The sequence below is a fragment of the Shewanella pealeana ATCC 700345 genome (assembly GCF_000018285.1).
In the GTDB taxonomy this organism is placed as follows: domain Bacteria; phylum Pseudomonadota; class Gammaproteobacteria; order Enterobacterales; family Shewanellaceae; genus Shewanella; species Shewanella pealeana.
In genome coordinates, this window is record NC_009901.1 from 57,672 (window position 1) to 114,904 (window position 57,233).

Below are 57,233 nucleotides of genomic sequence, written 5' to 3' on the forward strand. Positions count from 1 at the left end.
TTTACTTTTATATAAGTCAGTAATTTTCGCTAATGTATTATGAAGCGATGAATTCGTCTTTTTCATAGAAAAATAGGAATGGGTTTTTGCTGTTAATTGGGTGTGGTAATTCGCTTTTGCTGCAGTTAAGCACTCATGAGTATCATCGTAACTTAGGCCAAGTTCTGTTCTTACCTTTTGGAAAATATGAACTCTTCCTGGTTGATTGTGTTGTTCCCATTGGCGAGTTAGTTCAGCTAAATTGACGTTTTTGATAAGTTCTAGCTGGCGAGTTTTTATAATATTAGTGGCATCTGTTATGTAACCTAGCAGCTCCTCTGTTAAGCATTTAAACGCTTCGTAGTACAGGTGAGTCATTTTTTGCATCTCATCTGCAGTCCAGTGCTTACTTTCCTTTGTAGTTAAGAATTTTGCAAATTCAACGTAACCATATTCTTTGACTAAATAAGAAAATTTACCGTGCTGGTTATCGATCTGTTCTTCTATACGGCTAATTTTATTGGCTATATTTCGATATTTTTTTGACGATACGCTGACAGATTTTATCTCTAAATTAAGGTCGATAGCTTGAAGTGATAGTTTATTGATATCACTAAGGCTTTCTGTTGAGAGCTGTAAGTCTGTCAGCATATTGTCGAGGTATAGGCTTTTATCTTCTATCAGAGTTTCTATTAAATCTAACACCTGCTTTGGTGTCATATCTGTAGTCATCAAGTTTACCGTTTCGGCAGCTTGATAGTTGACTCCTTCAAGCTTGGCCGCATCGATTGATAAATTGATTATATTTACAGTTGGGTGATTTGCGGCTTCTATTTGTAGCGTTTGGGCCGCTCCTAATAGTTCTACAGGGGTTTCAGCCTTGTTACCGGCGTAGGTTTCTACCCATTCATCGATTCTACTGTGATTCAGTCCCGCGTCAGCTTCAACAGACCCTTTGGCGTGTGAGGCCCCTGTACTGGAGTGACAGAAATCTGCTCCAGCTAGTAAGATTGTTGAAAACCCCAATTCGATTGCGATGCGGACTGCACTGTTAGTTACAGTTGGGCCTACTGATGAAACATTATCGCTATCAGCTTTAGACCAAGGGATTCTTGGGCCTACATACAGGGAGCTCCCTTGCCATTGTGAGAGAATGCGATGGTTTATGTGGTAGGAATTGATAAGTAAGCTTTCTTGTGCCAAAGCCATGGTGTCTATATTTGCTTCAAAGCTAATGTCGTGAGGATCAATTGATACGATAATATGAGCAGGAATATTAGCTTTGGATAGCTTTGCGGCCACCCTTGATACTGTGATTATAAATAATTGATTGTAGTTTTTAGTAATCCATTCCATATGCTCGTCAAGAGATGGGCCGCCACCAATAACAATACAAGACTTCCCTTCAAATCTATTGCGTAATAAAGAGGCTGGGTATTGATTATCTGCAATGTTTCTTAACTGTTGGATTAGAAAGTCTTTGTGGCGAACTAAACGATTTCTGGCGTAATGTAGGTTGGTAAGCTGTTTTTGCACGTTATAGATAATGGTATTGTATTCTTCAACAATACCATCACACGATGCCATTGAGTTGTGCGTAATATACTGATTTTTAATCAGATAAAGGTCATATTCATCGTTTGCCAATTGTTTGGCAAACTCTTCAATTTCAATTAATTTAACTTGTTGCTGAAACTTAGCATCAATATTAATGTTGAGTATATCTAATACTGCAGCAGGTTCGATAAAAATATATTTACTCCCGCTTGGGATGCCATTCATCAGTATATAATTTAGTAGTAAACCTGAGTCAGTCCCTATGACGATGTGTAACCGATCTTCTTGGAATATTTCATCTTTAAAGGTTTGTTTGAAAATAGTATTTGAATCTATTTTTTTGAAGGTGTTCCTGTTTACGCTAGGTAGATAATACTCGCCAAAATCGTTGACAAAAAATTGATGTTCAAGACGCAAATCTAATGTATTCATGGTTTGTTTACCTTTTTAGCGTAGTACTTTAAATGGCTTGATGGCTTTAGTTATGGATAAAAATGATAAGTTTTTATTTGGGTTCGCTGAGTAGGAGCGGTAGTTCAAATTCGAGGCTATCAGCTAGTGCAATCCAATCTTGTCTTTCTTGAGCCGCGAGAATGAATTTCATAATAACCAAAAAATTTTGTTGATCTGTTACACGAGCTCCGTGCGAAAGTAATGACTCTACACTGCTGGCATAAAGAGAGTTGGCTTTACCTTCTCTACCAGTTCTAAATAATTGTCCTGATTCAATTAAAGTATTAACAAGCTCTTGCGTTGTCATAGTGACGGCTCTTTAAATTGGGAGCCTTGAATATATGCTCCTTGCTGACTTGCGCGGTAAAAGTAGACCTCTGGGTGATTGGCAATATATAGCTCTAAGCTCCTGAGGTATGACCTGAAACTTAAAGCAGTTGCTAACTTTTCACCATGGCCATCAAGCACCCAGTGCCTAGATTGAGCAGCTTTGAGTCCTCCAAGTGCTCCATCTTGCCAATAGGCATGACTTTTTTGATTAGGGTAGCCAAAATCAGCACCAAAGAAGGTTATATGCTGGCAATTAAGCTTTACTGCCAAATCGGTGGCAGGATGGATAACGCTACCATTAGTAAATAACTGGGTGTGGTTATAGTGATGAAGGAGTTTGTAACAGTCGTTATTTGATAAACTCCAGTAACGTGCCCCTGGCCAGTTGTTGAGCAACTCAGGATCTGCTTTTGGAAAGTATACTAATGCGGTACTCGAGTCGGTGTGCGTACCAACTATGTGGCTATCAATCATTTCGTCTATCGTAACGACAATATCCAGTTTGACTCCATGAGCTAGCAGGCCTTTCGCTGCAGCATCAACGGCGATGATTATGGGACGGTGGTGAAGAGGTTGTTTGCTGATGGATGCTAGAAAGCTGTAGTGTTCTTCTAAACTTGGTCCAGCACCAATAACGAAGGCTTCTTTATTTTTAGCTATGGATTTAAGTGCACTAATGTCTTGATCAATATCCAAAAAAACATGGTTATTCTGAATGCGGTCGTTAAATTGAGCAACACGTTTAGCGACATTGTCATTCGCATATTCACGGTTAAGCTCATCTATAATAATGTCTCTGATTAAAGAGTATTCGCCATTACACTCACATAAGGATAGCTCTGCGGGATTAGCAATGTAAGGCTCCAACGGAAATTGGCTTGTTGGGCATATGTTGAGCGTGATACTCGGGTGTGTTAGCCATTGCGTTTGGTCGGTATAGCTTATTAATAATGCAAATACGGTTTGGTTAATTAGGTGGACGTGAATTTGAGTCACTTGGTGTTCTTGCAGTAGGTGTATAGGAACATCACCCATTCCGACACCATATAAATGAACGTTCTCAGTTTGCTTTGCTAGGTCAGATGCTAGTAACGCAGCTTCTTGCTGGCGGTAGTGACGGCTACTTAACTGTAATCCGTTTACGCTGATAGTTTGCTCACGCCCTTCTATTAAGTTTGCTTTGAGCTGGTTGATGTCGCACTGCAGTAACCCTGCTGCAATGTCTGGCCATCTATTCTGAATGATCTGTATATTGAGCTGAAAAAGGTCAGTCATAGTTTTGATAAAATCTTTGTGGTCGTGTAGTTATCGTTTTTAACCTGCTTTTGCGAGGTATATCACATGCTGTTGCCGATCTTCGTCGGGTAGAATAAACAATTATGGGCCTCGGTAAATACATGATTAACATTTTCGATTAACTTTGTTAGTTAGCTCCCAGCCTTTATAACGAGTTAAATATTAGTTTTAGCTTTAGCTCGTTATGGTCGCTTTATAGTGTAAAGCTTGGTTTAGAGTCTACTTTGTGTCGGCTAAGATGTTATGAGTGAGGCTCAATGAGGTTTTCTTGTGAGGCGCATTCTAATGTCCAAACCTATGATGTTACGGCTTAGGGTGGCTGTTTATCTGTTTGTTTTTTTAAAGCCTTTTTACTTTCGCTGCTACGTGATGAGTTTAAGGTTTAAGTTTTAAAAGTTAAGGTTGAAAAATTTAATGCTATCGCTAATAGGTCGAAACAATAAGCTGTTTGCTGCAGATATAAAGTGCTATGAAGCAGAGTTAAGCCATATTGTCTCCACATCATCATTTCTCATTCTTGGTGGGGCAGGTTCTATCGGGCAAGCCGTGACGAAAGAGATCTTTAAACGCCAGCCCAAAAAGCTTCATGTTGTCGATATCAGTGAAAACAATATGGTCGAGCTTGTTAGGGATTTGCGAAGCTCTTTTGGTTACATTGATGGTGAATTTAACACCTATGCATTAGATATTGGTTCAATTGAATATGATGCCTTTATTAAAGCTGATGGACATTATGACTATGTATTAAACCTTTCCGCCCTTAAGCATGTTCGTAGTGAAAAAGATCCTTTTACCTTGATGCGTATGATTGATGTCAACATTTTTAATACTGACAAAACTGTACAGCAGGCGATAGATTCAGGTGCTAAGAAGTACTTTTGTGTGTCTACCGATAAGGCCGCTAACCCGGTTAATATGATGGGGGCATCAAAACGTATTATGGAGATGTTCCTGATGCGCAAGAGTGAGCATATCGCCATTTCGACCGCGCGTTTCGCTAATGTTGCCTTCTCTGATGGTTCTCTTTTACATGGTTTTAATCAACGTATTCAAAAGAGTCAGCCGATAGTCGCCCCCTACGATATCAAACGTTACTTTGTTACTCCTGAGGAGTCTGGTGAGTTATGTTTGATGTCTTGTATTTTTGGTGAAAATCGCGACATATTCTTTCCTAAACTCAATGAAACTTTGCACCTTATTTCTTTCGCTGATATAGCGGTTAAATACCTTAATAAACTAGGTTTTGAACCTTATTTATGTGAAACGGAAGATGAAGCGCGTGAGTTGGTGAAAACATTACCCAAACAAGGTAAATGGCCATGCTTATTCACTTCTAGCGATACTACGGGTGAAAAAGACTTCGAAGAGTTCTTTACTGATAAAGAAACGCTAGATATGGAGCGCTTCGACGGTTTTGGCATAATCAAGAATGACCCGCTTTATCAACAAGAGTTACTAGAGACATTTGAGAAAAAGATAGATCAAATGAAGCTAGAGCGTCAGTGGAGTAAAGAAGATATCGTTAAATTATTCTTCACCATGCTGCCTGAATTTGCTCATAAAGAAACTGGTAAATATCTAGATAGTAAGATGTAAGCGGAGTACGTGATGAAAGCGACACCAATTGTTGAGTTCGTTCGAGACATATACAAAACTGACGATTTTATTCCATTGCACGTACCGACGTTTAATGGCAACGAAAAAGCTTATGTTATGCAAACTATCGAAAGCACTTTTGTTTCTAGTGTAGGTAAGTTTGTTGATGATTTCGAACGAAAGATAGAGGCTTATACTGGTTCTGCTAAGGCGGTAGCGACAGTGAACGGTACAGCAGCCTTGCATGCGGCACTGTACATGGCTGGTGTTCAGCGTGATGATTTAGTTATTACACAAGCGTTGACCTTTGTCGCAACCTGCAATGCCTTGCATCATATGGGGGCTGAACCCATCTTTGTCGATGTTTCTCCTATTAGCTTGGGACTTTGTCCAAAAGCTGTGGAGGCTTACCTGTGCGAGTATGCAGAGAAAACAGAAACAGGTTGTGTTCACAAAGGCAGCGGGCAACGAATCAAAGCTGTCGTGCCGATGCATACATTTGGCCATCCCGTCGAATTAGATGAACTTAATATTGTTTGTCGGCAGTGGAATATTACTTTAGTTGAAGATGCCGCTGAAAGCTTAGGCTCTTTTTACAAAGGCAAGCATACCGGCACTATTGGTGATTTTGGTGCCCTGAGTTTTAATGGTAATAAAATTATCACCACCGGCGGTGGCGGCATGGTGTTATGCCAAACGGCAGAGTTTGGGGCGCGTACTAAACACGTGACGACCACAGCAAAAGTGCCGCATCCGTATGAATTCTTCCATGATGAGCCTGGCTTTAACTACCGCATGCCTAATCTCAATGCTGCGTTAGGTTGTGCGCAAATGGAAGCGCTAGAGAATTACCTGATTCAAAAGAGACAGCTTGCTGGGTTATATGAAGGCTTTTTCAGCGGTTCAGATTTTAAGTTTGTAACTGAGCCAGGTTATGCACGGTCAAATTACTGGTTAAACGCGGTAATTTGCCCGGATAAGCAGAGCAGAGAGGAAGTGCTCTCTGTTACAAATAATTCAGGTGTGATGACTCGTCCAATTTGGCAATTAATGCATAGATTGCCAATGTTTAAAAATGCAATGCGTGGTGATCTCTCCTGCTCAGAGTTTGTCGAAGCTCATTTAATAAATCTTCCAAGTACACCCGTTGTACTAAATACCTCGCAGGGATAACTAGAATCATGACGCAGATGCATAAAAAAGTTGCGGTTTTTACAGGGACAAGAGCTGAGTATGGTCTGCTCTATTGGCTTTTAAAGGACATACAAAGCGATCCCGAGTTGACACTTCAATTGTTAGTATCTGGCATGCACTTTTCTCCAGAGTTTGGAGAGACCTATAAAGATATAGAGAAAGATGGTTTCAATATTGATGAAAAAATTGAAATCTTATTATCGTCTGACTCGCCGGTAGGAACAGCAAAAAGTATAGGGCTCGGTGTTCTTGGCTTTGCTGATGCACTAGCGCGATTACGACCAGATGTATTGATTATCCTAGGTGACCGTTTTGAAGCCCTTGCAGCCGCTCAGACTGCGATGATACTGCGTATACCAATTGTGCACCTTCATGGTGGTGAAATAACAGAAGGTGCTTATGATGATGCGATTCGTCATGCTATTACTAAGTTGAGTTACCTTCATGGAACTTCAACTGAAGACTATCGAAATCGAGTTATTCAGTTAGGAGAGGCGCCAGAACGAGTAAAAAACATTGGTGCAATCGGATTAGACCATCTGAACCGAGCGTCATTTATGACTGTATCAGAGTTGAGCAAATCACTCTGTTTTGAGCTAAATAGACCATATTTTGTAGTTACTTATCATCCGGTAACACTAGGGGAAGAAGCTCCTGAAGCGACTTTTCAGGCAATACTAGATGCATTAGATGAATACTCTGAATACCAAGTTATATTGACTTACCCAAATGCTGATGATGGTGGGCGACGAATTATTCCGATGTTAAAAGCGTATGCATTAAGTCAACCCAGTCGAGTATTGGCTATTCCTTCTCTTGGGCAAGTTCGTTACTTGAGTGCAGTAAAGCATGCTGCAGCCGTAATTGGTAACTCATCGAGCGGAATTATAGAGGTTCCCGCATTTGATATTGCAACGGTAAATATTGGTGTAAGACAAAAAGGACGCTTGGCGGCTAAAAGTGTATTGAATGCACAACCGAATCAACATTCAATTTCTGAACAAATTCAAATTGCAGTTAGGCGCAGTTATAAGCAAATTGATGAGAAGATTTGCAACCCTTACGGGCAGGGAAATGCGAGCAAACAAGTTATTGAAATGATAAAAACACTTTCATTTGAACCAAGTAAAGTGTTCTTCGATATCAACTTTTCTTGCCAACAGTGAGGTCATCATGACGCTAATTATTGCAGAAGCTGGTGTGAATCATAACGGTGACGAGAAATTGGCTTTTGAATTAGTCAGTGCGGCGCATCAGGCGGGTGCTGACATTGTTAAGTTTCAGACTTTTAAAGCTAAAAATCTCGTTACGGAAGATGCTACTCAAGCTGAATACCAAATTACCAATACACAGGTTCAGGAGTCGCAGCTACTTATGCTGAGTAGACTTGAACTTTCCTATGAGACTCACCATAAGTTAGTCCAGTATTGTGCTGAGTTGGGTATCGAGTTCCTTTCTACAGCCTTTGATTTTGAAAGCCTAGATTTTCTTGTGAATGATTTAAGACTGAGGCGCTTAAAAATACCTTCTGGTGAGATTACAAACGCTCCATTGGTGCTTGAGCATGCTCGTACAGGGTGCGACTTAATTGTGTCGACAGGTATGGCAACTCTCTCAGAGATTGAGGCCACATTGGGTGTCATTGCATTTGGGTATATCGATGATAAAGACATCGAGCCGAATGAGTTAGCATTTCAGCAAGCCTATGCATCAGTTCAAGGTCAGCAACTTCTAAAGAACAAGGTGACAATACTACATTGCACTACAGAATACCCAGCACCGATGGCGGAAATTAATCTAAAGGTCATGGATACGTTAGGTCAAGCATTTGAGTTACCTGCTGGATATTCAGACCATAGTGAAGGTATAGCTATCCCCATTGCAGCAGTGGCTCGTGGTGCGGTGTTGATTGAAAAACACTTTACATTAGATAGAAATATGCAAGGTCCCGATCATAAAGCCTCTTTAGAGCCTCAAGAACTTACTGCCATGGTTAATGCAATACGCCAAGTTGAAGTGGCTTTGGGGCGGAGTGTAAAGTGCCCTACTGCATCAGAAGTTAAAAATAAGGATGTGGCGCGTAAAAGTTTAGTTGCGGCGAAGGTGATTAAGCAAGGCGAGTTAATTACAGAAGAAAACCTTACGATAAAGCGCCCTGGTTCAGGTATGTCACCATATATGTATTGGAGGTTACTGAATAAGCCCGCAAGCAAAAACTACCAAGCTGGGGACTTGATCTTTGAATAAAGTTAAGGCCAAGCCCCTTGTTATTCTCGGTGGTGGAGGGCATGCCAGTGTATTGGTTGATATCTTGCTTTCACAACAACGTGAGATAGTCGCAATTGTCAGCCCTGAAAATATAAGTTCACGTCTTGCTTTTTCGGGTTTAAAACACATGAACAATGACCAAGATGTATTGGCGTTTTCACCTGCTGAAGTTAGGCTGGTTAATGGTATAGGCATGCTACCAAATTCAGCTTTAAAGCGTAATATTAATGAATACTTTCTTGATCTTGGCTATCGTTTTGAAACGATAATTTCGAATCAGGCGTATATCTCTTCCTTTGCGAGCATTGAACATGGAGCACAAGTTCTTCCGGGGGCCATTATACAACCCGGTGCGGTTATTGGCGCGCATAGTATTATTAATAGCGGGGCAATAATTGAACATGATTGCCGGGTTGGCCAATATAACCATATAGCCCCAAGGGCGACGCTATGTGGACAGGTTACGACTCAGCATGATGTTTTTATTGGCGCTGGCGCAACGATTATTCAAAACATTACGCTTGGTCACGGCTCTGTTATTGGAGCCGGTGCTATCGTTACTAAAAATGTATCATCAGGAAAAGTTTGCTATTCAAGTCGAATAATAATGAATTGAAAATAGCTAAAGGTTAATCATGAGTAACTCTTGGAAAAATATTTTAATAAAACCTGAGGCGACAATACTTGATGCTCTTGGGGTTATCGATAATGAAGCATTGCAAGTTGCCTTAGTAGTTAATAGTGAACAAAAACTATTAGGTGTAATAACCGATGGTGATATTCGTCGGGGGATACTTAATAATTTGTCATTAGACACTCCCGTCACCGAAATAATGAATTGCTCACCAATTACAGCAGAGATGAGCTCAACGAAAGAGCAATTGACACAATTAATGGAAAGTAAGAGCATACTTGCGATTCCGTTAATTGAAAACGGCAAAGTTGTTGGTTTAGAAACATTACAGAGATTACTTGAAACAACAATCTATCAAAACCCTGTATTTATAATGGCGGGAGGGTTTGGTACTCGCTTAAGGCCTTTAACAGATTCCTGTCCAAAACCGATGTTGAAAGTTGGTGACAAGCCAATATTGGATATATTAATTACTAACTTTATTAAAGCTGGTTTTGTCAATTTCTATATATCAACACATTATATGGCTGAGCAAATTCGAAGCTACTTCGGTGATGGTAGTGAGTTAGGAGTGAAAATTCATTATATTCATGAAGAGGCTCCATTAGGTACGGGGGGAGCACTTGGTTTACTGCCTGACGACTTACCAAAAGGCTTACCTTTGATCATGGTGAATGGAGATGTGCTCACCAAGGTTGATTTTGAAAGGCTATTAGATTTTCATAATGAGCATCAGGCCGATGCCACCATGTGTGTACGAAAGTATGATTATCAAGTTCCCTATGGCGTTGTTAGTGGCGAAGGGAACAAGGTTACCTGCATGGTTGAAAAGCCGGTTCAACATTTTTTTGTTAACGCAGGCATTTATGTCATATCTCCATGTGTGATTGATTCTGTGCCTAAAGATTATCATATCGATATGCCTACTCTATTGGATCAGCATATGAGTGAGCGTGAAAACGTTTTAATGTTTCCGGTTCATGAATATTGGCTTGATATTGGTCGAATGGCTGATTTTGAACGAGCTCAAACAGATATTTTAAGTTTAGGTTTGTAATGATTAAAAATAAACGAGTGTTAGCTCTTATTCCCGCAAGAGGTGGAAGTAAGAGGTTACCTCGAAAAAATATATTACCTTTGGCAGGCATACCTTTAATAGCCTGGACGATAGACGCTGCTCTTAAATCAAAGTATATCGACCGAGTTGTGGTCTCTACTGACGATGAAGAGATTATGTGTGTCAGCAAGCAATTTGGAGCCGAAGCCCCCTTTGTTAGGCCTGTTGAGCTTGCGTCAGATACTGCAACATCTACAGACGTCGTTCTTCATGCGTTAAATTTTTTTAAGAATGATTTTGATGTGATTGTTTTATTGCAGCCATCGTCCCCGCTAAGGGAAGAGAGTGATATCGATAGGGTTATTGAGCAGTTAGTCAGCCAAGACGCAAATGGTATAGTTTCAGTAAGTGAGTGTGAGCACACTCCATTGTGGTCAAATACTTTACCGGCTGATGGAAACATGTCTTCATTTATAACAAAAGATGCGCTTAAGCGTTCTCAAGATTTAAAAACATTTTACAGGTTAAATGGGGCGATTTATTGTTATAAGACTGATTATTTTATAGCGAATCAAGGAGGTAGCTACGCTGATGGTGTATATGCTTGTATCATGAAAAAAGAAAAGTCAGTTGATATCGATGATATAACCGACTTTAAATTTGCAGAGTTTCTTATTGGTCTTTATCGCTAACTTTTTTAAATTAAACCAGACTATATTGGTCTGGTGATTTAAGTGCCACTACTGAAAGAAAAAGAAATAACCGACTAGGCAGAAAGAAAGTAATGCCCCGGTTATCACAGGATAGATAAGATAGCCATCTTCAGCCCTGCGTGCTCGCTTAAAACATAAGTTCATTAGTATAAGGTTGAATATAATGACCATGAAGGAAGCTACAACACCATAGCGAAATGGAAGCTGTTTTATTTCAGTACATAGATAAATTAGAATAAGCCAATCAAGAATGATCAGGTATAGGAATATTTTCTGTAAACCATCGACTCCTTTTCTAACATATGAATTAGGCACCGTTATTTCCTCAAGTATATAAGGCCTAAGTAATCTAAATGATTACTCATTTAAGATTTGCTCAGTTTGTAGATTTTATTTAAAACTGAGATGATTTTTTGTTCGTCTTCGATATCCCATTTTGCACCGATAAAGTTAAGTTTTCCATTTACTTTCTTTATTCGCATAATTGTAATTGGGACCAATTCATTATTAATCGATAAGCATATTTTTTGGTTTACTTTCAGATTACAGCTAGTAATCAGTCCGAGTCCTCCCAGCCCTATATCTTTTATATTGGCAATGCCAATAAGTTTTTCGAACCAGCGGTGATTATCAATCAAAGGCACTGTGATGCCGTCGCAGGCAAACATAATGTCTTCATCAGCATCTAGTCTGAGATTCAGTCTTATATGTTGTCGACTTTCTATGCTGTCGGTTTTCTCTTTAGCTGCCTTGTCGGCAGGAATAAACTCACTGTGCTGAACTATTGGTTTGTCCACGACTCTGGGTATCTCGATCTAGGTTGATTCGCTTCTGCAATTTTTTTCGCGTCTGTAACCGCTTTACTGGGGGCAATACTTTCTTCTGGTAATCCTGTCATTTGACGTAGTTGCATTTCTGCATCAGTAGTCATAATTATCATCTCAATACGTCTATTAGCTGCAGCTGCTGGATCATGACTAATATACGGGGCCTGATCCGCCATGCCTGTTACTTGGAGTACTTGATTATTTTTGACTCCGGCGTATCCGAGTACTCGTCTAGCGAGTAAAGCGCGTTTACTCGATAGCTCCCAATTGGTAAACGTTTTTCCAATAAAAGGAGTGGAGTCGGTATGGCCTGAAATACTCATTTTGTTTTCGACTTTACTGAGTACCGGTCCTAATGCCATTAACAGATCTTCAAAGTAAGGCTTCATTTCTGAGCTGCCACGAGTGAACATGAACTTGTTAATATTGTCGTGCATCAGTATTCGCACACCTTGTGGTACCACCTGTAGCTTGACGTTAGCGCTCATGCTGACATCTTCGATGACTCTGTCTATTTCTCTTGCCAGCACCTCTAATTGAGCCTGAGTTTCAAATTTACCGGGGAGCATAGCGTTAAGTTCAGGGCCTTTACCTGCCTTTGCATTATTTTCCCCTTCAGGTATGCGATTATGTAGCGCAGGTCCTCGGGTACCAGCGCCACTAGAAGAGGTGGGGAGCACTGGTTCTTGAATGGTCATCTGTCCTTCAAAATCGAGCATTGAAGGAGAGCTGCTCAAATCAAACGGGTTGATAGAACCTGCTTCAAATAAGTCACCTTGTATGTGCTTAGCTATCACGGTGCGTTCTTGCTGATCGGCTATTTGTATAATCCATAACACCATGAAAAAAGCCATCATGGCCAAGGTGAAATCGGCAAAAGCCACTTTCCATGCCCCGGCATGGCCCTTGCGTGGTTTCCCCCGCCTTTTACGTTTTATGATTATGGGCTCAGGTCTAATCGCCATTAGCTTTGTTGCTCCGCTAACCAGCGTTCGAGCTCGATAAATGAGGGACGGTTTTCTATTTGAATCTGTTTACGGCCTGCATCGATAGCTATCATAGGCGGCTTGCCTTTAGCAAATGCAGCCAGCATTGCAGCAACACAACGTAATTGAGCCGACTTTCGCTCCACTAAATGTTCAAGCGCTTTGGCTATTGGATCGAATAAGCAGTAACAGGCAAAAATCCCGATGAAGGTACCGACTAGTGCTGCAGAAACTTTCACGCCTATCATGGTGATTGGGCCATCGATGCTCGACATGGTGATGATAATTCCCATTACGGCAGCGAGGATGCCGAATCCTGGCATGGCTTCAGCAATTTTGGCAATCGCATGTGAAGGACGCATGCTGTCCTCCTCAATGCGGTGGATCTCTTCTTCAAGAATATGTTCTAAATCATGAGGTGAGATCTTGCCCATTGACTGTAAGCGGAGATTATCAATAAGGAAATTCAGTACATTTGGATGTTCAAGAATCGCTGGATACATGAGGAACAGTGAGCTCTCTCTTGGCTTTTCAACGTGGTCGTCGATAACCTTTAGTCCCTGCATTTGAATTTGAGTCATTAGCATAGACATAAGCCCAAAGAGTTGCGGATAGAGTTCTGGGTCTTCTTTCTCTACTTTTAAGATCTCTTTAAGCTGTTCTACCATTACGATGAGAACAGGCTTTGGGGTGGCAATGACTAATGCCCCCAGACCGGCGCCAAAAATAATCAGAATTTCAGCTGGTTGCCATAGCGCGAGTAATACGCCGCCAGCCCACATATAACCACCAAACACAGATAACAGAATTATCACTAACCCTATAAGTTTACTCATACTACCTCACGTATTTACCGCTCCCATTCTTGATAGATCTGCTGAAGTTGTTTCACTGCGTGTTTGTGCAGCTGGCAAATACGTGTCTCAGTCAGTCCTAATGTTGCGGCGATTTCTTTTAAATTGAGTTCATGCTGATAGTAAAGCGACAGAATTATCTGTTCTCTTTTGTTTAATTTTAAAATAGCTTGGAATAACGTTTCTTTTGTTGAAAATTGCTCCAACATGTCACTTTTATCTTCAAAGTGTCCGCCGTCACCAATGAGTTCGTCCAAGCTACGCATCGATTCAGACTGAGATGCAAATAGGCGTTCTCGATACTCCACTTGGCTAAGTCCCATAGATTGTGCAACCTCCAAATCAGTGGGTTCTCGCTTTAACGAACGAGTGAGTTTTCGTACCATATCGTTAAGTTCGTGGGCTTGCTGCCTAACGGGACGTGGCCGCCAATCTTGGCGGCGTAGCTCGTCTAGAATCGCGCCACGAATACGTTGTCCTGCAAAAGACAAAAAGCCATTGTCGTACTCACCTGGGTAGCGACGGGCTGACTCTAATAGCGCCATCATGCCTATCTGTTCCATATCTTCTATCGCGAGCGCAATACCACAATGGCTTCTAAGTTGAGATACGGAACGCTTAACTAAAGGGAGGTATTGCTTCATCACCTGACTTTCGGCGAGACGGTTAATCGCAACTTCTTCAGCAGCTTCTTGATAGGCAGATAGTGCAGTGTTCATAGCATAGCCTTCTATTGAATAATCATTCGAGTAAACAGCACTTCTTCTAACTCTATATTGAAGTCATTTTGTGCTAGCACTGCAGATAAGATACTGTGGGCTTCTTTTTGTAATGGCTCAAATCGTTTGGTGTCATTTAACTCATTGAAATGTTTGGTTGAAAACATTTTCATTAATGAGTTTTTGATCACTGAGTCAGCTTGAGTTAAGGTGAATTTTGCATCTTTCGAGCGAGTCTTGATTGCAAGTTCCAGCAATAAGTAGTGCGAATACTCATCACCTTGAATAGAGATGACAAATTTATCGAGAGGGTAGAACTTTGCGGCCTCTATTTCGGGCTCTTGCGGGCCGAATGGTTCGCCAATTAGGGTGGGGGATTGCCAACCAACCCAGAATGTTGCACCTGTCCAAGTCAGAAAAAGCAAAACGAGAGCGAGTCTCTTGCCTTGTTTGTTCATCGACGCCATGAGTTTCTCCTAAATTATGCTAACAGATCCACGTGATCTTGTTGTTGAGAGTGGCTGTTAAAAGACGTTTCTGTTCCATTGTTTGTCGCGGCAGCAATAGCGAAGTCAGACGCTTGTGTATCTTGCTTTTGAGGGCGGTCATCCTGACTAATATCGACATCAATCTGACCACCATGATCCATTGCTAGCTCGGCGCGTAATCTATCTAGGCCCATTAATAGAGCGTCGCGCACCGATGAGTTCGCGGCATGCATTTGAATGTGTAAGCGATCACCGTCTAAGCGTACATTGAGCTCAACCTTACCTAGCTCGGGCGGATCGAGCCTGATTTCGGCCTGCTTAATTTGTTGATCGATTTGAAACTTCAATTGCTCTCGTAGAGGAGATAGCATCTCATGAGCTTGTTGCAACAAAGGAGCTGTCTGAGAAACCGCAACCGGTCCCCACTGTGCGACAGCTGTTTGCGAACGAGTACTCGATGCCAAAATCTGGTTAACAGAGTCAACAATGTCTACGGAAGCGGTATCGGTTATTGATGCTTGCAGTGGCGAGTTCATTGCTTGAAATAAACTCTGGCTCATCATGGTGTCACTCTTTAGCGTTCCAGTTTGCTGAGGCAAGCTAGTCTGGGGCGTGACAGAGTTAGCCTGGGATGACAACTGTTGGTAGCTGCTCGTCGAAAGCGAGTTTGTCTGTGCTTGCCCTGTTCCCTGTGATCCAATCGACAGGTTTACAGCTTGTGCGCTAGAGTATTGTGAGCTTGGGGGCGCTGTTGACAGCTTAGGGGCGAGCGGTGAGCCTTCCAAAAACGGTAAAGCCTGTGCACTCGTATCCTGAGCCGCAGTTAAGCCAGTCGTTAAGTTAGCAACAGACTGAGTTTGCAAGGATGCTGGTGGCTGCTGTCCATAATGGCCTGCAGAAAACGAAGTTGTTGCGTTTTTCTGAGCTGAGAAGGCTGAACCCGTTGAGGTTGCTGCCAATAACCCAGGTGGTATTTGACTCAGTTGACTTGCGTCAGTGGTGTCAATTGAAGCGAAAGCCAACGAGAACGGCAATACGTCCGCTTGATGTTGTTCAAGCGGGTCGTCATTGTGATTACAGCTATGGCTTTTTATTTGCGTTGATAGTTGACCGCTAGTCGTTGACGCTTGAGCTGTGCAGCCTGATAAAACCGAGTTATTAATCATAAGCACCACCACTGACACTGGTCAGCTGATAAGCCGCTAGACCGTCTTGTTGCTGCTTAAATTGATTCATCTCTTGCCCTAACTGATCTTTTGCTTGTACTAATTGCTGTAATACCTGTTTATGGGTGGCGGCTAACGATTGACGCGCAGCGAGCTGCGAGTGGCAACTCGGTTTGCCAGCTTTGGTTAATACTTCAATTAATTTTGCATTCACTTTGGCTAACTTTTCCCAGTCTTGGGCGTGAGCATGGAACAACAGCGCTTTTTCAAACTGTTGCCATTGCTCAATTGAGATTAGCCCAGCCTTCTCTGACATCGGTAATGACCTTAGTGATGGGTTTTAGGGCGGCAACGCTGTTTTCAACGCTAGCGATAACCAGTTGGCGACTGCAATAGTCATAGAGGCGATTTAGCGTAAATGCGACTTCGGCGCCATTTTCAAGATCTAGCATGGAATCGAGCCCATGTACGATGTTGAGGCATTTGTTGATACTTTGACCTTTTTCCTCATAGCTCTTACGTTGCATAAATCCTGCTGTGCGCTCTATCTCTTCTAACAATCCATCCAGCAGCATACGCACCATCTCGTGAGGGTTAGCTGCAGCAGCCCTAGCATTTAGCGAGGTCTGTTTGTAAGCATTAAAGGGGTCGTGCTCGTTCAACATTTATAGTATGTCCTTAATAAAACAGCGCGCTTGAAGACTGAAGTTGGCTAATGGTTGCTTCCATAGCTGTGAATTGGGCTAGATAGATTTGGTATCTTTGCTCCATCTGTCTATCGTGATTATCCATGCTGGTTTCGACTCGTTCGATCTGCATTTCAAGGTTATCTTTCTTGAGATCCATCGAGCCTTGAAATTGAGTGAATGGCTCGATGATTTTGTCGAGCTTATCGACATAGCTGCCCGTGTCGGTAAACATGTCCTGCACGGCATTAGGGTTATCTTTTAACGCTTTAGATAGTTTCTCACTGTCGACATCGAGCTTGCCATCGCGGCCGAATTCAACACCAATATCTGATAAGCGCATGCCGTTAGGTGCAGCGTCAAAGATGGCATCGCGCATGTTCTGTTGCAGCATGCGAATACTAGAGTCGCCCTTAAGTACGCCTAGTTGATCTTCGGTGATTGAAGAATTACTGTCATCTTCATCGTCTTCTTTATCTTCGTCTTCCTTATCTTCATCACTATTGTCATCTTTATCGGCATTTTCTTGGTTCAGCTCATCTAAAGCTTCACTGCCCATAGAGCGGGTTAATTTGTTGATTTCATCCATCAAGTCATTAAAGATATCGACGAAGTCTTCGATGGCCTGCTCACTAGCATCGGTATCAGACTCAATTTTGATGTTGCTGCTTTCACCTGGTTTATGAGCTTTATTCAGTTCGATAGAGACGCCATCGATGACATTGACTAAGTTATTGCTGCTGCTGACGATATCGATGCCATTAAGGTTTACTTTGGCATCTTGTGCGGCACGGCGCTCGGTCATGCCCCAATCTTTGGCGCCCGTACCATCCATAGGATCCATGGTGACACTGATATTGTTAGCGGCTCCAGTCTCTTTAGAGGAGAGCATTAACTCAACTTGGCCACCGGTGCGTACCAACGATGCCTGCACTCCAGGGTTACCAGAGTGGGAGTTAATCATGCCAGTAAGATCTTTAACTGTCGCGGTGCCACCGGCATTGAGCTTAGACATGTCGAGGCTGATGCTGTCACTTGGATCTGAGCCGAGCTGGATATTAATAACTCCAGTAGTCGGAAGTAGGCTGTCCTCGCTAGCAAAGCTTTTAGTCACTTGATGCGCTTGCGCTAGCTGCTCAATATGCAGGTCATAGTCACCCGTTGGTGCGCCACTTTCGACAGAAATGGAGGCATTATCATCGCTGACCGATGAGGTTTTACTTTCGAAAGCATCACCGTCAATCGCTTCCAGCTTGCTACTCATAGAGTCTAAGCTGCGCTCTAAGATCTTATAGGCATCAAGCTGCGCTTCATACTTAGTCATATTGCTTTTGAAAATCTGATCTTTGCCTGCACGCTCTGCGACAATAAGCTGTTCGGCGAATGTGGCGCCACCCATACCTGAAATCATTACGCTCCTCCAAAATTGCTATTAAGCAATCCATGTGCCATTAATTTAAGAACTGTTAGTTGTTGTTAGTTAAGTGTTTATTCTTTTTTTGTAGTGAGCGCCTAACACTCGGTTTCCGTTGTTAACTACTGACGGGAAGTCTTGCTTCCGCCTATCAAGAGTTACTGCATCGAGTCAAGGTTATGCGCTTGCCTATAGCTTGATTAAGGCGACCTAACTACAGGCTTGCTAAAGCTATGGGGCTGGAATTTATAAGATAAACGGCAAAAAAAAGGGCCGTGAGGCCCTTTTAAAAAAGTGTGGAGAAAGTAAGGGATTAACCCAATAGACCCATAACCAAACCAGTATTTTGGTTTGATGAAGATAGAATGTTGGTACCAGCTTGTACTAATAACTGGTTCTTACTCATAGCTGCAGTTTCTGAAGCGAAGTCGGCATCCATGATACGGCCAGCAGCCGCTTTAGTGTTCTCGGTAACGTTAGTTAGGTTAGATGCTGTGTGACCAAGACGGTTAATGTTAGCACCTAGGTCAGAACGCATTGAGCCAACGGCGTCAATAAAGTCATCGATTTCACCGATTTGAGCACCAAGAGTAGAAGCTTTAACGCCTGATAATGTTGCAATTCCAGATCTAATGCCCGTAATGCCAGAAGCGCCGCTAACAGTTAGGGTTTCACCTGAACCTGCACCGATTTGGAAGCTGACATTACCAGAGATAGCGCCAAACAGATCGTTGCCCGCATAAGTAGTTTTTTCCATGATACGAGTCATTTCAGCAGTCAGTGCTGTGAACTCATCGTTCAGTGCAGCTCTATCTGCAGTAGAGTTCACGCCGTTAGCTGCTTGAGTAGCCAATTCTTTTTGACGATTCGCAATAGTAGCTAGTTCATCTAGCGCACCATCGGCAGTCTGTAGCATAGAAGTTGCGTCAGATACGTTACGGTTTGCTGTTTCCATACCAGTTACGTTAGCTTCCATGCGTGAAGCAATTTGTAGGCCTGCAGCATCGTCAGCCGCGCTGTTGATACGTAGACCTGTTGATAAACGCTCCATAGCATTGCTTAGTAGGTCGTTGTTTCTGTTTACTGAGTTTTGAGCGATGTTTGACGCATTGTTAGTCATTACAGATAACATGGGTGCTTCCTTTAAATTTTAATTATTTGGTTGGTGTCTTAAATAATAAAACGACATTGAATCTTAAAACTGAAGATTGAGAGTGAAAATAAAATAAATGTTTGCGTAACTAATTGTTTTATATGCTGTTAGGTGTTTGATTTTTATTGTTTGTATGAAGCTAAATAAGGGCTGGATGAGAGGGGGAACTAGCTAGTTATTAGCCGAGTATAGATAGAGAAATAGGCGGCTCATTTTACTTCTTGATCGGAGCCGTATTCACTTTTACTTGCTTGAAAGCAGATGGCAGTACCACGTCTTAGGTTAGTAAGGATGATACTTGAGAGCGTGTCATATTGGCCTGTGCCATCAGCGAGGTAATTTGCAGGCTAAATGGAGTCGGCTGCATTAGGTTGCTTAATTGACTCATGTTCGACTCTAGTTCTAACTGGGTGTCTTTTTTAAGGCTTAATTGCTGCAGCTGTTGCAGAATTTTTTGTTTACTGTCACTCAGCTCTTGTAGCTGTTGCTCTACTTTATGCAGCGACTTAGCTATCTTGGCAATAGCTTGCTTGAGTTCGGCATTGCTGCCAAAGCGCCATTCTCTTGGATCTTGCCAGCTTAGTTCTTCATTAACCTTAATGGTTCTTGGCTCACCAGCAGGGAGGCGCTGGCCTTGACCTGTCATGAGTATGCCAGTTTGGATCTGTTGCCATTGCGACTTAGGGCTAGTAAAAATTAACTTACCCTCCTTGCTGTGGTTAGCTTTAATCTCTAGCGCTTTAAGTGAATCATTAATCTTAGTTAGCAGTTGTTGTGGTTGCTTGTTTGCCGGTAAAACAAGGCTAGTAGATTGATTGCCGACCTGGATTATCAGCCGTTCATCACGTTGTTTAGAGGCTGTTAAATCAACCGATTTTAGGCTAAAGCTATGTTGAGCTGCTGGTCTTTTGGCTGAGATAAGGTTGAGTTGGTGATCGATTAAGGGCTTATTATCATAGCTGATAGCAAGCTGGGACAGTTTATTTTGAATCAACTTACTACGAGCCGTCTGCTCAAGCATAGATTGCTCTGAGGCGCTTGAGGCAAGAGATTGCTTTACTTGGCTTTGTAGTTGTTTAAGTAGTTGCTGAACCTGCTGTAAGCCCTGTTCTGCGACTTGTGCTGCACTAATTCTATGCTGTCCCTGAGTGACTTTAGCCCACTTGTTGTAGCTTTCTAATCTATGGGTTGGAATCGCGGCAAGCTTAGCTTTGGCCTGTTCGTTTGTTGGTTGCTGCATACCAACAGCTGGCGCAACCGTTGGGCTGCGCTGCTGAACATTAAGCGTGTCGGAAATTCCGTTGAGCATAAAATTATTTGGGCCTGATTAGATATGGTTAAACAGTGTTAGCTGTGACACTTGAACAAAGGTTTGCTGAGTCACTTTTAGAGTGGTGAGTTTTAAGTTGTACTCTGCAGTGGCCTGAGCATAATCCAAACCTTCGGTTTCACCAATCACTTCTTTATTAAATAGTACCCGTTCTTCATGGCTTCCTTGCACTAGGCTGAGGGTATTTTGCTTGCCACCGATATCGGTAATTGCAGAGCTGATACTGGTCAGAGTGTCGTCTAGGCTTGCCAACATATCACCTGAGACTTGATCAAATGCTGGATCACCAGGAGCGAGCGCGGGATCTTCCAGGGCATCGATGAAGTCTTTGGTTTGATTGAGAATATCGGCACTGCCATTAGAGAAGATAAAATCTGCCGCCGTACTGTTTGCAGTCATCCAGGAAGAGGAAGAGGTTTGTACTTCTCTGTGGCTAGTATCGCCCTGATAAACATAGTTACCCGCCGCATCTTTGCCAATCGGCGGCGTGTCGGTCTCGTTGCCTGAGAACAGGTAGTTACCCCCTTCATCTTTGGCGTTGAGTACATCGGAAAATGACTCTAATAGCTCCTCTAACTCAGCTGCATAGGCTGTGCGGTCTTCTGCAGATAGGCTGCCGTTACTGGCCGAAACTGTGATTTCACGCATGCGATTTTGCAATTCAACCATGCTCGACATATAGGTTTCTGCACGGCCAAAACTGCTACTTAATGACTCGGTATTTTTAAGGTACTGCTCGGTCGCAGCCATATCACGCTCATTGCCCATCACTTTTACCGCACCGATAGGATCGTCAGATGGACGTAGTATTGAACTGCCTGTCGCCATCATCTCGTTCAGTCTCGCGATATCGACAGTAGAGTTTTGTAGGCTTTGCAAGTTATTGGCGTAGAGGTTATGCATGCTTACGCGCATAAGAATATCCTTAAATACTGTTTAATATGGTTTGAAAAAGCTGATCGGCAGTCGAAATTACTTTGGCATTCGCTTGGTACGATTGCTGATAAATGATGAGATTGACCCCCTCTTCATCCATATTGACTCCACTGGTACTCGCCCATTGAGATTGGGCTTCAATTTGCACTTTTTCTGCGGTTTCTTTGGCCATTTTAGCCTGACGAGAGGCTGAGCCCAGTTCACCAATTTTACTGGCAAAAGCATCGCCCATGGTGGCATCAATGCCCATGGAGTCGAAGGTAAAGCTTTTATCCGCTAGCTCAACTAATGCCTTTAAGTTGCTGTTATCGCCTGGTGTACCATCTTGACCAAAAGCCAGCATGTCAGGCTTGAAGTCGGCCGAAATTTTTAATGTGCCAGCAGGGTTTGTTGGGTCATAAGTAAATAGATCTTGAGTCGGAGTATTACCATTTAAGTCGGTACCCGCCTTTAATATCGTGTTGAACTCATCGGCCATTGTCTGGGCCAATTCGTTATTAAAGGCTATCGATTCAACAAGGCTGTTATCACGGTAATCAAGCAGAGCGCCTAAACTGCCACCGGCAGATTCATCTAGCGGAAAGCTTGATTGACCAAATTGAACGCTCAATTGGCTAAAAAGCGGATTGGACGGATCGGGGGAGACCTGTATTTTTGAGGCGGTAGTTCCAGATAGCAGTGGTTGTCCTTGAACTAAAGAGATGTTCACCATGTTATTGGCGTCATGCACGATATTAACGTCAATAATCTTTGACAGATCATCAATGGCCGCATCACGTGCATCTAACAGGGAGAGTGGTACATTACCGCTAGCATTAGAGGCCTGAATTTGCTCGTTAAAGCTAGAAATGGTTTCAAGCTGTGCATTAATCTCTTTGGCCGAAGCGCCGATCTGTCCTTCGATCTGGTTAACCTGAGTGTGGACCCCTTCACTGATAGAGTTAAATCTTTGGGTTAATGCCTTTGCTTCATTGAGTACACCTTGGCGAAGCGCAATCTCATTAGGTTGCTCCATGGCTGAGTTTAGCGAGGCAAATAACAGATCTAGACCTGCTGAGATACTATTACCCTCGGAGCCAAAAATTTGCTCAACCTGACCAAAATAACTGGCTTGTGTTTCAGCAAAACCTAAGTTGCTAGTGGCATTCCACTGCTGTGTGACTTGGTATTGATCGGAGATTCGGCGCACACCATCTACCATCACGCCTGAGCCACTGCCATATGTGCCATTACCTACCGAACTCATTACCACTTGTTGGCGAGAGTACCCCGGCACCATGGCGTTGGAGACATTATTTGAGGTCGCAGTTAGGGCCGCCATACTGGCATTAAGCCCTGACATACCAATATTGAGCATGCTCATCGTGTGTCCTTTTCTATCTTGGGGGAGGGCCGCAGTGGGCCCTCACGAAATTAGTCTTGCGGCTTAGCAATAAATGGCACAATCAAGGCGGGTTGCATGGCTCTTGTATTGGGATTTGCGACATTCACCGTTTCATGCTGATTAGAAGCGACCGTCTCAGGGCTAGACTTAAGGGCGGAAGACAATTGTTTTGTCATCACGCTAGCAAGTCCGGTGCTCTGCATCTGACTCAAGCGGCCGGCAAGCTCTGCATCATGCCAATCACGGTACATGCCGTCATTTTGTGAAGATAGGGGGCTATCTTCATCTGCCATCACATCTGAAGCGCTGCGCATCTGTTTTAAGACGGTTTGTAAAAATTGCGCTTCAAACTGCTGACTCACTAGCTTTAATGCGCCGTGCTCGCCGTTGGCTTTAATTAAGTCGCCAGCGTTGAGTTGGTTAAGATAGCTGTGGTTGTTGTCTAATTTCATTATATGACCACCAGTTCCGCTTCCAGTGCACCGGCTTCATCTAGTGCTTGTAGAATTGACATCAGATCCATGGGTGATGCACCAAGGCTATTGACTGCACGTACTATGTCATCAAGGGCTACGCCTTCTTCCCAGACAAACATATGGCCATTGCCTTGTTCAATATCGACAGTGCTGTCGTTAGTGACGACTGTTTCGCCTTGGGCTTGGCCTAAAAACGCCCCGTTTGGCTGGCTGACATTTTGTTGCTCTACGATAGAGACGGTAAGATTGCCATGGCTGACGGCGGCCTTACGCACCACCACATCACCGCCCATAACAACGGTACCGGTACGGCTATTAAATACCACCCGTGGTGACTTGCGGCCTTGCTCAATTTGCAACTCTTCGAGCATAGACATAAAGGTGACGCGTTCGCGATTGGAGCTTGGGGCACGTACCATCACCTTGGCGTTGCTGTCAGCTTCTGCCACGCTCGGGCCAAATAGCTCATTGACAGCACGCTCAATGTTACGTGCTGTCTTAAAGCTTGGCTGCTTGAGGTTTAAGACTATGTGCTCGGTTTCATTGAAGTTACTCTTCATGGCAGCTTCCAGTAATGCGCCGTTGGGAATGTTACCCACCGTCGGAATATTTACTGTAATTGAGCTGCCATTACGGCCCTGAGCCGATACTCCGCCGACAACTAAATTACCTTGAGCCACGGCGTAGATCTCGCCATCAACGGCGCGTAGTGGCGTCATTAGCAGGGTACCGCCACGTAAACTTTTAGCGTCACCAAGTGATGACACGGTAATGTCTAACGTTTGTCCCGGGCTTGCTAGCGGCGGCACTGTGGCTGAAACTGCTACAGCCGCTACGTTCTTTAGTTTGGGGTCGGTTTTGTCATCGATCTGCACGCCAAACTGCTTCAACATATTCACAACCGACTGGCTGGTGAATTTGACCTGATTCTTGTCACCGGTACCGTCTAGACCCACGACAAGACCATAACCCACGAGCTGGTTATCACGAATACCTTGTACATCGACGATATCCATCAAATAGCGATTCTGAATCTCGGCCTGAACGGGAAGCAATGGCAGTAAGGCGAGCAACATACTGGTGATAAAGAGGGCGATTTTTTTCATTCAAACAACCTTGATTCTTGAATCGGTAAACGGAAAATCATAACGGGAACCAAGGGCTATTAAAGTAGCGTGATGCCCAACCCATACGGTTGCTATCGGTAATAGCACCTTGGCCACCATAGATAATGCGAGCATCGGCGATACGCTGAGATGAAATGGTGTTGTCGTTGCCAATATCGTCGGTACGGATCAACCCGAGTAAACGCAGGTACTCGTCGCCTTGGTTAAGTCTGAGCCATTTTTCGCCACGAATTAATAGCGCGCCATTAGGTAAAACTTTAGCCACGGTGACCGTGATTGAGCCTGATAGCTGGTTTTGCTGCGTGCTCGAACCTGTGCCGCTAAAAGAGCTACCTAAGTTGGCTTCGCCGCTACCGGCGATACTGTTGTTACCTGTAGTGCCTTGGCCATCAAGCGACAAGCCCGTGTTTTTATTGGTCTTAGTGTCAGCACTTTTACTCGAGTAAGTCTTTTCATCTAGGGCGACGGTAAGAATGTCGCCTTCGCGAAATGCACGCTTATCTTTGAATAGTGTGAGCATAAACCCAGGGCGGTAGACGCTACCGTCTTTGGCGTCAGGCAAGCTGTAATCTATTTCTGGCGGTGCCCACTCAGGTTTTCCTGGTTTAGTATCAAGTTCAGGAATATGGGAGATACAGCCAGATAAGAGTAATACTAAGCCAATCCAAAATCCTATCCGAAGTTGTTGCATGGTGATCCTTTTTCGAGTCCTAATGTGAACCAAGGGAAAAGCGCTGATTACAGCGCTTGATTTAGGAACTTAAGCATATCGTCAGAGGCCGATACGACTTTGGCGTTCATCTCGTAAGCACGTTGTGTCGAAATCATCTCGACCATCTCTTCGACCACGTTTACGTTAGCGCCTTCTAACGCTCCTTGGCGAACTTGGCCTAAGGCTTCATCGCCAGCTATCCCCTCAATCGCAGCGCCAGAAGCGCCCGTTTCACGGTATAAGTTGCTACCACGAGCTTCTAAACCTGCAGGGTTAGTGAAGTTAACTAGGGTGATTTGCCCTAGCTCTTGAGAGTCCGCCTGGCCAGCCATTTGAGCCGAGACAATACCGTCGGAGGCGATTGTCACTGTCAGTGCTTCATCAGGAATTTGGATGTTAGGCACTAAAGGTAAGCCTTGAGATGTCACCATTAAGCCATCGCTATCACGGTAAAATTGGCCATCTCGAGTAAAGCTCACATCACCATTGGCCTCTTCGATTTGGAAGAAGCCTTGGCCTTCAATAGCCAAATCTAGCTGTTGATTGGTGGTCAACATGTCACCAGGGGTGAATACCTTTTGCGTACCAGCAACTCGAGTACCTGTACCCAGCTGTAGGCCTGCAGGCAGTTGATTCTGTTCATCAACTTGACCACCAGGCTGGCGTTGTACCTGATAGAAAAGATCATTAAAGGCCACGCGGTCGCGTTTGAAACCTGTGGTGTTAACGTTTGCCAAGTTGTTGGCAATGGTGGTCATCTTAGTATCTTGGGCGGTTAAGCCGGTTTTACTGACCCATAAAGCTGATTGCATCTAGTGTGTCCTTAAAAATATGGTCTACGCATCACGCAGTAGGCGATTACCCGCCTCTGCGAGCTTTTCGGCGCTCTTCATGAGTTTGACTTGCACCTCGAACTGGCGGCTTAAATCCATTGCTGCAATTAATTCACCGACAGCCTGCACATTACTGGCTTCTAAAAAGCCACTGCTTACCGTCACTTCTTCGCTAGCGGGTAAAGGCTGGCGGTCTTGTGGGTAAAGCAAACCGTCTAAGCCTTTACTCATTAGGGCGATATCTGGATTAACCAGCTTAAGCTGGCCAACTTCTTCGATAACACCATCGGCGTCGGCAATAATGTTAATTCTGCCGTCATCGCCAATGAAGAGTTCACGGTACTCTGGCAGTACAATTGGACCCGCTAACCCAGCAACGGGGCGACCATCTAGGGTTAGCTGGCCGGTTGCATCTGCAGTCATAGCACCTGCGCGGGTGTAACCCTCTCCCTCAGCCGTCATTACCGAGAACAGACCTGCATTGTTGATCGCCAGATCAAGCGTGCGGCCAGTGGGGTTCAGGGTGCCGCTTTGTCGGCTGAATCCGCTGCCCTGTGTTTGAGCGAGTACGCGAGTCTGTAGGCTGTCTCCAATTGGAGCTATGACCTTGGCATTGACCCGTTCAAGATCGGCCTTGAAACCCGTTGTATCAGCATTGGCTAGGTTATTGGCGCGTATTGCCTGCGCCTCCATTACCCGTGACGCACCACTCGCTGCGGTATATAGCATTCTGTCCACGGATTATTCCTAGATTGCGTTTAACAAGGCTTGTTGCATGGTTGAGTTGGTATCAAGCACCTTGGCATTGGACTGGTAGTTACGCTGAGCCGTCATCAAGTTAACCATTTCGGCGGTTTGATCGACGTTAGAGCCTTCAAGGTAACCCGCACTCAGTCCACCTAGCGTGCCAGTCGTTGGCGTACCGATAATAGGTTGGCCTGCTGCATTTGAGGCAGTCCAAGCGTTATTGCTCGTAGGCACTAAACCATTTGGGTTGCTAAAGTCTGCCAGTACGACTTGACCTTGGATCTGCTCTTGACCATTGGTGTAAGTGCCATACAACATGCCGTTATCATCGATACGAATGCCGTTAAGCTCACCAGAGGTATAGCCATTTTGATTTAAACTTGAGTTGTTATAGTCGGCAGCGTACTGAGTGCTCTTGTCGAATGACAAAGCCAGTTCCATATTTGACGCGCCGCCGATGATTGCTGCATCGGTAATGTTGAGGGTGATATCGTTACCTGTGGTAAGCATACCGTTAGAATCAAACTCTAGTGTATGGCCGCCAACTGGCGTGACATCAGTGCCGTCCATGTTGTAATGCACAGACCATTTGTTATCGGCCGTTTTGACATAATACTGGGTCAGCGCATGTTCATTACCGAGTGAATCGAAGGCGGCGATAGTGCTAGATGAGTGATAAGTTGAGGCATCATCTGGATCAAACGGGCTGGTGGCCGGATCGATCACTTCGACTCTGGCATCAAGATTAGAGGTCAGGCCGATAGTTGATGTGGCCTGAGCCGCTAGCGCACCCGTTTGCACCTGTAGGTCGGTAACATTACCGTTTTGTAGGTTGCCTGTTGCGCCGATGGAGTAGCCTTGCAAACGGTTGCCGGCTGGGTCAGTAATATAGCCATCGGCATCTTGGTTGAACATGCCGGCACGTGCATAGCTGGTGCTACCGTCTTGACCGCTAAGGACGAAGAAACCTTCCCCCTGAATACCCATATCTAACTGACGTCCGGTATAGGTTAAGCTGCCGCCCATTGAAAAGTTTTGGCTGGTAGACATAACGTTCACGCCGCCTGCTTGGCCGCCATTATAGATGGCTGAAAACTCACTACGGCCACTGCGAAAGCCGACAGTTGAAGAGTTAGCAATGTTATTACTAATAGTATTAAGATCTTGAGTGGTAGCTTGTAGGCCACTTAATGCAATATTGAACGACATGGAGGTTATCCTTTACTAACGCGTTATGAGACTTCAGATATTTCAAGTACAGAGATGGTACCGAGGCCATTGCCAAGTTCTGCCATCATCATTCCTGACGCACTGATAAAATGAATTTTTTCGATTTCAGCCTGAATAAATGTATCGGCTTTTTTGCTTACATCACCGGCAGTCGTGTTGGCGACGAGGCTGTATTCGCCCGGCGGTAAACCAAGTGCTTCGGGGTCGATACTAAAAGCGGTATCGCCGGCTTCTTGTGAACCAAGTTCTACGGTCTTAATGACGTCACCGCTGCTATCAACGATGTCGATGCTGAGGCTTTCAACCGAGTCCTCTAGGTACACTTTGCCGTCCAGAGCCTTGTCATCAAGGGTGAAGTCTGCTGCCGGAACCATGGCATTCTTTCCTACCAATTGTGCCGACTGGACGATGCCAAGGTTTTCCATCATCACCATCTGCATCGACTGATTGGTGCGCATGTGCTCCAAACTTTCCACTTGTGAGAACTGGGCGAGTTGAGAAACATACTCAGTACCATCGATAGGGTTAGTCGGGTCCTGATTTTGGATCTGGGCAATCATCAATGTCATGAATTCGTTTTTGATTGAAGCGGCATCGTTACCCGGAGAGTTCTGTATGTTATCTGTAGCGCCACTCGTGTTACTTACGTCTGTCACATTCATTATTTGGTTCCTAGTTGTAATAAACCTTGCTGCATTGAGCGAGCGCGATTCATTACTTCAACGCTGGTTTCAAAAGAGCGGCTAGCCGCCATCATGTCGGCCATCTCTTCTACGGTATTAACGTTTGAGTAGGCGACATAGCCTTGCTCATCGGCAAAGGGATGGTTTGGTTCGTAACGTAGATCGAGCGGCGCATCGCTTTGTACTATGGCCGACACTTCGACGTGTGCTCCTGCAAGTTCTCCCTCTTGGGTTTGCTTGTAGATGGTGGAGAACACAGGCTTTAACGCGCGAAATGCTTGATCTGGGCTTTCGGCTGCTGCGCCAGCATTGGCAAGGTTACTGGCAACGGTATTGAGGCGAATCGTTTGCGCGTTCATGCCTGCACCGGCAATTTGATAGATTTCTGCGAATGACATGGCTGTAGTTATTTACCTTCGATGGCGGTACGTAATCCTGAAATCTTCATGTTGAGAAAGGTCAGGCTAGTTTGGTAATCCATGGAGTTTTGTGAGTATCTCGCCTGCTCTAAACTTAACTCTACGGTGTTTTGATCTGCGGAAGTCTGGTGTGGAATACGGTAACCAACTTGGTAATCTTGGTTAGGTGTCATTCCCGAGTTGAGCTGAGTCATCACAGCATTAAAGTCCAGATCTCTAGCCTTGTAGCCGGGAGTTTCTGCGTTGGCTAAATTACCTGCCAGCATTTTGCTGCGCTCGACTCTGAAGTCTAACGTGTGTGGGTGTACACCTAATGCGGCATCGAGGTTGATAGCCATTGCAACTCCTAGTATGGTATGTGCTGTTTATTATTTTCCCTATTATCCAATTAATGTGCCAAGATGCTTAATCTCTATTTATCAAGTAATTACACTGTATTTGCATCATTTGCAGGAACTATAACTTCCTGTGCCTTGCTTATATTTTCCTGTTTGTTTCCGCATATTGTCGTGGCACAAGAAGCCACTGGGGCCAGCACACAACTTGAGCAAGAAATGACTCAGTTGATTACTCGTGAAATCAATCAGTGGCAAAAGCTGATGGGGATAGCGCAGTTAACTGCAAAAATTAAAGTCAGAGTACCTTCGGGGGCTAAGCGGCTAGATGTTTGTCAATCGGGCTTAAGCATAGAAGCTGGCGCTATCCCTTTAGGCAATGTGCAGCGTAAGGTGAATTGTGCGTCCCAAGGCTGGAGTTTGTACGTTCGAGCGACAGTAGAGGTCAGGGCTAAAGTGCCCGTTGCCAATCGTCTATTAAGGCGTGGAGAACATATTTCGCTTGCCGATATCGAGTGGCAAGAGGTCAATCTAGATGCATCTGATCGAAACTTAGTGGGGCAGTTAGATCAAATCGTTGGCCGACAGGTGGTGAGAAAATTGCGTCGACATCAGGCGATTAAATCGCAGCAACTGGATGATCCACAATGGGTTAATATTGGTGACCGAGTCATTATCGAGGCGCGTAGCAATGGCTTTTATGCCAATATGCCAGGTGAAGCACTCGAAGGTGGCGGGCAGGGGCAAGCCATTAGGGTAAGAAACTTAAGCTCAGGCAAAGTCATTTCGGCCTATCCTATCGCGAAGGGGCGAGTGGCCACTCAATTTTAACTGCTGAAGCCGAGAATCTTTTGCCAAGTAAATGGCGTTAATTTCAGTTGTGTTATCTTTCTGTCGCTCTAGTTATTTATAGGCGTATTTAATGGAGCCAGTATGGAGATTAATAAAGTAAACAGTACGGTAAATACTGAAATGGGTACCAATCGGAGTAAAACCTTCAGTTTGGTCCAGCCTCAGGAGCCTCAAGCTGTTGTTAAAAAGCCCCAAGCTGAGGTTAGCGATGATTGTAAACTCATTGCGCATAACCAGCCGCAGCTTGAGCAGTTAGCCGATGTCGACCTAGATAAGGTTGCGCAGATCCGTCAATCACTGATTGATGGTAGCTTTGAGATTGATATCGACAAGATGGTCGATGCCATGGTGCAGCAGCATGGTTAAGCCTGTTAGTCAGAGTAATAAGCGCGAGCTTGTTATGGGCTTAGTAAAAGGCATTCGGCAAGATATCGAGGATTATCGTCAGCTAAAAAGTCTATTGAATCGTCAGCGTGAGCTGATGCAGCGTCGCGACAATCAAGGTCTTAATGAGCACAATAAGCTGCAATCTAGCCTGTGTAATAGCTTGATGGTTAAGGCGAGCGATAGAGGACTGTTGTTGCAGGACTTGGGCTTTGCTGGAGATGCGAGTGGTATGCAGGCGTTAATCGCAAGGCTGCCTAAAGCCTCTTCTGAGCAAGTGGCTAATCTTTGGGATAACTTGCTTGGCTTGGTCAGAGAGAGCAAACAAATTAACGAAGATAATGGCAAGCTATTGGTCGCGCAGCAGGAGGTGATTAACCAACTCCTGAACCCGAGCAATGAGCTGGCAATTGATTATGGTGATCTGCGCTAAAAGGACGTTTGTCGCCTAAGTGGTAGCGTAACGTCCCGCTAGATCATCTAATTGCTTCTGTTCTTGGCGATCTTGCTGGTATTGAAGTTGTTGCTTCCGCTCTTGATAAAGCCAGTGTATTCCTTGCTGGCGGCCTAATTGACGGCGCCAAAGGTTATCCATTCTTTGATGCTCCTGCTGTAAAAGTAGTTGCTTACGCAGCAATTGTTTCTGCATTGGCTCGATGACTTGGATCATTTGAGCGCTATTTTGCAGCATCATAGCCGTTCCGCCCTTCACACTAAACTGAGTGTAATCGCTGACCATTTGGCTTAGGAGCTGCTTTTGCTGCTCAATGTCATTGATACGAGTCTGGGCGTTATTTCGCTGTAGCCCTAGCTGTCCGAGTTTCTTTTCCTCTTGCTGGCATAGTTTTAGTAGCTGTTTCATTATGCTTCTCTACTCTACAATGAATATCCCATGTTGCTGACTAATTGCGCTAAGGCCGTGATGCTATGGGCATGATCGGCTTGTGAGTTGGTACTTTGACGTAAAAACTCAGCCATTTTAGGGTAAGCGCTCACCGCCATATCCATCTCTGGATCGTGACCCGCTTGATAACCCCCCAGTGGCAATAGATCTTTTACCTCGTTATAACGGCTATTCAGATGCCGAAACCACTGGCCTTGCTTGAGGGTTTCTTCACTGGCGACTTTGGTTGCCAGTCGGCTCACTGACGCGCCAATATCTATGGCGGGGAAGTGACCTTTCTCTGCAAGTTTACGGCTCAAGACAATATGGCCATCTAAGATTGCACGAGCTGAGTCGGCGATAGGATCTTGCTGATCATCACCTTCGGTTAATACGGTGTAAAACGCGGTAAGTGTGCCCGTAGGGTGCTGACCATTACCCGCCATCTCCACCAAACTGGGGAGTTGAGCAAAAGCTGAAGGGGGATAGCCCTTGGTTGCTGGTGGCTCACCTAGACTCAGCGCAATCTCACGCTGGGCCTGTGCGTATCGAGTTAAGGAGTCTACCAGCAGTAATACTTGTTTACCTTGGTCGCGATAGGTGGCGGCAATGTGGTGGCATAAACGCATTGCGCGCATTCGCATCAGTGGTGTGGTATCGGCTGGGGCTGCAATGACGACCGCTCGCTTGCGTCCCTCTTCACCTAGTGACTCATCGATAAATTCTTTGACCTCTCGGCCACGTTCACCTATTAGACCTACTACCACAACATCGGCTTCAGTAAAGCGGGTCATCATGCCTAACAGCACACTTTTACCGACACCTGAACCGGCAAAAAGGCCTAGGCGCTGGCCACGGCCGATAGGGAGTAGGGCATTGATGGCTCTTATCCCAACATCCAATGGTTCTTCAATGGCTTTACGCATTAAGGGGTTGGTGGGTTTATGCTGTAGTGGCACATGAGGTAAGTGCTTAATGCAGCCGAGTCCGTCTAATGGCTGGCCTAAGCCGTCGAGCACGCGGCCGAGAATGCCTAGGCCTGAAGGAATAAGGCATCGGCCTTCAATAGGCATGACTCGAGCACCAGGCATTAACCCAGATGCCGCTTCGATAGGCATTAAGCATAGGGTGTCTTTGTAGAAGCCAACGACTTCGGCTTCTACCAATTGTTTATCACGACATTCTATGTGACATCTGTCCCCGGTGCCCAGCTGGCATCCAACCGCCTCAAGTAATAAGCCGTTGACTCGAGTGAGTCGTCCGTATACTTGCGCGACGGGAACCTTAGGCCAATCTAAAATGTCGGCGTTAAATTTCAACGTCAGCCTCATTTGCTAAGCTAGATGCCGCTATCGGGGTCTCGTTAAGGTGAGCCTGAACTTGGGCTAAACAGCTATTAAGGCGAGTCTCTACCGATGCATCAGCATCTGAGGTGGCGCTAACGATACGGCAACCACCGGCACTAATACTGGCGTCTGCAACCAGCGTCCAATGCTTAATCTTATCGGCTGCCAGCTCTTTAAGCTTATCTACTGCACTCGGTTCAAGATGGATTTTAACCTCGGTTGGATCATCTGGTAGCGCGCTTAATGTCTCTTCAACCAAATTTAAGATCTGTTGTGGTTGCAGGGTCAGTTCGCAGCGGATCACCTGTAAGGATACTCGGCGAACGAGATCTAAGATCAGCGTTTGCTGCTGCGCTATCTGCTGACTATGGCCTTCTTCGAGTAGTGACTTCAGGGCACCTAAAGGAGCGATAATACTATTAAGCTGGTCATCGATATTGTCTTTACCTTTTTGCTGACCTTCAATGCGCCCTTGGTTGAATCCTGCGGCATGGCCAGACTGACGTCCCTCTTCAACACCTGCATCAAAGCCGGCTTGATGGCCTTTTTGCACGCCATCATCATAGCCTTTATCGAAAGCCTGCTGAAAATCTTGCCAGCTCATTTCACTTTGTTCGGCATCGGTTTCGGGAGCGATAAGAGGCGAAAAACGGTGACGGCGAGCATGGGCACCAGTAAGGCGCCAGCGAGGGTCTGAGCTTTTGATTTCAGTCGTCATTATTCAACCACCTGCTCTTCAAACAGTTGTAACTCAATCAGGCCTTCATCAGCCATCTGTTTGGCGATTTCCATGATCTCTTTACGTGCAGCCACAGCTTGACTCAATGGAATGGTACCTATGGCTTCCACTTGGGTTTCAATGGCTGATGACATACGCTTAGGTAACGCAGTCAGTAGGGTGGTTTTCAGCTCTGCATCGATCCCTTTCAGTGCGAATGCCAGTACTTCACTTGGAACTGTAGACATGATCTCTTGCAAGGTTTCTTGTTTTTGGCGGCCCAAGATGATGAAGTCGAACATGTTGTCTGCAACGCTGCTGGCAAGCTGCTTATCGTGCAGTTTGAGCATTTCCATCAGCTGTTCTCTATCGCCATTAAAGCGATTCAAGATGTCAGCAACTTGGCGCACGCCACTAATTTGGGTATGGCTCTTTTCCATGGCCATTAACATGCAACGCTCAACTAATTGACGCAGCTCATCAACGACTTCTCTGTCGAGATCGCCGAGTTGAGCGATACGCACTAGGACTTCATCTTGTCCTGATGCTGGCAGCCCCTCTAGCACTAAAGCCGCGTTCTCTGGTGGTAATAGCCCCAATAGCACAGCTTGTAGCTGGCAATGTTCGTTGGCAATTTCTCGCGCCAATAACTGCGGGTCAACCCATTCGAGTCGCTTAACTAAGATCTTAATCTCGTCACCGTAAATACCATCGATTAAGCCCTTCGCCACTCGGTCGCCCAAGGCAAGGTCTAAGGTTTTTTGCAGGTAAGAGCGTGAAGCCCGTGCGATACCAGACTGCTCCTGATAACGTTTAAAAAAGCGTCCCAGTACGGCATCAGCCTCTTGCTGAGTAATGCTAGAAAGACGAGCCATTTTATGGCTAAGGTGCTGTACGTCGTTGCGATCTAAGTGAGCCATGACCTGAGCCGCGCCTTTTTCTCCCATACTGAGCAACAGCATGGCTGCTTGGTCTAGGTTATCCATCTTAATTCCGAGTTCGCTATTATTCACTGTTAGTGTTACCTATCTTCGAGGCTAAATTTTATTTGGGTTGCGATATGTGCGAGTGGCTTAATCATGCTCAGTATCGCCAATCCAGTGGGCTATCACTTCAGCTACGCGTGCAGGCTCTTGGTTAGCGAGTAAACTGAGGTGCTCCATCTTGACCGCTAAAGGTGAGCTTGGTTCTGGAAGGCTAGCATCGCCGCTCCAGTTAAGGTCGCCAGTCTTCTGGTTTTGCCCTATCAACTGATCTGCGATTGCTTGTGCATTATTACCGCCTTCCAGTTTGGTAACGGTCGCTTGTGCTGGTGGCAAGCTTGGCTGCGCAGGCTCATCAATGCTTTTTAAGTTATGCTCAACCGTTTTGGTCAGATGCTTAACCAGAGGGCGCAAGACGAAAAATATCATTGCAAGGCCTAATAGCGCGCCGATAAAGTAGCGTAAGTAGGTTTGATAACTTTCACCCTGCCACCATGGCATAGGTTCAAATTCAGCAATTTGGGTTGGTGCAAAATCAAAGCTGTTAATACTGAATTGATCGCCTCGAGCGGCAGAGAAGCCAATCGCGTCCTGTACCATGCTGCTTAATTGGTCTAGTTGAGTCTGAGTCCAGCCCGTCTCTCCGGCGGATTGTTTATTAATCAGTACCGATACCGATAGATTTTCTAACTGCATCTGTTGATAGCGGGTGTGTCTGACTGAGCGGCCGGTGTCGAATTGACGGCTTTCCTGTGAGTTTAAGTTACGACGGGCGTTACTCTCATCTGCTTCAGCGGCTGGTGGTTGATTGCTTAAAGCACCAGGAATACCCAGGGCCATATCGCTATTGGTTTCATTACTGGTTAGATTCTCTTTGGTGACGACTGCCAGTGGGTCTAGAGATTCTTTGGTCTCTTCCACTTGGTTAAAGTTCACGTTTGCAGCGACTTGTACTTCAAAGTGATCGCGTCCGAGAATAGGCAGCAGCATGCTTGAGGCGCGATCAATTAAGCTTTGCTCTAACTCTTGGGTGTATTTGAGCTGGCGGTCTCGTGCCTGAGTGATATCTTTATTAACGCTAATAGATGAGCTTAAGTGGTTACCTTCTTGATCGACAACTTGCACACGATCGGGAGTCATACCGGTAACGCTACCAGCCACTAAGTTGACGATAGACTCAATCTGTTCCGGTTGAATATTGCTACCGGCATAGAGCTCAAGCATCACTGAGGCTGTAGGTAACTCAGGCTGTTGACGAATAAATAGGGTTTTCTTAGGGATGGCCAAATGGACTCGAGCGGTCTTAACCGCCTTCAATGCCATAATGGTGCGTGATAGCTCACCCTCTAGGCTATAGCGATACTTGGCCTGTTCCATAAACTGGCTGGTGCCTATGTTAGAGTTTTCGAGCGACTCCATTCCTGATGGCACCTTAGCCTTAACGCCACGGGCTGCCAGTAGCATGCGGGCAGGGCCGAGCTTATCTTCGGTAACCAAGATCAGCCCGCTGTTCGCGTCGATACGATAACTAATACCTTCCGCTTCAAGTACCTCGATAATTTGTGAAGTTTCAACGCCTTCTTGGTTACCATATAGGGGACGGTAGCCTTGACTCGCACTCCATAGCATCAACACAATGACGCAAGCGGCAACAATAGCGAGTACGGCTAATATCACTACCTGACGGTCGCCTCGATTATATTGTTGCCACTTTTCTTTCAGTGAATTCAGCGGGTTATTGACACCAGCATTCGTTGCGGCAGGGCTGGTTTGAGTCAATGTAGTTGACATGCTTTCGTTATCCTTCCTCAAAAAGAGTGCTTGAGTATTTTGGGTCGTAATGGTTATTAAATTATGAAGTTATGATCAGACTGGCATCTTCATAACTTCGTCAAACGCTTGTACTAAACGATTTCGAATTTGGATCATGGTGGAAAAAGCGAGTCCCGCTTTTTGCGAGGCCACCATGGCGCCGACTAAGTCACCACTCTGACCTGTATCTACCGCTCTCATTAGGGCTGCCGATGCATTTTGATCAGTATTGACGGCGGCCACTTTATTTTTCATCAATTCAGTAAATGAAGGTGGCTGTAGCCCAAAATCTCTTGGATTGGGCGTGACGCTTATCGCTCCTTTTGCCATCTCTGAATGGATGTTGAGCTGTTGCATCATTAACTGAGCACTGGCTATATTGGCATTTGACATATAAATTCTCTTGATAGATCTAGACTATGATTACGCAGCATGACCTGCTTGAGCGAGGAGGCGTTCAATATCGATCCCTTCTTCTCGCATTTGAGCCAGCTTGTATCGCAATGCTCGTGTCGTCATTCCCAAGGCCTCAGCCGTTTGGATCCTATGGCCGTTGTGGCGCTTAAGCGTGTCAATAATGTATTGGAACTCAGCCTGACGTTTAGAGGCCTTAAGCCCTAACTCATTTTGTTCTACTAAGATTGAACCGTCTTGATTTTCGAGGCCGAGATCTTCGGCTTGTAATGCTTGACCACGTCGCATAACCAGCGCGCGTTGGATGGTATTTTCTAGTTCGCGCACATTGCCGGGCCAGTTGTGGCTTAACAGTAAGTTTCGAGCCTGCTCACTGAAGTAGCATTGCTGATTTGCCGCAAGAATTTTGTATCGCTGTAGAAAATGTTCGGCAATGGGCAGAATGTCTTCGCGTCTCTGACGCAGTGGTAATATCTTTATCGGCAGTACATCTAAGCGATAGAAGAGGTCTTCTCTGAATTTGCCATCTTGCACCGCTTGACGCAGATCTTTGTTGGTGGCGGCAATGACCCGAATATCTAACGCAATTGACCTGTGACTGCCTAATCGCTCAACCTCTCTCTCTTGCAGTACACGCAGTAGTTTGGCTTGTAAAAGCAGAGGCATCTCACCGATTTCATCGAGCAGTAACGTTCCGCCGTTGGCGAGTTCGAACTTACCGGGCTGGTCGGTTGTGGCACCCGTAAATGCCCCCTTGATGTGACCAAACAGGATAGATTCTAGAATGCTTTCAGGAATAGCTGCGCAGTTGATTGCGATAAAAGCCTTATCGGCACGGTTGGAATGGCGGTGAATATAACGAGCTAGCGGCTCTTTACCTGTGCCGCTTTCGCCGGTGAGTAGTACTGTGGCCTCTGTGCTCGCAGCTCGGTGAGCTAGCATTAGCAGCTGGCGGCTAACCGGAGCCGCGCAAATTAACTCATTATTGGGCAGTTCTAAACGACGTAATCTTTGTAGTAGTGAGCACAGTTGCTCTGCATCAATTGGCAGTAACAGGTAATCTTGTACACCACACTGCATGGCGATACTGGCAAGCTCGGTTTGCTCTGGATTGAGCAGGGCGACTTGGTGCTTACCTGGAAATTGTCGTAGCCGTACGGGTACATCCTGACTCGCGCAATGAGAAAGGTTGATCAAACTTAACCAAGGGCTATCTTTATCATCAGGCAAGTATAAATTAAAGCCCTGTTGAACCAGTCTATTTTGGCAAGATAGGGTTAGATCTGCATCGACAAATCTTAAACTAGAAGGATTCATTTTGTGCTCTCGAAGCTGGGCTCACAGAATTTGCTGCAGATTTGACTAAGCGCAAAGTGACTCGACGGTTTAGCTCTCGGCCTTGAGTGCTGTTGTTGCTAGCGACAGGGGTTCGGGTACCGTGATGCCGTGTTTGGATCATCTTTGGTGACACCCCAAGTTCTATTAACCTAGAGACCACTTCATCGGCTCGCTCTTTACTCAGCACTAAGTTGGCTAAGTGGTCACCGGAAGCATCGGCATGCCCGTCGACTAAGACTTCAACAATACTTGGGTCGGCTTGAAGGTAACGATAAACGGCATAGAGATCTTGCTCATGAGCAGCATTTAGCAGGCTTGAGCTAGGGGCAAACAAGAATTCTAAGCGGCGCAAGTAGGTGAAAGGTTTTGGCAGTAATTGCTGACGACAGAGTCTAAATTGATTCGCTACTGCCTGGGTTGATACTGGGCTAGCATTGATCAGGTATTGGCTGTTGTCGGCGCTAGTGATAGCGACCTGCCAAGTGCGCCCTTGTTCAAGAGCCTCTAAAAATGGTGCTGTATTTTTTAGGCTTATTGCCTGCGAGCCAAACCAGTTTAGTGATGTGGTGGCGATTGGCTGGTGAGTGCTATCTTGCCAAACTGCGGAGACCACAGAAGCTTGGCTCTGGGCATTATTTAGTGAAAGCCAGTCTGCTTGTAGGGATAGGGCGAGAGGCTCTCCTGGAGCCGCACTAAGCAGTAACGTGCCGAAGCTCTGTACTCTGTGAGTAATTTCACAGCCAAACTGATCTCCTGAAAACAGCCACTGGGCTTTTTCAAAAGGTGTTTGATAGTTAACAGACGCAGCAAGTGCGTTATTTGTGATGTTTGTACAAATAAAAATTAAACAGATTAATATATAAACTGACTTCTTCAATTGTTCATAACCCTTAAATCTAGAGACTGGAACTTTATTCTTTTAGTTGTAGTTTTTTTAAGGCTGCCAATTAAACACGTAATATTAAAACATGTAAAACTTTTTATTTTTATTTTATGACTAAATCAATATTTTAAAACTTAGACCGAAGTTGAGTGTGTTTTTTGTAGATGTGATGTAAGCTTGCGTTTATTATTGCCAAGTCATTTCGCAGCTTGTTCTTAATGCTGAATGTCAATTGTCCATATTGTTAGGTTGTCGGTGTGCTGCTCTAAGTTTTTGTTTCTACTGCCATTTTGGTTTAGCTATTGAAAGGTTGAAATAAAATTTAAGTTTTTCTTAAAATTGCCGCTTTATAGATGAATTTGTTTTTTGCATTCTGTGGTTTTAATTTTATATACATGCTCACACTTGGGTTAATAATGGGTTTTGTTATATTTGTTGCGAGTTTTATTTAATTAGTCATTATTTTGTCGCCCGTCATTTAAATAGCTATTTTAATTGGGTGTCGATTATTTGACGTTCTTTTGTTGTGAGATTCAAGATGAAAACAACTGCTAAAGCCAATCTAATTAAATCTAATCAGGGAATAGAAGTTAGACCTGTTGCCTTGATCAAAGAGAAGTTAGCGAGAAGCCGATTGTTGGCGCAATTAGATCAATGTCTGCGTCCAATAATGGATGCCGTCAATGAATTACTACACCCAATTATTCGTCAAGGGCATCATGGGCTATCACAAGTTTCGTTAACCACTAAAACAAGTTCGTATGTACCCGAGTTGCATCATGCTTGGTTCTTATTAAGCTACAATCGAATCGCACTTGGCTGGTGGCGAATAGATAAGTGTACTTTAGACCAGTTAGCGAGTGGCTATTATGGTGCTTTTGCTAGCACGCCGAAATCTCCATTAAGATCGCCTAGTCAATCTGAGTTTCGCTTGGTCAAGCGCCTTATGATTGCGGCAATTAAACGCTTACCTATTACTGAGATCGATGAGGATGCCCTTGAGCTGGAACTCCTCAGCAATGAAACCCCAATAAAGGCACCTGTCTGTTGTGAGCTCAGCTTTCCTGCTGCCCACAGTGGCCCGCCGATGTTATTTTTTATGAGCGAGTACTTGCTGGGACTGATGGCCGAGTTACCGAGCCAGTATCAAGCCGATCCTGCCTTATCGGAAAAGCTCGCACACAGACTTAGACAGATCCCATTAAGAGTGTTACTCGAGCTTGGGCACCAAAGTACATCTTTGACTTCGCTACAAAATTTAGCAGTGGGTGATGTTTTACCAATGAACTTGCACTCGCGCTGCCCGGTTACCGTCGGTAAACGTCCACTTTTTTATGCCACGGTTCATACCCATGAGGGGCAAATGGTGGCGAAACTGACCCAAGAAGCTTTTTACATGGAGGAGCAATCCAATGGCTGAACATAACATTTTACAAGATGAAGATTTTTTATTGGATGATGAGTTTTTTACCGAAGAGGAGAGTCATCAGTCAAAATCTCAAGCTAAGCCTGTTAAAGATATGTCTTTTTTCCATCAACTACCTGTACAGGTGACCTTAGAATTAGCCAGTGCTGAGATGTCATTAGGGGAGCTGACGAAAATGGGTGAGGGCGATGTTGTTGCGCTCGATCGTATGGTGGGTGAGCCTTTAGACATTCGAGTCAATGGCGCCTTACTCGGTAGAGGTGAAGTGGTTGAGGTTAATGGCCGCTATGGTGTGCGCTTACTTGAAGTGGAAGCTATCAGTCTAACAGGAGCAAATGACTGATTATGTGGCGAGTTTTGCTGATTTTACTCTTAGGCTTCTCATCGACGGCATATGCCAATGATGGCTTAACATTATTCACGTTAAATGATGGTGCAGAGTCTGAGTCTGTGAGCGTAAAGTTGGAAATTTTGGCATTGATGACAGTGCTAAGTTTCCTACCAGCTATGTTGATGATGCTGACCAGTTTTACGCGCATCATTGTGGTATTGGGAATACTACGTCAAGCATTAGGCTTGCAGCAAAGCCCCCCCAATAAGGTGTTGATCGGAATCGCATTGGTGATGACCATATTTATCATGCGCCCCGTTGGTGAAGAGATTTATGAGAAAGCTTTCCTACCTTACGATCAGGGCATAATTGAGTTACCTGAGGCGGTAGAGCGTGGAGAAAAGCCGCTGCGTCAGTTTATGTTGGCACAAACTCGCGAAACCGATCTTGAGCAGATGCTAAAGATTGCCGACGAGCCGACAACCTTGACCGCCGAGGAGATCCCGTTTTTTGTACTGATGCCAGCCTATGTCTTGAGTGAGTTGAAAACGGCTTTTCAGATTGGCTTCTTGCTGTTTCTGCCTTTTTTGGTGATCGACTTGGTGGTTGCCAGCGTGTTGATGTCTATGGGCATGATGATGCTGTCACCGCTGATCATTTCCTTACCATTTAAATTAATGGTGTTTGTATTAGTCGATGGCTGGTCGATGACGGTGAGTACCTTAGTGGCCAGTTATGGTTAGCCTGAATTCTTTAGCACGATTGGGAAGGTTTTTAAATGAGTATTAGGCTGCAAGATGAGCTGGAATTCACTGTCTCCATCGCCGATATTATTTATCTGTTCTTCGGCTTGATAATGATCGGCTTGGTAGCATTAAATGACTGGCCTGCTGTTATCTCTTTGCTCATAGCTGGGGTGTTTTAGCCTTATGGATGTGAATGAACTGACATCCTTCTTTGCTGATGCCGTTTTTTTGGTGATCGCTATGGTGGGAGTCTTAGTGCTGCCAAGCTTACTCGTCGGTTTGGTGGTGGCTGTATTTCAAGCGGCCACTCAGGTGAATGAGCAAACCTTGAGCTTTTTACCTCGTTTGGTTATCACCCTGCTAATGGTGCTATTTGCCGGTGAATGGATGTTGATGCAGATGAGTGACTTATTCCAGCGCTTGTTTCTTAACATTCCTCACCTGATAGGCTGAGACAATTGCGTAATTTGAATAAGATTGTCGCTGACAAAGTCCAAGCTAATAGCTATTCAAACTTTAATGGTTAGCTAAATGCTGTCTCTTACCTCTACCGAACTGAGTACTTTTATTGGCACCTTTTGGTGGCCATTTTGCCGAATTATGGGGGCCTTTATGGTCATGCCATTTTTAAGCAGCACCTATATCCCAGTTACGGTACGAATTTTACTCGCATTAACATTATCGGCGCTGATAGCACCGATGTTACCACCATTACCAGAAGTTGATGCAATCTCGATACAGGCACTTTTACTCGCCATTGAGCAGCTGCTGGTAGGGTTTATGATGGCGCTATTTCTCACCATTATGCTCTATGTCATGACGCAGCTAGGTGAGATGCTATCTATGCAGATGGGTCTGGCGATGGCGGTGATGAACGACCCCTCTAGTGGTGGCTCACACCCTATTCTTGGTCAATGGTTCCTGCTCTATGGCACCTTGGTATTCTTAGTGCTTGATGGGCACTTAGTGGCGATTGGTGTGCTGGTCGATAGCTTTAGATTATGGCCTGTGGGTATGGGCGTGTTTGACCTACCGCTAATGGGGCTAATCGGTCGTATTAGCTGGCTATTTGCTGTTTCGTTTATGCTTGCTATCCCTTCTATCCTTGCCATGTTAATGGTCAACATTACCTTCGGTGTCTTGAGCCGTTCGGCGCCATCACTAAACGTTTTTGCTCTGGGCTTCCCGATGTCAATGTTGATGGGGTTGCTATGTGTTTTCTTTTCATTCAGTGGCTTACCCAGTCGCTATAGTGATCTCTGTTTAGACGCCTTGTCTGCCATGTATCAGTTTATTGGGGGGATAACATGAGTAAAGATACTGGCCAGAGTAAAACGGAAGATGCAACACCCAAGAAGCTTAAACAAGCCCGTGAGCAGGGGCAGGTGCCTCGCTCGAAAGATTTCACTTCTGCCGCTTTAGTTATGGGTTGCGCGTTGTTGCTCACAACCAGTGCCGGTGAGATTGGCGCGAGGGTAGCGCAGCTAGCGCGTACCAATATGCAATTCACCAAAGCGCAATTAGATGAACCAGGCATGATGACTCGCCATTTAGGCCAAGCGCTGCTAGAGATCCTCTATATTCTTGCTCCGCTGTTTATCTTGGTGGCCTTGATAGCTATGATCGCTGGAGCTATGCCAGGTGGCTGGATATTTAACTTTGGCAATGCAGGCTTTAAATACAGTCGTATCGATCCAATTGCCGGGCTTGGCAGAATGGTATCGATTAAGTCATTGGCTGAACTGATTAAGTCAGTACTTAAGATTGTGTTGCTAGGCGGGATCATGTTGGTTTTTCTTGATAAGAACTTGCAAACCCTACTGACATTTAGCCAATTGCCAATCGATGAAGCGATTACGCGGGTAATCGATATGCTGTCGCTGGGGGTGTTTTATTTAGGGCTGGGACTGTTATTCATCGCTTGTATCGATCTGCCATACCAGTATTGGCAACACCACAATGAGCTGAAGATGTCATTGCAAGAGGTCAAAGATGAGCATAAGCAGCAAGAGGGTAAACCTGAGATCAAGGCTAAGATCCGCCAAATGCAGCAACGAATTAGTCGCTCAAGAGCCGATGTCTCCATTCCTAATGCCGATGTTCTTTTAGTAAACCCTACTCATTATGCCGTGGCACTAAAATACGATGCTAATAAAGCCGATGCGCCTTATGTACTGACTAAGGGCACTGACGAGCTGGCGCTTTATATGCGAGAAGTTGCTAAGCGCCATGGTGTGGAGATATTAGAGTTGCCACCGCTCACTAGGGCCATTTATTACTCGACAAATATCGAGCAGCAGATCCCCGCTTCGCTATTTGTGGCAATTGCCCATGTACTGACATACGTCATGCAAATTAGGGCCGCAAGGCAGGGTAAACAGGCTAAACCTGACCCTCTACCTCACTTTTTTATTCCCAACAACTTACGACACGATTAAAGGATATCTGATTTAATGAACTGGTTTTCGCGTACTTTTACCGGTAGCCCAGGCTATATAGGCATTCCTATTATGCTATTGGCCGTATTGGCGATGGTGATCTTGCCTTTACCGCCATGGTTATTGGATATCCTATTTACCTTCAACATAGTGTTGGCTGTGATGGTGCTGCTGGCCAGCGTCTCGATTCGCAGGCCACTGGAACTGTCAGTTTTCCCTACCGTATTGTTATTGGCAACGCTGTTACGTTTAACCTTGAACGTGGCCTCTACGCGAGTGGTGTTAATTGAAGGCCATGAAGGTGGTGATGCAGCAGGTAAGGTGATCCAAGCATTCGGTGAGGTGGTGATCGGCGGTAACTATGTTGTCGGTGCGGTGATCTTCCTTATCTTAATGATCATCAACTTCGTGGTGATCACTAAGGGTGGCGAACGAATTTCTGAAGTGTCGGCGCGATTCACTCTAGATGCCTTACCCGGTAAGCAGATGGCGATTGATGCCGATCTCAATGCGGGAGTATTGACTCAGGAGCAGGCGCGAGAAAGACGTCAGGATGTTGCGCGTGAAGCTGACTTCTACGGCTCTATGGACGGTGCTTCTAAGTTTGTTCGTGGTGATGCGATTGCCAGTATGCTTATCTTAGCTATCAACATGCTGGGTGGTTTAGCAATCGGTATCTTCATGCATGACTTAGCCGTTGGTGAAGCATTTAAGACTTATGCACTGCTTACCATTGGTGACGGCTTAGTTGCTCAGATCCCTTCACTGTTATTGGCGACCGCTGCTGCGATTATTGTGACTCGAGTTTCAGACGCTGAAGAGATGCCTGAACAGCTGCGCAATCAATTGTTGGCTAACCCTAAAACCTTGGCTACTTCAGCGGCTGTGATGTTCATTCTGGGTATCGTGCCAGGAATGCCAACATTTGTGTTCCTCTCTTTTGCTGCTTTGCTTGGTTTTGCTGCTTGGAAGCAGGATAAACGAGGGCCAGTGATAAAAGAGTCGAAAATAGAGCAGCAGTTAGAGAACAATTTAAGCGAGCCCTCTGCGCCGAGTTGGGACGCTTTGCCCTATACCGATCTTATCGAAGTTCGCCTGGGTTATCGCTTGGTGCACTTGGTTGAGCGCAGTAAGGGCGCCGAGCTACAGAAGCGCCTAACGGGTATTCGTCGTACTCTGTCTGAGCAGGCGGGTTTCTTGTTGTCTGAAGTCAGAGTTCGCGATAACTTGTCGTTGGCGCCGAACGCCTATCAAATTAGCATGATGGGTAACCCTGTGGTAACGGCAGAATTAGAGCCAGATCGTCTGATGGCGATTAAGAGTGGTCCTGTATTTGGTGATATCGATGGCATCATCACCAAGGAGCCGGCCTATCAGATGGATGCGATTTGGGTGGAACAAGATCATAAGGCCAAGGCGCTGAATCTGGGCTATTCGGTGGTGGATAATGCCACAGTTATCGCCACCCATGTGAGTAAACTCATTAGAGAGTCACTGCCGGATATGTTGCAACATGATGACGTATTGGCACTTAGCGACCGATTGGCGAAACAGTCGCCTAAATTGGCTGAGGCACTCAATGCTGCATTAACGCCTATCTTGCAGCTTAAGGTGTATCGCTTACTGCTTAAAGAACAGGTGTCGCTCAAGGATATTCGCACCATAGCGACCACCTTGCTCGATTGCAGTGAGAACAGCAAAGACCCTGTTTTATTGGCGGCCGATGTTCGCTGCGCCCTGCGTAACTCGATTTTACATTCGATAGTGGGAACGGCAACTAAGTTGAATGTGATGACTCTAGCGCCGGAACTTGAGCAAACCTTGATGGTGGCGCTGAATCAGTCGCAGCAGCAGGGAAAAGTCGCTCTCGATAGCTTCCCGGTCGACCCGCAATTATTGGCGCAGTTACAGCAGCGGATGCCACAATTGCTGGCAGAGGCAAAAGAGCAAGGACATAGCCCGCTGTTACTGGTCTCTCCACCGCTGCGTCCTATCCTAGCTCGTTACGCCTTGGCATTTGCTAGAGGTTTACATGTTTTGTCTTACAATGAGATCCCCGAGACGCGGGAGCTGATGGTGGCGGGGCAGTTAGGTTAATCGGCCACATACGAAAAAGGGATAGCTCGCTATCCCTTTTTTATTGCTCGTTAGCCTATTAGTTAATTTGCTTTAAGAACTCGCATAATGCGTTGAGCGCAAGGTTGCGCGGCTTGTCTCGCTCCATAAAGATCTCATGACGGGCATAGGGGATTTTAATTAAGCGGCACTGGCCGTTTACGGCGCGATTCTGCGCGGCATTAGCGACGATAGTATCTTCTTCTGCCTGCAAGATTAGCAGCGGGATAGTACTATTTCGAGCGGCATCTACCGCCTGCTCGGCAGCATCGATGGACTCGACTAACCAATGGTTGGTTGGCGAACCTAGCTGCAGCTGTGGCTGCTGGCGGTATAGCTCGCGATAATCGTCATAGCGCAGCTTGCTGTGGGTCAGGTCGTTCTTCTCGAACGGCTCTGCATGGTAGCCTTTGCCACCCAATATATAGTTAGGCTGTTTGCTGCTATCGAGTAAAGACGCTAGGCCGCGGATAAAGGCTTTGGGAAGGGGTAGCTTGATGCCATACATAGGCGCCGAAAACACCGCGGCCTTAAAGGTTGCCGGGTACTGACTTAGATAGAGCGTACCGATTGCGCCCCCCATTGAATGGCCAACTAGGTAGTAGTTTTCCATTGCATGCGGTTTGACTATTTTCGTGACAAATTCGGCGAAGTCGTCGACATATCGCTGGAACTTGTCGATATGTCCCTGATGAGGATTAGCGGTTGTGCGTGCCGATAACCCTTGGCCACGATGATCGATGGCAAACAAGCTGTAGCCTTGCTGATACAGGTCAAACATCAGTTCTTTGTATTTTAGATAGGATTCGACTCGCCCACTGCTGATCACTATGGTGCCAATACTATTTGGATGAGTGATACGGGCGTAGGCTAAGCTAATGTCATCACGAGTCTTGAAGCTCGATTGCGTCACTTGCTGCCAAAACACCTTTTGTTCAGGACTGTTGAGATGATGTTCTGATGAAAAGCTAACAGCAGTATTGGTGTTCATATAGGGCTCGGTAGCAATCGACATGGAATGGTTCTATTGAGTGATCTTGTAAGCAGTGTAGCAAACTTGTTTAGCCAGACTCTAGCGAAACCTAAGCGATTAAAAAGAGCCCATTAAAAAGGCCGAGAGGGTGGTAATACCGGTAAATTAAGCATTAATGAATAAAAAACGAAGACCCAGCACGAACGGGGTCCTTTGCTTTAAAAGCGATAAACCACGAAGCGCCACTTCGTGTCCTCTGTGGTCCATTGTTATCTTTTAAAGTCATAAGTTTTTTGAGTACGTCGTTAAGTGAATGGCATTACGGCTAATGCCATTCACTTTATCCTGTATGAGGCCGTGGTGGCAGTGACTAGATGGCGACCTTTTGAGTTGCGATAAAGTCGTTTATCTGCTGCTCCAGTACTGACATAGGCACAGAACCATTGGCTAAGATAGCGTCATGGAAGGCGCGGATATCGAAGTTCTCGCCCAGTTCTACTTCTGCTTGAGCTCGCAAACGTTTAATTGTCAGCTCACCAATCTTGTATGACAAGGCTTGTCCTGGCCAGTTGATGTAGCGGTCAATCTCTGTATTGACGTTATGCATCGATAGTGCGGTGTTGCTGGCCATAAAGTCGATTGCTTGTTGGCGAGACCAACCTTTGGCGTGCATGCCGGTATCCACTACGAGACGCGCTGCGCGCCACATTTCATAGGTCAAACGGCCAAAGTTACTATAAGGGTCTTGGTAGAAGCCAGCCTCTAACCCCAGATACTCAGAGTAGAGGCCCCAACCTTCACCAAACGCCGAGATATAGCTGTAACGACGGAAGTCGGGCAGGTTAGTTAACTCCTGATTAAGTGCAATTTGAAGGTGGTGGCCGGGTACGGCTTCATGCAGAGTGAGTGCTTCCATCTCGTACAGTGGGCGCTTATCTAGCGCGTAGGTGTTGACCCAGTAATAACCGGCTTCATCTGCGCGATTTGAACCTGAGTAACGCCCCGTGGTGTATTTAGGCGCGATTTCGGCGGGAACGGGTTCGATTCCATAAGGTTGGCGTGGAAGCTTACCAAAATACTTAGGCAGCATGGCATCGGCTTGCTTGGCGATATAGGCCGCTTCCTTGAGTAACTCTTCCGCTGTCTCAGGGTAGAACTGTGGGTCGGTTCTTAAAAAGTGTAGGAACTCGGCAAAGCTACCTTCGAACCCCACCTGTTCGATGATCTGCTGCATCTCACCTCGAATGCGCTTAACTTCTTGTAAGCCCAGCTGGTGCACCTCATCAGAGGTCATATCTAGGGTGGTGTAATAACGCACGCGATTCTCATAGAAGGCTTCACCATCGGGAAGGTCGTAGGTCGCAATACTCTCACGAGTGTTTGGGATATATTCCTTGGTGATGAAGTCGAAGAAGGCTTGGTACTGAGGAAGTACAGTGTGTTGCACTAAGGCGCGGCCCTGTTTAGTTAGTTCGGCTTTTTCTGCCTCACTGAAATGCGCTGGATACTGAGTGAAGGGTTTGAAATAACCACTGTCTTCTACTGGCACGATAAAGGCGCTGATGCTGGTTTCAAACCCTTTGAGGGTGGCCTTAGCTGGGGTGATGCCTGCATCTAGACCTTGGTTTAACCAATAGGTCTGCTGCTGGAAATACTCAGGCAGTGCTTGCAGCTGCTTTATGTAGTTGTGGTAGTCCTCGACTTTGGCAAAGCGCCCCTTGGCAATCGAGGCGATATAAGCATGAAAACCGCCTTCCGCCGAGATTGGCATGTAGTGATCTTTATAGCGATATTGGTCAACATCGTTTTGCAGTTGGTCGCGCAGTATCTGTGCGTTGATAGCGTCTTCTTTGCTGTAGCGGCTGCTGTCTATCTGCAGCAATTGTTTGAGTAACTGCTGTTTGCGCTGATCCATTGCTTCGAGTGCCGTTGGCGACAGGTCTTGCAGTTTACCGGCGGCCGTCTTATCACCTAGAGAGTAGGCAAAACTAGGGCTAGCATCTAGCGATGTTTGCCAGGCGGCATCAATAATGGACTGGAGTTGATTGTGGGTTGCGACTTGTTGAGTGCTGACATCTGACTGAGGCGCCGTTGATGTCGTGGCTTGGCAGGCGCTGAGACCCAAGACTAGTACTGAGGGAAGTAGGTATTTATACATGAGTATGTCCATTATTGTTTTTATTATCAGCTTGAATATACCGTTACCGCTGCCAAAGGTCACGGATGAAAATTAAACGAAATGTGACAAAAGATTAAACGTGAAGCTGGTGGAGCTTATACCAATCAGTATAAAGATTTGGTCGCTCAGCGATAGTTTAGCGGCACTGAGACAAGGCAACGAGTGAAGAGCATAGTTGAACTAGGGTTAAGCTCCCTCTTGTTCATTAAGAGTCGCAGTATCAGAGCCGCTAAAACTCTGAGTAGATCAACTTCTTATACTGATTGGTATTATATTTATCAGGCACAAAAAAACCGGCTAAGGCCGGTTTTTTGAGGTTCTAATTGTACTTTACAAGCCGATTAGATAACGCGAGAGAACTGCTGTTGTCTTGCTTTCTCACGGTAGTAAACATCGAAACAGATACAGATGTTACGGATCAACAGGCGGCCAGTAGGGCTGATAGTGATCTTGCGGTCTGTTATGTCGACTAGCTTATCATCGATGAAGGTTTGCAGTAGCTTTAAGTCTTCTGCGAAATACTCTTCGAAGTTGATGTTTAGCTTCTCTTCAATCTTCGCCATATCTAGGTCGAAGTGGCAGATAAGCTGCTTAATCACTACGCGGCGAATTTCGTCGTCACGGTTTAAGCTACAACCTTTCCAGAGTGCATGACCATTAGCATCGATTGACTCGAAGTATGGACGAATGTCTTTCTGGTTCTGTGCGTAGCAATCGCCAATTTGGCTGATTGAAGACACACCTAGACCCAATAGATCACACTCTTCTTGAGTCGTGTAACCTTGGAAGTTACGGTGTAGACGACCTTCGTTTTGCAGAATAGACAGCTCGTCATCTGGCTTAGCAAAGTGGTCCATACCAATGTATTGGTAACCTGCGCCCGTTAGCGTCTCGATAGTTTGGTGTAACATATCAAGCTTCTGCTGTGGTGACGCTAAGTCTTCGTCTTTAATCTTACGCTGGGCTGCAAAACGTGATGGCAGGTGAGCGTAGTTAAATACAGATAGACGGTCTGGGTTTAGATCCAGTACGCGCTGCATGGTTTCAGCAAAGGTCTCTGGTGTCTGGTGCGGCAAGCCGTAGATTAAGTCGATGTTAGTTGAAACAAAGCCTAGCTCTTTAGCGCGTGCCATTAGGTCGAAGATAAACTGCTCGTCTTGCTCACGGTTTACTGCAACTTGCACTTTCTTGTTGAAGTCTTGAACACCGATAGAGATACGGTTGAAGCCGGCTTCTTTTAGGGTGTCTAGCATCGAAAGTTCGATTTCACGCGGGTCGACTTCGATTGAGTATTCACCTACATCGGCAACGTTGAAGTTAGCCTTAATGAGTGCTGATAGCTTAAGAATTTGCTCAGGAGTTAGGAATGTCGGTGTACCACCACCCCAGTGAATTTGGGTAACTAAGTAATTTTTAAACAGCGGTGCACGTTTAACGATTTCTGCTGCTAAGTACTCAATGTACTGATCGGCTTTATGCTGATGACGAGTGATAACTTTATTGCAGCCACAGTAGTAACAAAGCTTGGCGCAGAAAGGAATATGGATATAAAGAGAAAGTTTGTCACTCTTGCTGTTCTTGATAGAAGTCAGCAATTTTTCCTCGGTAAACGAGTCATCGAATTCCAAGGCCGTCGGATAAGAAGTATAACGTGGACCGCTATAATTGTACTTTTCGATCATTGACTGATCCCAACTAATTGGGGTGGGCTGCTTCAAGGCGTGTCCTCCGGCGTGTAGTTTAGCAACATGTGAAGTATGCACGGTTATTTGTTGAATAACCTTGATCCATGTTGTAAAAATTCAATATGGGTAGCAAAGTGTGACTGAATATCGCTGAAAATGAGGTGGATGTCTGTGCTCATGGGAAAATTTTGTGCACAGACTCACCCTATATGAGCAAAATATGTCATAACTGCGATTTGGATGCTGCCCTTTTAAAAGTCAGTTATCTGTATCGCATCGAATAATTAGTGTAGTGAGCCTGGGTTTAGTTCACTAAGCCGCTTGGCTTCTTCTAATATTTTGAGCTCTAGCTCACTTTCAGAACGCATGCGAGCGAAGTCGAGTTTCATGCGCTGTTGTTTTTCTAAGGCTTTACGCTGTTCTTTGATTGGGTGCGCTTTAATAACGTCAAAATGCTTAAAAATGGCGGGGTACTGGCTGGCAATGCGTTCTGAGATCCCGACTAACTGAGACAGCTTAGCAATGCGCATTACGCCTTCAGATAGCTCGCAGCGCTCTTCTAGCATCGCGGTAGCGATATAGCGAATATTGTCGAGCAGTTCATTTGCCTTAGCTTTAGCTGCATCGGCTTGTTGTTGTTCGCGTTTTATTTTTAGCTGTTTTTGTTTGCGAATTTGAATAAGCAGGTAGGTCGCATAAGCTGAAAGCGTGGCGATGATAAGTACACCGATAACAATAAAGGTTGTTGTCATACTAAACCCTAGTTGGTAGGAGTGGAATGCTGGTGACGATTATGGATAAAAATATGGCATCAATAAAGATGCCATAAGGTTTACACATAAGAGTTAGTCTTTGTCGAAGTAGTCTTTTAACAGATCTGCACCAGACTCGAACTTATCAAATAAGTCGTCATCACTAACGGCTTTTTTGTTTTTCGGCTCATCGTCTTCTTCGTCATTAATACCAAGTCTGTCCATCAGTGCTTCAATCTGGTTTAACTGCTTGTTTAACCATGCTTGATCGTCTTGGCTGAGGTTTTTACCTTCTTCAAGCATATCGAGTAGGCTATTGAGTCTTGGATCTTCCTCAAGCTTCAACAATTTCTGCTCATCAGTTAGTTTTGGCCCTTTAGGCTTCTTCTCAACTTTTACTTCTGTGTTGATATGCAGTTGAACAGGTTTTTTGCTGCCATGGCGTGGATCGGCATTTTTAGCTTTGCCGCCATTAGCTTGGCTTTCAATCATCGAAGCGTTATGACGACTTCCCGCTTTATTGCCAGCAACTTGTTTCTTGCCTGCAAGAACTCGATCTTTCTTCTTGGTTCTTGGGGCTAATTTGGGAGCATTCTCGTTGCTCTTACGCGTTTTCTTACTACGGGACATGATCGCTTATCTCGATAACTTATAAAGACTCTGTTGCTAAAAAGCGACTCGGCTCATACAACAACTGAAGTTTGGTCGCGTGTTATATCAGATCCTGATGGTTTTTGCACCAGAATGAGATCGTTTGCTGCAAATAATAGCTTAAAACCGACTTTATTTGCCAGAAACTCAAAAGTTGCCTGCTGATAAAAGCTCACATGGGTCAGATTATTCTTGTGGTGCCATTTATCAAATGCACTAAGATCGCTGAGCAGAGGAGTGCTGATTGCAATCCAGCCACCGGGTTTGAGTAATTGCTTGAGTAGGTCCCATTCTTTACAAGGGAAACGAAAATGCTCGAACACTCGGTAACAGCAGATGAAATCGTATTCTTGCTTTAGAGAGCGGTTCCACGGAGCAAGGCTAGGGTCATATTGATTGAGTTGATGGCCTTTTTTGCTGATTTTTCTTAGGGCTTTACTATCGAGGGTACGGCCAAAGTTAAGTCCTAATAAAGGCGTGTGGCCGTCTTCACACTGTTCGACCAAATCTAGCATAAAGCGCGCGAGGGCTTTTTGTTTGTTATTGGCAAGCCGATATTTTTGCTGCTCAGCAGAAGGGGGGAGGTGGGAGTTCGCGTCGGCAAAAACCAATTGGCATAGATGACAATGATACAAGCAGCGTTTTTTATTGGCATAAAACCGAGCGGTATTATCACTATGGCAAAGGGGGCATCTACGCATATATAGTTCAAATCAACGAGTTACTATATTTGAGTATATGGTGAGAAATAAAAAAAGGCGACAGATAATCTGTCGCCTCTATAAAGTGTCAATCGACACCAATTCTGATTTCAAGTATCCATACTTGCTATGTGACTATCCCGGTCAATATCCATCTTATTTTTTGTCTGCTTTCCATGCATGTCTTATAGTTTGTGGTCTTCCCGACACTTTATTTTTAGACCTGTCGTCTTCCCGACAACAGTTTCCGTAGATGGTCTTTAAAGACACATCACAATTTTTATTCGTCCATCCAATGACGCCAAAGTAACCATCCATGTATATTTTTTAAGTATCTTCCAGTGATAACAAGCTTCCCGCAAGTGCATCCAAAGCATCAGCTTCCTATGCTATGTTTGTATCCTACAAACATTTTCCTATTGGTAGATGTTTCCTGAATGTAAGGGTTAATGCTAAATAGCGTTTTGGCCTTCCTAACCAAATCCTTACTAAATTCTTGCGACCTGGACTTCAAACTGAAATCTCGACTCTTATTATTTTTAGTGAGTGGTCTCAATATTATTGTTATTATTTCGTTACTTTATTCTTATATCTTAAATGCATAGATACCGAAATCTGAAAGTTATTATTAAATAATTTTTGTACTAACAGTTGGGTTCATCTCGGTACGGGGCCTATTTAAACCTAGAACTGTGATCTCTGTCAAGAGGGTTTTGCTTGAAGTTTACGTAAACGTAAACAGGATGATATAAAAAAGGACGGTGAAACCGTCCTCTTAAGATCTAGCTAATATTTACTTAAGGCTTGATATATATTTAGATAATGCTTCGATGTCGGCTGCATTTAACTTTTTCGCGACGTCTTGCATCATGCCATTTAAGTCGTTGTTACGATTTGTATCGTGGAACTTATTTAGCTGGATCTTGATATAATTTGCATGTTGGCTGTTGATTGCAGGGAAGCCTGCAAGCTCAGTTCCTTTACCTTCAGGACCATGACAAGCGATACAGGCTGTGATGCCGCGAGCCGAGTCACCGGTGGTATAGAGCTGTGCTCCTAGTTCTGGGATATCTTTAACTTCGATATCTTTGTTTTCTTGGCTAGCATAAAAGGCAGAAATGTCTGCGATATCTTGATCGCTCAGAGTGACAGACATGCCGCCCATGATTGGGTCCATACGACCTTCTTTTCCACCAGTTTGTGCTGCACTGCGGAAATCATGTAGCTGCTTTTCTAGGTAGGTAACGTGTTGACCTGCAAGTTTAGGATACATGTCTATCATGCTGTTGCCGTCAACACCGTGACAAGCAGAACAAACAATGGCTTTAGTTTTTCCGGCTTCGGCATTTCCTTCGGCCATTGCAGGTAAAGAGATTGTGGCTAAAACAGACAGCGCAAGAGCTAACTTTTTCATGGCGTTCCAACTTCTTATTAAAATATTTGTCTTGAGCTTACTAGGAAGACCCGCAAGCGTGATAAAATGTATTTTATGTGATCGGGGTAATATTTTACACGAAATTGTGAAAATGTAAGCAACTCTTCGATATTTATAAAGGTTTGTGAGTAAAATTTTGGAGTTAATTGTGAGTGAATCTCATATCGATTTCCGTAAAGCAGAGTTTTTAATTAGTGCACCTGATATTGCACACTTGAATGAATACCTTCCTGGCGACGTTGGGGTGGAGATCGCATTTGCGGGCCGTTCGAATGCGGGTAAGTCGAGTGCTTTAAATTTACTGACTGAGCAAAAAATTGCTCGAACCAGTAAAACGCCTGGGCGTACGCAGTTAATTAACGTCTTTAGATTGGATAAACACCGCCGCTTGGTGGATTTACCGGGTTATGGTTTTGCTCAAGTTCCTTTGGCTCTTAAGCTTAAGTGGCAAGAATCATTGGGTGAATACTTGCTTAAACGTGACTGTTTGAGCGGTGTGGTGGTATTGATGGATATCCGTCATCCACTAAAAGATCTTGATATGCAAATGATTGAGTGGGCTGTTGAGAGTCATATTCCTGTTTTAGCACTATTAACCAAAGCCGATAAGCTAGGTCAAAGCGCTAGAATGAAGATGGTTAATGAAGTGCGCAAGAAACTAAGCCATTTTGAAGACGGCGTAAAGGTTGAGCCTTTCTCTTCATTAAAAGGGATTGGTAAAGGTAAGGTGCTGGGGATCCTAGATAGTTGGTGTAAGCCTGAATGGTTGATGCAGCAACTGGAAGCCGATGCTATTGCCGCTCAAGCTGAAGCGGATAAAGATTAACGCTCTAATGTCATAGCTGTGGCACGCAGATAGCTAAATGACGCTCCTATTAAAGGGGCGTTTTTTTTGGTCTTTTTTAGCGGCATTAAGCGAAAAACAGGCAAAAAAAAACCGACGGCATAAACCATCGGCATAAATTAGCTCTTTTGGGGAGAAGCTAAATTCAACAAGACTCAAGTTCAATCAAACTATATTGATATCGCTCAATGAACACAGCATAACTCGAATTTTGTTCAATTTAAAGTAATTACTCTAAATTTTATTTCAGACGAAAAAAAGCCCCAGCAAATTAGATTTGCTGAGGCGCCATAATTTGGCCATTCACTATAAAATAGCGAACGTAAAAAAAAGGTCTGAAAGATAGAACATCTTAACCTCTGTACCCTACGCCGAGAATATTACTCCATTAATCGTTATATGAAAAACTGTTTTTGTAAATAAGGCACAATAATGTGATGGGTATCTCAATGTTTGTTCAATAAAGATACACTAAATGATCGTTAAATTTCATTTTAACGAATATATATCAGTTGCTTATATTACGGTTGTGGTGATGTGGCTTTTTCTGCTAATTGAACGGCGGTTGCATGACTACGAACAATATGGAAAGCGAGGTTGGAAATATTGAAGGGTATGACTGGCGAAATGCTCCGCCAGTCATGACTTAAGCGGATTTAGTGAGCTTGTTCCCAGTTGTCACCTATGCCAGCTTCTGCCAACAGCTCAACATCTAGCTTGGCTGCGGCGGCCATCAATTCACACACCTTAGCCTGCAAGCTATCGGCCTTTGCTTCATCGACCTCAAACACCAATTCATCGTGAACCTGCATGATCATAATGATTTCGCCTTGGGTTTCGGTTTCAATCCACTGTGCGATATTAATCATGGCTTTCTTAATGATATCGGCAGCGGTACCTTGCATAGGCGCGTTGATCGCTGCGCGTTCGGCAGCTTGTCTACGCATGGCGTTTCTATCTTTAATGGCTGGCAGATAGAGGCGACGACCGAATAGCGTCGATACGTAACCTAGATCGGCTGCGATGGCGCGGGTCTCTTCCATATACTTCAGTACGCCCGGGTAGCGCTTAAAGTAAGTGTCGATATAGCTTTGTGCTTCGGCTCTTGGGATATCAAGCTGCTTGGCAAGACCAAACGCAGACATACCGTAGATCAAACCGAAGTTAACCGCTTTAGCGCGGCGACGCTGATCTGAGGTCACTTCACTAAAATCAACATCGAATACTTCTGCTGCGGTCGCTTTATGAATGTCTTTACCTTCCGCAAAGGCGGTAAGTAGACCTGTATCTTGTGAAAGATGGGCCATAATTCTCAATTCGATCTGTGAGTAATCGGCTGCGAGGATTTTTTTACCCTCTGGTGCGATAAACGCGTGACGAATACGGCGACCCTCTTCGGTACGGATTGGGATATTCTGCAGATTAGGCTCGCTCGATGATAAGCGTCCCGTTGCTGCATTGGCTTGATGGTAGCTAGTATGTACACGGCCTGTTTTGGCATTAACCATTAACGGTAGTTTATCTGTGTAAGTGCTCTTTAGTTTAGCTAGACTGCGATGCTCTAAAATAATCTTCGGCAACGGGTAATCTAGTGCTAATTCAACCAGCACTTCTTCGGCTGTTGAAGGTGCACCTTTAGGGGTCTTCTTGATCACGGGATAACCCAGTTTTTCAAAGAATAGCGCCTGTAACTGTTTAGGCGAGCTTAAATTGAATGGCTCACCGGCAATTTCATGGGCTTTATGCTCTAACTCATCAATCT

Annotated in this window: 60 protein-coding genes (2 of these 60 cut by a window edge); 19 read left to right on the plus strand and 41 right to left on the minus strand. The window is 45.0% G+C overall.

Annotation, left to right across the window (positions count from 1 at the left end):
* From SPEA_RS00260 to SPEA_RS00270, 3 genes are all read right to left on the minus strand, one after another.
* Positions 1-1,968: the 5' portion of a motility associated factor glycosyltransferase family protein gene (locus tag SPEA_RS00260; RefSeq protein WP_012153318.1), read on the minus strand. The gene continues 510 nt to the left of window position 1, outside the view; the window shows 1,968 of its 2,478 coding nt (coding positions 1-1,968); it begins with the start codon at positions 1,966-1,968; its stop codon lies off the left edge, out of view.
* Positions 1,969-2,041: 73 nt separating this feature from the next.
* Entirely contained in the window at positions 2,042-2,296 is a 255-nt protein-coding gene (locus SPEA_RS00265; protein WP_012153319.1) for a hypothetical protein, read from the minus strand.
* Positions 2,293-3,594, minus strand: a complete 1,302-nt coding sequence (locus tag SPEA_RS00270) for a motility associated factor glycosyltransferase family protein (protein ID WP_012153320.1) — start codon at positions 3,592-3,594, stop codon at positions 2,293-2,295. The genes SPEA_RS00265 and SPEA_RS00270 overlap by 4 nt, the downstream gene beginning before the upstream one ends.
* 435 nt (positions 3,595-4,029) lie before the next feature.
* Between SPEA_RS00270 and SPEA_RS00275 the strand changes: the two genes are divergently transcribed.
* The 7 genes from SPEA_RS00275 to SPEA_RS00305 are packed head-to-tail and all read left to right on the plus strand — an operon-like array spanning position 4,030 to position 11,056.
* Entirely contained in the window at positions 4,030-5,211 is a 1,182-nt protein-coding gene (locus tag SPEA_RS00275) for a UDP-N-acetylglucosamine 4,6-dehydratase (RefSeq protein WP_012153321.1), read from the plus strand.
* A 12-nt stretch (positions 5,212-5,223) separates the two neighbouring features.
* A complete protein-coding gene (locus tag SPEA_RS00280) occupies positions 5,224-6,384 on the plus strand; it encodes a LegC family aminotransferase (protein WP_012153322.1) in 1,161 nt (386 codons plus the stop codon).
* Between the two features lie 17 nt (positions 6,385-6,401).
* The gene (gene neuC, locus SPEA_RS00285) at positions 6,402-7,571 is read left to right on the plus strand and encodes a UDP-N-acetylglucosamine 2-epimerase (protein WP_223296590.1); all 1,170 of its coding nucleotides are present in this window, start codon (positions 6,402-6,404) and stop codon (positions 7,569-7,571) included.
* A gap of 7 nt (positions 7,572-7,578) precedes the next feature.
* The gene (gene neuB, locus SPEA_RS00290; RefSeq protein WP_012153324.1) at positions 7,579-8,652 is read left to right on the plus strand and encodes an N-acetylneuraminate synthase; all 1,074 of its coding nucleotides are present in this window, start codon (positions 7,579-7,581) and stop codon (positions 8,650-8,652) included.
* Positions 8,645-9,289 carry an acetyltransferase gene (locus SPEA_RS00295; RefSeq protein WP_012153325.1) on the plus strand — a complete coding sequence of 215 codons (645 nt, stop codon included), beginning with the start codon at positions 8,645-8,647 and terminating at the stop codon, positions 9,287-9,289. Before neuB ends, SPEA_RS00295 begins: the two co-directional genes overlap by 8 nt.
* A gap of 19 nt (positions 9,290-9,308) precedes the next feature.
* Positions 9,309-10,364 carry a nucleotidyltransferase family protein gene (locus SPEA_RS00300; RefSeq protein WP_012153326.1) on the plus strand — a complete coding sequence of 352 codons (1,056 nt, stop codon included), beginning with the start codon at positions 9,309-9,311 and terminating at the stop codon, positions 10,362-10,364.
* Complete coding sequence (locus tag SPEA_RS00305) at positions 10,364-11,056, plus strand: acylneuraminate cytidylyltransferase family protein (protein ID WP_012153327.1); 693 nt, start codon at positions 10,364-10,366, stop codon at positions 11,054-11,056. The genes SPEA_RS00300 and SPEA_RS00305 overlap by 1 nt, the downstream gene beginning before the upstream one ends.
* A gap of 386 nt (positions 11,057-11,442) precedes the next feature.
* On the opposite strand, the gene SPEA_RS00315 is transcribed toward SPEA_RS00305, so the two are convergent.
* From SPEA_RS00315 to SPEA_RS00420, 22 genes are all read right to left on the minus strand, one after another.
* On the minus strand, positions 11,443-11,874 hold the full coding sequence (locus SPEA_RS00315) for a hypothetical protein (protein WP_012153329.1): 432 nt from the start codon (positions 11,872-11,874) through the stop codon (positions 11,443-11,445).
* Entirely contained in the window at positions 11,859-12,869 is a 1,011-nt protein-coding gene (locus SPEA_RS00320) for a flagellar motor protein MotB (protein WP_012153330.1), read from the minus strand. Before SPEA_RS00320 ends, SPEA_RS00315 begins: the two co-directional genes overlap by 16 nt.
* Complete coding sequence (gene motA / locus SPEA_RS00325; protein ID WP_012153331.1) at positions 12,869-13,726, minus strand: flagellar motor stator protein MotA; 858 nt, start codon at positions 13,724-13,726, stop codon at positions 12,869-12,871. The genes SPEA_RS00320 and motA overlap by 1 nt, the downstream gene beginning before the upstream one ends.
* 14 nt (positions 13,727-13,740) lie before the next feature.
* Complete coding sequence (locus tag SPEA_RS00330; protein ID WP_012153332.1) at positions 13,741-14,463, minus strand: RNA polymerase sigma factor FliA; 723 nt, start codon at positions 14,461-14,463, stop codon at positions 13,741-13,743.
* Between the two features lie 11 nt (positions 14,464-14,474).
* A complete protein-coding gene (locus tag SPEA_RS00335) occupies positions 14,475-14,930 on the minus strand; it encodes a flagellar basal body-associated FliL family protein (RefSeq protein WP_012153333.1) in 456 nt (151 codons plus the stop codon).
* 14 nt (positions 14,931-14,944) lie between these two features.
* Positions 14,945-16,117, minus strand: coding sequence for a flagellar hook-length control protein FliK (locus tag SPEA_RS22370; protein ID WP_012153334.1), 1,173 nt, complete (start codon positions 16,115-16,117; stop codon positions 14,945-14,947).
* On the minus strand, positions 16,110-16,433 hold the full coding sequence (fliT, locus tag SPEA_RS00345) for a flagellar protein FliT (protein WP_012153335.1): 324 nt from the start codon (positions 16,431-16,433) through the stop codon (positions 16,110-16,112). The genes SPEA_RS22370 and fliT overlap by 8 nt, the downstream gene beginning before the upstream one ends.
* On the minus strand, positions 16,402-16,782 hold the full coding sequence (fliS, locus tag SPEA_RS00350; RefSeq protein ID WP_012153336.1) for a flagellar export chaperone FliS: 381 nt from the start codon (positions 16,780-16,782) through the stop codon (positions 16,402-16,404). The genes fliT and fliS overlap by 32 nt, the downstream gene beginning before the upstream one ends.
* 13 nt (positions 16,783-16,795) lie before the next feature.
* Entirely contained in the window at positions 16,796-18,214 is a 1,419-nt protein-coding gene (gene fliD / locus SPEA_RS00355; RefSeq protein ID WP_012153337.1) for a flagellar filament capping protein FliD, read from the minus strand.
* 316 nt (positions 18,215-18,530) lie between these two features.
* Positions 18,531-19,349 carry a flagellin N-terminal helical domain-containing protein gene (locus tag SPEA_RS00360; RefSeq protein WP_012153338.1) on the minus strand — a complete coding sequence of 273 codons (819 nt, stop codon included), beginning with the start codon at positions 19,347-19,349 and terminating at the stop codon, positions 18,531-18,533.
* Between the two features lie 298 nt (positions 19,350-19,647).
* Positions 19,648-20,679: a hypothetical protein gene (locus SPEA_RS00365; protein WP_012153339.1), complete on the minus strand. Its 1,032-nt coding sequence runs from the start codon at positions 20,677-20,679 to the stop codon at positions 19,648-19,650.
* A gap of 18 nt (positions 20,680-20,697) precedes the next feature.
* Positions 20,698-21,615, minus strand: a complete 918-nt coding sequence (gene flgL / locus SPEA_RS00370; protein ID WP_012153340.1) for a flagellar hook-associated protein FlgL — start codon at positions 21,613-21,615, stop codon at positions 20,698-20,700.
* 10 nt (positions 21,616-21,625) lie between these two features.
* On the minus strand, positions 21,626-22,999 hold the full coding sequence (gene flgK, locus SPEA_RS00375) for a flagellar hook-associated protein FlgK (RefSeq protein WP_012153341.1): 1,374 nt from the start codon (positions 22,997-22,999) through the stop codon (positions 21,626-21,628).
* A gap of 50 nt (positions 23,000-23,049) precedes the next feature.
* The gene (locus tag SPEA_RS00380) at positions 23,050-23,472 is read right to left on the minus strand and encodes a rod-binding protein (RefSeq protein ID WP_012153342.1); all 423 of its coding nucleotides are present in this window, start codon (positions 23,470-23,472) and stop codon (positions 23,050-23,052) included.
* Positions 23,472-24,602 (minus strand): flagellar basal body P-ring protein FlgI, encoded by a 1,131-nt coding sequence (locus SPEA_RS00385; protein WP_012153343.1) that lies wholly within the window; start codon positions 24,600-24,602, stop codon positions 23,472-23,474. The genes SPEA_RS00380 and SPEA_RS00385 overlap by 1 nt, the downstream gene beginning before the upstream one ends.
* A gap of 37 nt (positions 24,603-24,639) precedes the next feature.
* Positions 24,640-25,314 carry a flagellar basal body L-ring protein FlgH gene (flgH, locus tag SPEA_RS00390; protein WP_012153344.1) on the minus strand — a complete coding sequence of 225 codons (675 nt, stop codon included), beginning with the start codon at positions 25,312-25,314 and terminating at the stop codon, positions 24,640-24,642.
* Positions 25,315-25,361: 47 nt separating this feature from the next.
* Positions 25,362-26,147: a flagellar basal-body rod protein FlgG gene (gene flgG, locus SPEA_RS00395; protein ID WP_012153345.1), complete on the minus strand. Its 786-nt coding sequence runs from the start codon at positions 26,145-26,147 to the stop codon at positions 25,362-25,364.
* A gap of 24 nt (positions 26,148-26,171) precedes the next feature.
* Positions 26,172-26,906, minus strand: a complete 735-nt coding sequence (locus tag SPEA_RS00400) for a flagellar basal body rod protein FlgF (protein WP_041410752.1) — start codon at positions 26,904-26,906, stop codon at positions 26,172-26,174.
* 9 nt (positions 26,907-26,915) lie between these two features.
* Positions 26,916-28,124, minus strand: a complete 1,209-nt coding sequence (gene flgE, locus SPEA_RS00405; protein ID WP_012153347.1) for a flagellar hook protein FlgE — start codon at positions 28,122-28,124, stop codon at positions 26,916-26,918.
* A 23-nt stretch (positions 28,125-28,147) separates the two neighbouring features.
* Positions 28,148-28,807 (minus strand): flagellar hook capping FlgD N-terminal domain-containing protein, encoded by a 660-nt coding sequence (locus tag SPEA_RS00410; RefSeq protein WP_012153348.1) that lies wholly within the window; start codon positions 28,805-28,807, stop codon positions 28,148-28,150.
* The gene (flgC, locus tag SPEA_RS00415; protein ID WP_012153349.1) at positions 28,807-29,226 is read right to left on the minus strand and encodes a flagellar basal body rod protein FlgC; all 420 of its coding nucleotides are present in this window, start codon (positions 29,224-29,226) and stop codon (positions 28,807-28,809) included. The genes SPEA_RS00410 and flgC overlap by 1 nt, the downstream gene beginning before the upstream one ends.
* An 8-nt stretch (positions 29,227-29,234) precedes the next feature.
* The gene (locus tag SPEA_RS00420; protein ID WP_012153350.1) at positions 29,235-29,585 is read right to left on the minus strand and encodes a flagellar basal body rod protein FlgB; all 351 of its coding nucleotides are present in this window, start codon (positions 29,583-29,585) and stop codon (positions 29,235-29,237) included.
* A gap of 171 nt (positions 29,586-29,756) precedes the next feature.
* Between SPEA_RS00420 and flgA the strand changes: the two genes are divergently transcribed.
* The 3 genes from flgA to SPEA_RS00435 all read left to right on the plus strand — a co-directional run bounded on the left by flgA (position 29,757) and on the right by SPEA_RS00435 (position 31,251).
* Positions 29,757-30,413: a flagellar basal body P-ring formation chaperone FlgA gene (gene flgA, locus SPEA_RS00425; RefSeq protein WP_263053338.1), complete on the plus strand. Its 657-nt coding sequence runs from the start codon at positions 29,757-29,759 to the stop codon at positions 30,411-30,413.
* A gap of 102 nt (positions 30,414-30,515) precedes the next feature.
* Positions 30,516-30,800 (plus strand): flagellar biosynthesis anti-sigma factor FlgM, encoded by a 285-nt coding sequence (flgM, locus tag SPEA_RS00430; protein WP_012153352.1) that lies wholly within the window; start codon positions 30,516-30,518, stop codon positions 30,798-30,800.
* Positions 30,793-31,251, plus strand: coding sequence for a flagellar protein FlgN (locus SPEA_RS00435; RefSeq protein WP_012153353.1), 459 nt, complete (start codon positions 30,793-30,795; stop codon positions 31,249-31,251). The genes flgM and SPEA_RS00435 overlap by 8 nt, the downstream gene beginning before the upstream one ends.
* A 15-nt stretch (positions 31,252-31,266) precedes the next feature.
* Here the strand turns inward: SPEA_RS00435 and SPEA_RS00440 are convergent, their stop codons facing one another.
* From SPEA_RS00440 to SPEA_RS00475, 8 genes are all read right to left on the minus strand, one after another.
* A complete protein-coding gene (locus tag SPEA_RS00440; RefSeq protein WP_012153354.1) occupies positions 31,267-31,680 on the minus strand; it encodes a flagellar FliJ family protein in 414 nt (137 codons plus the stop codon).
* A gap of 14 nt (positions 31,681-31,694) precedes the next feature.
* Entirely contained in the window at positions 31,695-33,032 is a 1,338-nt protein-coding gene (locus SPEA_RS00445) for a FliI/YscN family ATPase (RefSeq protein WP_012153355.1), read from the minus strand.
* Positions 33,010-33,765, minus strand: coding sequence for a flagellar assembly protein FliH (gene fliH / locus SPEA_RS00450; RefSeq protein WP_012153356.1), 756 nt, complete (start codon positions 33,763-33,765; stop codon positions 33,010-33,012). Before fliH ends, SPEA_RS00445 begins: the two co-directional genes overlap by 23 nt.
* Positions 33,765-34,751 (minus strand): flagellar motor switch protein FliG, encoded by a 987-nt coding sequence (locus tag SPEA_RS00455; RefSeq protein WP_041410753.1) that lies wholly within the window; start codon positions 34,749-34,751, stop codon positions 33,765-33,767. Before SPEA_RS00455 ends, fliH begins: the two co-directional genes overlap by 1 nt.
* An 87-nt stretch (positions 34,752-34,838) precedes the next feature.
* On the minus strand, positions 34,839-36,539 hold the full coding sequence (gene fliF / locus SPEA_RS00460) for a flagellar basal-body MS-ring/collar protein FliF (RefSeq protein WP_012153358.1): 1,701 nt from the start codon (positions 36,537-36,539) through the stop codon (positions 34,839-34,841).
* Positions 36,540-36,614: 75 nt separating this feature from the next.
* The gene (fliE, locus tag SPEA_RS00465) at positions 36,615-36,953 is read right to left on the minus strand and encodes a flagellar hook-basal body complex protein FliE (RefSeq protein ID WP_012153359.1); all 339 of its coding nucleotides are present in this window, start codon (positions 36,951-36,953) and stop codon (positions 36,615-36,617) included.
* 30 nt (positions 36,954-36,983) lie between these two features.
* Positions 36,984-38,291, minus strand: a complete 1,308-nt coding sequence (locus SPEA_RS00470; RefSeq protein ID WP_012153360.1) for a sigma-54 interaction domain-containing protein — start codon at positions 38,289-38,291, stop codon at positions 36,984-36,986.
* Entirely contained in the window at positions 38,278-39,189 is a 912-nt protein-coding gene (locus SPEA_RS00475; protein WP_012153361.1) for a MotY family protein, read from the minus strand. The genes SPEA_RS00470 and SPEA_RS00475 overlap by 14 nt, the downstream gene beginning before the upstream one ends.
* 544 nt (positions 39,190-39,733) lie before the next feature.
* Between SPEA_RS00475 and SPEA_RS00480 the strand changes: the two genes are divergently transcribed.
* From SPEA_RS00480 to flhA, 8 genes are all read left to right on the plus strand, one after another.
* Positions 39,734-40,615, plus strand: coding sequence for a FliM/FliN family flagellar motor switch protein (locus tag SPEA_RS00480; protein WP_012153362.1), 882 nt, complete (start codon positions 39,734-39,736; stop codon positions 40,613-40,615).
* Positions 40,608-40,964, plus strand: coding sequence for a flagellar motor switch protein FliN (fliN, locus tag SPEA_RS00485; protein ID WP_012153363.1), 357 nt, complete (start codon positions 40,608-40,610; stop codon positions 40,962-40,964). Before SPEA_RS00480 ends, fliN begins: the two co-directional genes overlap by 8 nt.
* A gap of 2 nt (positions 40,965-40,966) precedes the next feature.
* The gene (gene fliP, locus SPEA_RS00490) at positions 40,967-41,695 is read left to right on the plus strand and encodes a flagellar type III secretion system pore protein FliP (protein WP_012153364.1); all 729 of its coding nucleotides are present in this window, start codon (positions 40,967-40,969) and stop codon (positions 41,693-41,695) included.
* Positions 41,696-41,730: 35 nt separating this feature from the next.
* Positions 41,731-41,877, plus strand: coding sequence for a hypothetical protein (locus tag SPEA_RS23220; protein ID WP_190272089.1), 147 nt, complete (start codon positions 41,731-41,733; stop codon positions 41,875-41,877).
* A 4-nt stretch (positions 41,878-41,881) separates the two neighbouring features.
* Entirely contained in the window at positions 41,882-42,151 is a 270-nt protein-coding gene (gene fliQ, locus SPEA_RS00495; protein ID WP_012153365.1) for a flagellar biosynthesis protein FliQ, read from the plus strand.
* A 78-nt stretch (positions 42,152-42,229) separates the two neighbouring features.
* Positions 42,230-43,009, plus strand: coding sequence for a flagellar biosynthetic protein FliR (gene fliR / locus SPEA_RS00500; protein WP_012153366.1), 780 nt, complete (start codon positions 42,230-42,232; stop codon positions 43,007-43,009).
* Positions 43,006-44,136 (plus strand): flagellar biosynthesis protein FlhB, encoded by a 1,131-nt coding sequence (flhB, locus tag SPEA_RS00505; protein ID WP_012153367.1) that lies wholly within the window; start codon positions 43,006-43,008, stop codon positions 44,134-44,136. The genes fliR and flhB overlap by 4 nt, the downstream gene beginning before the upstream one ends.
* Before the next feature lie 15 nt (positions 44,137-44,151).
* Entirely contained in the window at positions 44,152-46,233 is a 2,082-nt protein-coding gene (gene flhA, locus SPEA_RS00510) for a flagellar biosynthesis protein FlhA (protein WP_012153368.1), read from the plus strand.
* Positions 46,234-46,291: 58 nt separating this feature from the next.
* On the opposite strand, the gene SPEA_RS00515 is transcribed toward flhA, so the two are convergent.
* The 7 genes from SPEA_RS00515 to SPEA_RS00545 all read right to left on the minus strand — a co-directional run bounded on the left by SPEA_RS00515 (position 46,292) and on the right by SPEA_RS00545 (position 54,606).
* Entirely contained in the window at positions 46,292-47,266 is a 975-nt protein-coding gene (locus SPEA_RS00515) for an alpha/beta fold hydrolase (protein WP_012153369.1), read from the minus strand.
* Positions 47,267-47,594: 328 nt separating this feature from the next.
* Entirely contained in the window at positions 47,595-49,382 is a 1,788-nt protein-coding gene (locus SPEA_RS00520) for a DUF885 domain-containing protein (protein ID WP_041410754.1), read from the minus strand.
* A gap of 362 nt (positions 49,383-49,744) precedes the next feature.
* Complete coding sequence (gene hemN, locus SPEA_RS00525) at positions 49,745-51,121, minus strand: oxygen-independent coproporphyrinogen III oxidase (protein WP_083766665.1); 1,377 nt, start codon at positions 51,119-51,121, stop codon at positions 49,745-49,747.
* 251 nt (positions 51,122-51,372) lie between these two features.
* Positions 51,373-51,840: a DUF2489 domain-containing protein gene (locus tag SPEA_RS00530; protein ID WP_012153372.1), complete on the minus strand. Its 468-nt coding sequence runs from the start codon at positions 51,838-51,840 to the stop codon at positions 51,373-51,375.
* A gap of 93 nt (positions 51,841-51,933) precedes the next feature.
* A complete protein-coding gene (gene yihI, locus SPEA_RS00535; protein ID WP_012153373.1) occupies positions 51,934-52,470 on the minus strand; it encodes a Der GTPase-activating protein YihI in 537 nt (178 codons plus the stop codon).
* 53 nt (positions 52,471-52,523) lie between these two features.
* Positions 52,524-53,192: a class I SAM-dependent methyltransferase gene (locus SPEA_RS00540; RefSeq protein WP_012153374.1), complete on the minus strand. Its 669-nt coding sequence runs from the start codon at positions 53,190-53,192 to the stop codon at positions 52,524-52,526.
* Between the two features lie 793 nt (positions 53,193-53,985).
* Positions 53,986-54,606 (minus strand): c-type cytochrome, encoded by a 621-nt coding sequence (locus SPEA_RS00545; protein WP_012153375.1) that lies wholly within the window; start codon positions 54,604-54,606, stop codon positions 53,986-53,988.
* Between the two features lie 169 nt (positions 54,607-54,775).
* On the opposite strand from SPEA_RS00545, the gene yihA reads away from it, so the two are divergent.
* Entirely contained in the window at positions 54,776-55,453 is a 678-nt protein-coding gene (gene yihA, locus SPEA_RS00550; RefSeq protein ID WP_012153376.1) for a ribosome biogenesis GTP-binding protein YihA/YsxC, read from the plus strand.
* Between the two features lie 674 nt (positions 55,454-56,127).
* Here yihA and polA read toward each other — a convergent pair.
* On the minus strand, positions 56,128-57,233 hold the 3' portion of the coding sequence (gene polA, locus SPEA_RS00555) for a DNA polymerase I (RefSeq protein WP_012153377.1). Its footprint extends 1,651 nt past the window's final position; 1,106 of the gene's 2,757 nt are visible here — the last part of the coding sequence; its start codon lies beyond the right edge, outside the window — the gene reads right to left on this strand; the stop codon is at positions 56,128-56,130.

Excerpts from the sequence above, each read along its gene's own strand:
- flgH (WP_012153344.1), bottom strand. The coding sequence starts at position 25,314 with ATGCAACAACTTCGGATAGGATTTTGGATTGGCTTAGTATTACTCTTA.
- SPEA_RS00360 (WP_012153338.1), bottom strand. The coding sequence starts at position 19,349 with ATGTTATCTGTAATGACTAACAATGCGTCAAACATCGCTCAAAACTCA.
- SPEA_RS00320 (WP_012153330.1), bottom strand. The coding sequence starts at position 12,869 with ATGGCGATTAGACCTGAGCCCATAATCATAAAACGTAAAAGGCGGGGG.
- fliD (WP_012153337.1), bottom strand. The coding sequence starts at position 18,214 with ATGATTTCAGGTATGGGTGGCGCCACATTCGCCGAACAGCTTATTGTC.
- fliE (WP_012153359.1), bottom strand. The coding sequence starts at position 36,953 with ATGTCAAATGCCAATATAGCCAGTGCTCAGTTAATGATGCAACAGCTC.
- SPEA_RS00265 (WP_012153319.1), bottom strand. The coding sequence starts at position 2,296 with ATGACAACGCAAGAGCTTGTTAATACTTTAATTGAATCAGGACAATTA.
- SPEA_RS00385 (WP_012153343.1), bottom strand. The coding sequence starts at position 24,602 with ATGAAAAAAATCGCCCTCTTTATCACCAGTATGTTGCTCGCCTTACTG.
- SPEA_RS00270 (WP_012153320.1), bottom strand. The coding sequence starts at position 3,594 with ATGACTGACCTTTTTCAGCTCAATATACAGATCATTCAGAATAGATGG.
- SPEA_RS00330 (WP_012153332.1), bottom strand. The coding sequence starts at position 14,463 with ATGAACACTGCACTATCTGCCTATCAAGAAGCTGCTGAAGAAGTTGCG.
- SPEA_RS00545 (WP_012153375.1), bottom strand. The coding sequence starts at position 54,606 with ATGAAAAAGTTAGCTCTTGCGCTGTCTGTTTTAGCCACAATCTCTTTA.
- SPEA_RS00335 (WP_012153333.1), bottom strand. The coding sequence starts at position 14,930 with ATGGCGTCGATGAACAAACAAGGCAAGAGACTCGCTCTCGTTTTGCTT.
- fliR (WP_012153366.1), top strand. The coding sequence starts at position 42,230 with ATGCTGTCTCTTACCTCTACCGAACTGAGTACTTTTATTGGCACCTTT.
- neuC (WP_223296590.1), top strand. The coding sequence starts at position 6,402 with ATGCATAAAAAAGTTGCGGTTTTTACAGGGACAAGAGCTGAGTATGGT.
- fliN (WP_012153363.1), top strand. The coding sequence starts at position 40,608 with ATGGCTGAACATAACATTTTACAAGATGAAGATTTTTTATTGGATGAT.
- SPEA_RS00515 (WP_012153369.1), bottom strand. The coding sequence starts at position 47,266 with ATGTCGATTGCTACCGAGCCCTATATGAACACCAATACTGCTGTTAGC.
- SPEA_RS00470 (WP_012153360.1), bottom strand. The coding sequence starts at position 38,291 with ATGAATCCTTCTAGTTTAAGATTTGTCGATGCAGATCTAACCCTATCT.
- SPEA_RS00365 (WP_012153339.1), bottom strand. The coding sequence starts at position 20,679 with ATGCTCAACGGAATTTCCGACACGCTTAATGTTCAGCAGCGCAGCCCA.
- SPEA_RS00275 (WP_012153321.1), top strand. The coding sequence starts at position 4,030 with ATGCTATCGCTAATAGGTCGAAACAATAAGCTGTTTGCTGCAGATATA.
- flgC (WP_012153349.1), bottom strand. The coding sequence starts at position 29,226 with ATGTCATTCGCAGAAATCTATCAAATTGCCGGTGCAGGCATGAACGCG.
- SPEA_RS00520 (WP_041410754.1), bottom strand. The coding sequence starts at position 49,382 with ATGTATAAATACCTACTTCCCTCAGTACTAGTCTTGGGTCTCAGCGCC.
- yihI (WP_012153373.1), bottom strand. The coding sequence starts at position 52,470 with ATGTCCCGTAGTAAGAAAACGCGTAAGAGCAACGAGAATGCTCCCAAA.
- flgG (WP_012153345.1), bottom strand. The coding sequence starts at position 26,147 with ATGCAATCAGCTTTATGGGTCAGTAAAACCGGCTTAACCGCCCAAGAT.
- SPEA_RS00480 (WP_012153362.1), top strand. The coding sequence starts at position 39,734 with ATGAAAACAACTGCTAAAGCCAATCTAATTAAATCTAATCAGGGAATA.
- SPEA_RS23220 (WP_190272089.1), top strand. The coding sequence starts at position 41,731 with ATGAGTATTAGGCTGCAAGATGAGCTGGAATTCACTGTCTCCATCGCC.
- flgE (WP_012153347.1), bottom strand. The coding sequence starts at position 28,124 with ATGTCGTTCAATATTGCATTAAGTGGCCTACAAGCTACCACTCAAGAT.
- fliP (WP_012153364.1), top strand. The coding sequence starts at position 40,967 with ATGTGGCGAGTTTTGCTGATTTTACTCTTAGGCTTCTCATCGACGGCA.
- SPEA_RS00420 (WP_012153350.1), bottom strand. The coding sequence starts at position 29,585 with ATGGCTATCAACCTCGATGCCGCATTAGGTGTACACCCACACACGTTA.
- SPEA_RS00445 (WP_012153355.1), bottom strand. The coding sequence starts at position 33,032 with ATGAGGCTGACGTTGAAATTTAACGCCGACATTTTAGATTGGCCTAAG.
- SPEA_RS00455 (WP_041410753.1), bottom strand. The coding sequence starts at position 34,751 with ATGGATAACCTAGACCAAGCAGCCATGCTGTTGCTCAGTATGGGAGAA.
- SPEA_RS00530 (WP_012153372.1), bottom strand. The coding sequence starts at position 51,840 with ATGACAACAACCTTTATTGTTATCGGTGTACTTATCATCGCCACGCTT.
- fliS (WP_012153336.1), bottom strand. The coding sequence starts at position 16,782 with ATGTTGAACGAGCACGACCCCTTTAATGCTTACAAACAGACCTCGCTA.
- motA (WP_012153331.1), bottom strand. The coding sequence starts at position 13,726 with ATGAGTAAACTTATAGGGTTAGTGATAATTCTGTTATCTGTGTTTGGT.
- flgM (WP_012153352.1), top strand. The coding sequence starts at position 30,516 with ATGGAGATTAATAAAGTAAACAGTACGGTAAATACTGAAATGGGTACC.
- flgK (WP_012153341.1), bottom strand. The coding sequence starts at position 22,999 with ATGAGCATGCTCAATATTGGTATGTCAGGGCTTAATGCCAGTATGGCG.
- flhB (WP_012153367.1), top strand. The coding sequence starts at position 43,006 with ATGAGTAAAGATACTGGCCAGAGTAAAACGGAAGATGCAACACCCAAG.
- SPEA_RS00540 (WP_012153374.1), bottom strand. The coding sequence starts at position 53,192 with ATGCGTAGATGCCCCCTTTGCCATAGTGATAATACCGCTCGGTTTTAT.
- SPEA_RS00435 (WP_012153353.1), top strand. The coding sequence starts at position 30,793 with ATGGTTAAGCCTGTTAGTCAGAGTAATAAGCGCGAGCTTGTTATGGGC.
- neuB (WP_012153324.1), top strand. The coding sequence starts at position 7,579 with ATGACGCTAATTATTGCAGAAGCTGGTGTGAATCATAACGGTGACGAG.
- flgL (WP_012153340.1), bottom strand. The coding sequence starts at position 21,615 with ATGCGCGTAAGCATGCATAACCTCTACGCCAATAACTTGCAAAGCCTA.
- SPEA_RS00305 (WP_012153327.1), top strand. The coding sequence starts at position 10,364 with ATGATTAAAAATAAACGAGTGTTAGCTCTTATTCCCGCAAGAGGTGGA.
- flhA (WP_012153368.1), top strand. The coding sequence starts at position 44,152 with ATGAACTGGTTTTCGCGTACTTTTACCGGTAGCCCAGGCTATATAGGC.
- SPEA_RS00380 (WP_012153342.1), bottom strand. The coding sequence starts at position 23,472 with ATGAAATTAGACAACAACCACAGCTATCTTAACCAACTCAACGCTGGC.
- fliH (WP_012153356.1), bottom strand. The coding sequence starts at position 33,765 with ATGACGACTGAAATCAAAAGCTCAGACCCTCGCTGGCGCCTTACTGGT.
- fliF (WP_012153358.1), bottom strand. The coding sequence starts at position 36,539 with ATGTCAACTACATTGACTCAAACCAGCCCTGCCGCAACGAATGCTGGT.
- SPEA_RS22370 (WP_012153334.1), bottom strand. The coding sequence starts at position 16,117 with ATGATTAATAACTCGGTTTTATCAGGCTGCACAGCTCAAGCGTCAACG.
- SPEA_RS00440 (WP_012153354.1), bottom strand. The coding sequence starts at position 31,680 with ATGAAACAGCTACTAAAACTATGCCAGCAAGAGGAAAAGAAACTCGGA.
- fliQ (WP_012153365.1), top strand. The coding sequence starts at position 41,882 with ATGGATGTGAATGAACTGACATCCTTCTTTGCTGATGCCGTTTTTTTG.
- SPEA_RS00410 (WP_012153348.1), bottom strand. The coding sequence starts at position 28,807 with ATGAATGTGACAGACGTAAGTAACACGAGTGGCGCTACAGATAACATA.
- fliT (WP_012153335.1), bottom strand. The coding sequence starts at position 16,433 with ATGTCAGAGAAGGCTGGGCTAATCTCAATTGAGCAATGGCAACAGTTT.
- SPEA_RS00280 (WP_012153322.1), top strand. The coding sequence starts at position 5,224 with ATGAAAGCGACACCAATTGTTGAGTTCGTTCGAGACATATACAAAACT.
- SPEA_RS00300 (WP_012153326.1), top strand. The coding sequence starts at position 9,309 with ATGAGTAACTCTTGGAAAAATATTTTAATAAAACCTGAGGCGACAATA.